The 57671-nt window shown below is 73.9% G+C and carries 48 protein-coding genes and 2 pseudogenes (2 of these 50 running past the window's edge); 28 read left to right on the top strand and 22 right to left on the bottom strand.

Annotated features, from left to right (window positions below):
• Together JK361_RS02285 and JK361_RS02280 are read right to left on the bottom strand one after the other, a co-directional pair.
• Positions 1-454 carry the 5' end (the start) of an alpha/beta fold hydrolase gene (locus JK361_RS02285; RefSeq protein ID WP_201813888.1) on the bottom strand. The gene continues 1112 nt to the left of window position 1, outside the view, so 454 of the gene's 1566 nt are visible here — the first part of the coding sequence; it begins with the start codon at positions 452-454; the stop codon falls past the left edge of the window.
• Positions 455-562: 108 nt separating this feature from the next.
• A complete protein-coding gene (locus JK361_RS02280; protein WP_201813887.1) occupies positions 563-1309 on the bottom strand; it encodes a hypothetical protein in 747 nt (248 codons plus the stop codon).
• Positions 1310-1452: 143 nt separating this feature from the next.
• Between JK361_RS02280 and ggt the strand changes: the two genes are divergently transcribed.
• Positions 1453-3255, top strand: coding sequence for a gamma-glutamyltransferase (ggt, locus tag JK361_RS02275; protein ID WP_201813886.1), 1803 nt, complete (start codon positions 1453-1455; stop codon positions 3253-3255).
• Positions 3256-3381: 126 nt separating this feature from the next.
• Here the strand turns inward: ggt and JK361_RS02270 are convergent, their stop codons facing one another.
• Complete coding sequence (locus JK361_RS02270) at positions 3382-5919, bottom strand: ATP-dependent Clp protease ATP-binding subunit (protein WP_201813885.1); 2538 nt, start codon at positions 5917-5919, stop codon at positions 3382-3384.
• 421 nt (positions 5920-6340) lie between these two features.
• A complete protein-coding gene (gene map, locus JK361_RS02265) occupies positions 6341-7117 on the bottom strand; it encodes a type I methionyl aminopeptidase (protein ID WP_201813884.1) in 777 nt (258 codons plus the stop codon).
• 54 nt (positions 7118-7171) lie between these two features.
• Between map and JK361_RS02260 the strand changes: the two genes are divergently transcribed.
• From JK361_RS02260 to JK361_RS02205, 12 genes are all read left to right on the top strand, one after another.
• On the top strand, positions 7172-7423 hold the full coding sequence (locus JK361_RS02260; RefSeq protein WP_184969576.1) for a helix-turn-helix domain-containing protein: 252 nt from the start codon (positions 7172-7174) through the stop codon (positions 7421-7423).
• 150 nt (positions 7424-7573) lie between these two features.
• The gene (locus JK361_RS02255; RefSeq protein ID WP_201813883.1) at positions 7574-8905 is read left to right on the top strand and encodes a hypothetical protein; all 1332 of its coding nucleotides are present in this window, start codon (positions 7574-7576) and stop codon (positions 8903-8905) included.
• A 205-nt stretch (positions 8906-9110) separates the two neighbouring features.
• Positions 9111-9953, top strand: a complete 843-nt coding sequence (locus tag JK361_RS02250) for a nitrilase-related carbon-nitrogen hydrolase (protein ID WP_201813882.1) — start codon at positions 9111-9113, stop codon at positions 9951-9953.
• A gap of 29 nt (positions 9954-9982) precedes the next feature.
• The gene (locus tag JK361_RS02245) at positions 9983-11233 is read left to right on the top strand and encodes an aspartate aminotransferase family protein (RefSeq protein ID WP_201814237.1); all 1251 of its coding nucleotides are present in this window, start codon (positions 9983-9985) and stop codon (positions 11231-11233) included.
• A 138-nt stretch (positions 11234-11371) separates the two neighbouring features.
• Positions 11372-12955 (top strand): PucR family transcriptional regulator, encoded by a 1584-nt coding sequence (locus tag JK361_RS02240; protein WP_201813881.1) that lies wholly within the window; start codon positions 11372-11374, stop codon positions 12953-12955.
• 155 nt (positions 12956-13110) lie between these two features.
• Positions 13111-13953: a nitrilase-related carbon-nitrogen hydrolase gene (locus JK361_RS02235; protein ID WP_201813880.1), complete on the top strand. Its 843-nt coding sequence runs from the start codon at positions 13111-13113 to the stop codon at positions 13951-13953.
• A gap of 82 nt (positions 13954-14035) precedes the next feature.
• A complete protein-coding gene (gene hydA, locus JK361_RS02230; RefSeq protein ID WP_201813879.1) occupies positions 14036-15439 on the top strand; it encodes a dihydropyrimidinase in 1404 nt (467 codons plus the stop codon).
• A 12-nt stretch (positions 15440-15451) separates the two neighbouring features.
• Positions 15452-16471, top strand: coding sequence for a TIGR03842 family LLM class F420-dependent oxidoreductase (locus JK361_RS02225; RefSeq protein ID WP_201813878.1), 1020 nt, complete (start codon positions 15452-15454; stop codon positions 16469-16471).
• Between the two features lie 116 nt (positions 16472-16587).
• The gene (locus JK361_RS02220) at positions 16588-18114 is read left to right on the top strand and encodes an NCS1 family nucleobase:cation symporter-1 (RefSeq protein WP_201813877.1); all 1527 of its coding nucleotides are present in this window, start codon (positions 16588-16590) and stop codon (positions 18112-18114) included.
• A 204-nt stretch (positions 18115-18318) separates the two neighbouring features.
• Positions 18319-22236 carry a CHAT domain-containing protein gene (locus tag JK361_RS02215; RefSeq protein ID WP_201813876.1) on the top strand — a complete coding sequence of 1306 codons (3918 nt, stop codon included), beginning with the start codon at positions 18319-18321 and terminating at the stop codon, positions 22234-22236.
• Positions 22233-22919, top strand: a complete 687-nt coding sequence (locus JK361_RS02210; RefSeq protein ID WP_201813875.1) for a hypothetical protein — start codon at positions 22233-22235, stop codon at positions 22917-22919. Before JK361_RS02215 ends, JK361_RS02210 begins: the two co-directional genes overlap by 4 nt.
• Positions 22919-23569, top strand: a complete 651-nt coding sequence (locus JK361_RS02205; RefSeq protein ID WP_201813874.1) for an RES family NAD+ phosphorylase — start codon at positions 22919-22921, stop codon at positions 23567-23569. The genes JK361_RS02210 and JK361_RS02205 overlap by 1 nt, the downstream gene beginning before the upstream one ends.
• Positions 23570-23663: 94 nt before the next feature.
• Here the strand turns inward: JK361_RS02205 and JK361_RS02200 are convergent, their stop codons facing one another.
• From JK361_RS02200 to JK361_RS02190, 3 genes are all read right to left on the bottom strand, one after another.
• A complete protein-coding gene (locus JK361_RS02200; RefSeq protein ID WP_201813873.1) occupies positions 23664-25289 on the bottom strand; it encodes a hypothetical protein in 1626 nt (541 codons plus the stop codon).
• Complete coding sequence (locus JK361_RS02195; protein ID WP_201813872.1) at positions 25264-26031, bottom strand: hypothetical protein; 768 nt, start codon at positions 26029-26031, stop codon at positions 25264-25266. The genes JK361_RS02200 and JK361_RS02195 overlap by 26 nt, the downstream gene beginning before the upstream one ends.
• 71 nt (positions 26032-26102) lie before the next feature.
• Positions 26103-26663, bottom strand: coding sequence for a hypothetical protein (locus tag JK361_RS02190; protein ID WP_201813871.1), 561 nt, complete (start codon positions 26661-26663; stop codon positions 26103-26105).
• Positions 26664-27027: 364 nt separating this feature from the next.
• Between JK361_RS02190 and JK361_RS02185 the strand changes: the two genes are divergently transcribed.
• A complete protein-coding gene (locus JK361_RS02185) occupies positions 27028-27705 on the top strand; it encodes a 4Fe-4S single cluster domain-containing protein (protein WP_201813870.1) in 678 nt (225 codons plus the stop codon).
• Here JK361_RS02185 and JK361_RS02180 read toward each other — a convergent pair.
• Positions 27680-28873, bottom strand: a complete 1194-nt coding sequence (locus JK361_RS02180) for a macro domain-containing protein (RefSeq protein WP_236052319.1) — start codon at positions 28871-28873, stop codon at positions 27680-27682. The genes JK361_RS02185 and JK361_RS02180 overlap by 26 nt on opposite strands.
• Positions 28874-29040: 167 nt before the next feature.
• Here JK361_RS02180 and JK361_RS41955 point away from each other — a divergent pair, with 167 nt between their 5' ends.
• From JK361_RS41955 to JK361_RS40935, 4 genes are all read left to right on the top strand, one after another.
• Entirely contained in the window at positions 29041-31635 is a 2595-nt protein-coding gene (locus JK361_RS41955) for a serine/threonine protein kinase (RefSeq protein WP_201813868.1), read from the top strand.
• A complete protein-coding gene (locus JK361_RS02170; RefSeq protein WP_201813867.1) occupies positions 31632-33257 on the top strand; it encodes a hypothetical protein in 1626 nt (541 codons plus the stop codon). The genes JK361_RS41955 and JK361_RS02170 overlap by 4 nt, the downstream gene beginning before the upstream one ends.
• A gap of 184 nt (positions 33258-33441) precedes the next feature.
• Entirely contained in the window at positions 33442-35595 is a 2154-nt protein-coding gene (locus JK361_RS02165) for an AAA family ATPase (protein ID WP_201813866.1), read from the top strand.
• Positions 35570-36502 carry a double zinc ribbon and FHA domain-containing protein gene (locus tag JK361_RS40935; RefSeq protein WP_236052317.1) on the top strand — a complete coding sequence of 311 codons (933 nt, stop codon included), beginning with the start codon at positions 35570-35572 and terminating at the stop codon, positions 36500-36502. The genes JK361_RS02165 and JK361_RS40935 overlap by 26 nt, the downstream gene beginning before the upstream one ends.
• A 20-nt stretch (positions 36503-36522) precedes the next feature.
• On the opposite strand, the gene JK361_RS02155 is transcribed toward JK361_RS40935, so the two are convergent.
• The 7 genes from JK361_RS02155 to lplAB form a co-directional block, all read right to left on the bottom strand.
• Complete coding sequence (locus tag JK361_RS02155; RefSeq protein ID WP_201813865.1) at positions 36523-37185, bottom strand: hypothetical protein; 663 nt, start codon at positions 37183-37185, stop codon at positions 36523-36525.
• A gap of 159 nt (positions 37186-37344) precedes the next feature.
• Positions 37345-37893 (bottom strand): hypothetical protein, encoded by a 549-nt coding sequence (locus JK361_RS02150; RefSeq protein WP_201813864.1) that lies wholly within the window; start codon positions 37891-37893, stop codon positions 37345-37347.
• Positions 37871-38059 (bottom strand): hypothetical protein, encoded by a 189-nt coding sequence (locus tag JK361_RS40930; protein WP_236052315.1) that lies wholly within the window; start codon positions 38057-38059, stop codon positions 37871-37873. Before JK361_RS40930 ends, JK361_RS02150 begins: the two co-directional genes overlap by 23 nt.
• A 111-nt stretch (positions 38060-38170) precedes the next feature.
• On the bottom strand, positions 38171-39154 hold the full coding sequence (locus JK361_RS02145; protein WP_236052314.1) for a WXG100 family type VII secretion target: 984 nt from the start codon (positions 39152-39154) through the stop codon (positions 38171-38173).
• A complete protein-coding gene (locus tag JK361_RS02140) occupies positions 39154-39453 on the bottom strand; it encodes a DUF6317 family protein (protein WP_307787124.1) in 300 nt (99 codons plus the stop codon). Before JK361_RS02140 ends, JK361_RS02145 begins: the two co-directional genes overlap by 1 nt.
• On the bottom strand, positions 39450-39950 hold the full coding sequence (locus tag JK361_RS40925; protein ID WP_236052312.1) for an SAV_915 family protein: 501 nt from the start codon (positions 39948-39950) through the stop codon (positions 39450-39452). Before JK361_RS40925 ends, JK361_RS02140 begins: the two co-directional genes overlap by 4 nt.
• A 183-nt stretch (positions 39951-40133) precedes the next feature.
• A complete protein-coding gene (gene lplAB, locus JK361_RS02130; protein WP_201813863.1) occupies positions 40134-41198 on the bottom strand; it encodes a lipoate-protein ligase LplAB in 1065 nt (354 codons plus the stop codon).
• A gap of 119 nt (positions 41199-41317) precedes the next feature.
• Between lplAB and JK361_RS02125 the strand changes: the two genes are divergently transcribed.
• The 5 genes from JK361_RS02125 (at position 41318) to JK361_RS02105 (ending at position 46735) form a co-directional block, all read left to right on the top strand.
• A complete protein-coding gene (locus JK361_RS02125; protein WP_201813862.1) occupies positions 41318-43177 on the top strand; it encodes a gamma-glutamyltransferase family protein in 1860 nt (619 codons plus the stop codon).
• Positions 43178-43271: 94 nt separating this feature from the next.
• Positions 43272-44117: an inositol monophosphatase family protein gene (locus JK361_RS02120; RefSeq protein ID WP_201813861.1), complete on the top strand. Its 846-nt coding sequence runs from the start codon at positions 43272-43274 to the stop codon at positions 44115-44117.
• 89 nt (positions 44118-44206) lie between these two features.
• Positions 44207-45625, top strand: a complete 1419-nt coding sequence (locus JK361_RS02115) for a phytoene desaturase family protein (RefSeq protein ID WP_201813860.1) — start codon at positions 44207-44209, stop codon at positions 45623-45625.
• Positions 45622-46131: an O-acetyl-ADP-ribose deacetylase gene (locus JK361_RS02110; RefSeq protein ID WP_201813859.1), complete on the top strand. Its 510-nt coding sequence runs from the start codon at positions 45622-45624 to the stop codon at positions 46129-46131. Before JK361_RS02115 ends, JK361_RS02110 begins: the two co-directional genes overlap by 4 nt.
• 151 nt (positions 46132-46282) lie before the next feature.
• Entirely contained in the window at positions 46283-46735 is a 453-nt protein-coding gene (locus JK361_RS02105) for a DUF7144 family membrane protein (protein ID WP_201813858.1), read from the top strand.
• Between the two features lie 83 nt (positions 46736-46818).
• Here JK361_RS02105 and JK361_RS02100 read toward each other — a convergent pair.
• From JK361_RS02100 to JK361_RS02090, 3 genes and pseudogenes are all read right to left on the bottom strand, one after another.
• Positions 46819-47964, bottom strand: a pseudogene (locus JK361_RS02100) (aminotransferase-like domain-containing protein); the annotation flags it as partial.
• Between the two features lie 572 nt (positions 47965-48536).
• A pseudogene (locus JK361_RS02095) lies at positions 48537-48843 on the bottom strand (GntR family transcriptional regulator); the annotation flags it as partial.
• A 376-nt stretch (positions 48844-49219) separates the two neighbouring features.
• Positions 49220-49927, bottom strand: coding sequence for a B3/B4 domain-containing protein (locus JK361_RS02090; RefSeq protein WP_201813857.1), 708 nt, complete (start codon positions 49925-49927; stop codon positions 49220-49222).
• 324 nt (positions 49928-50251) lie between these two features.
• Between JK361_RS02090 and JK361_RS02085 the strand changes: the two genes are divergently transcribed.
• The 3 genes from JK361_RS02085 to JK361_RS02075 all read left to right on the top strand — a co-directional run bounded on the left by JK361_RS02085 (position 50252) and on the right by JK361_RS02075 (position 53317).
• Positions 50252-51073: a methylenetetrahydrofolate reductase gene (locus tag JK361_RS02085; RefSeq protein WP_236052418.1), complete on the top strand. Its 822-nt coding sequence runs from the start codon at positions 50252-50254 to the stop codon at positions 51071-51073.
• 232 nt (positions 51074-51305) lie between these two features.
• Complete coding sequence (locus tag JK361_RS02080; RefSeq protein ID WP_201813855.1) at positions 51306-52817, top strand: AlkA N-terminal domain-containing protein; 1512 nt, start codon at positions 51306-51308, stop codon at positions 52815-52817.
• 8 nt (positions 52818-52825) lie between these two features.
• The gene (locus tag JK361_RS02075) at positions 52826-53317 is read left to right on the top strand and encodes a methylated-DNA--[protein]-cysteine S-methyltransferase (protein WP_201813854.1); all 492 of its coding nucleotides are present in this window, start codon (positions 52826-52828) and stop codon (positions 53315-53317) included.
• A gap of 46 nt (positions 53318-53363) precedes the next feature.
• On the opposite strand, the gene JK361_RS02070 is transcribed toward JK361_RS02075, so the two are convergent.
• Both JK361_RS02070 and JK361_RS02065 read right to left on the bottom strand, forming a co-directional pair.
• Positions 53364-54101, bottom strand: coding sequence for an SIR2 family NAD-dependent protein deacylase (locus JK361_RS02070; protein ID WP_201813853.1), 738 nt, complete (start codon positions 54099-54101; stop codon positions 53364-53366).
• A 49-nt stretch (positions 54102-54150) separates the two neighbouring features.
• Positions 54151-54474: a hypothetical protein gene (locus JK361_RS02065; RefSeq protein ID WP_201813852.1), complete on the bottom strand. Its 324-nt coding sequence runs from the start codon at positions 54472-54474 to the stop codon at positions 54151-54153.
• Between the two features lie 66 nt (positions 54475-54540).
• Between JK361_RS02065 and JK361_RS02060 the strand changes: the two genes are divergently transcribed.
• Complete coding sequence (locus tag JK361_RS02060) at positions 54541-54741, top strand: type II toxin-antitoxin system VapB family antitoxin (RefSeq protein WP_201813851.1); 201 nt, start codon at positions 54541-54543, stop codon at positions 54739-54741.
• 304 nt (positions 54742-55045) lie between these two features.
• Here the strand turns inward: JK361_RS02060 and JK361_RS02055 are convergent, their stop codons facing one another.
• The gene (locus tag JK361_RS02055) at positions 55046-55540 is read right to left on the bottom strand and encodes an NUDIX domain-containing protein (protein ID WP_201813850.1); all 495 of its coding nucleotides are present in this window, start codon (positions 55538-55540) and stop codon (positions 55046-55048) included.
• A 28-nt stretch (positions 55541-55568) separates the two neighbouring features.
• Entirely contained in the window at positions 55569-56642 is a 1074-nt protein-coding gene (locus JK361_RS02050; RefSeq protein WP_201813849.1) for an ADP-ribosylglycohydrolase family protein, read from the bottom strand.
• 150 nt (positions 56643-56792) lie between these two features.
• Between JK361_RS02050 and JK361_RS02045 the strand changes: the two genes are divergently transcribed.
• Positions 56793-57671: the 5' portion of a glycerate kinase gene (locus tag JK361_RS02045; RefSeq protein WP_201813848.1), read on the top strand. 273 nt of this gene lie beyond the right edge of the window; the window shows 879 of its 1152 coding nt (coding positions 1-879); the start codon lies at positions 56793-56795; its stop codon lies beyond the right edge, outside the window.

Below are 57671 nucleotides of genomic sequence, written 5' to 3'. Positions count from 1 at the left end.
TCCCGGCGCCGTACGACACGCCCGCCATGCCGATGTGCTCGGGGTCGGCCGGGGTGTGCGCGAGGGCCCAGTCGATGACCTTGGAGGCGTCCGCTGTGTCGGGCGGACCGGCCACTTCTATCTGTCCGCCGGACTGCCAGAATCCGCGGACGTTGTAGGTGAGCACCACATAGCCGGAGTCGGCGAGCTTCTGTGCCTGCGCGAGGTACTCCACCTGCGGCAGCGCCCAGCTCGTGGGCAGCACGATGAGCGGGTAGCGGTGCGAGTCGTCCGCGCCGGCGGGCGTGACGACGTTCGCCTTCAGTACGGTGCCGCCGTCGCCGGTGATGTCGGCGAAACGGACGGACGGGGAGGCCTGCGCGGCCGGGGCCAGACCGACGACGGTGCCGGCGATCAGCGCCGCCGAGACGGCTCCCGCGGCGGCGGTACGCGCGGTGGTGCGACCGTGTCCCATGGGGGTCACTCCTTCACTTGGCTCAGTGGCAAAGTGACCCGACGGTAACCTTGATGCCTTACCGCAAGTAACCCGTCGGTAAGTTACGTACCAGTAAAGATTGTTGAATCACTGAGCGACCGCGTCGGCGGTATCCGTCCGGGGGAGGGGCCGCAGCGCCGTCCGCGTCATGTCCGCCACCAGTTCGACCACATCCGGGCCGTACGCCTGCGAGTTGAGGACCTTCAGCAGCAGGACGAACGGACCGGTGCCGTACTTGCGGTGGAGCCGCTCATGGTGGCGGGCGAGATAACGGGTCGCGGCCTGGTTGGTGATGGCCCGCTGGCCGCAGAAGAGGAACACCGGCCGGGTCTGCCGGCTCGCGCTGAGACGCACGAGCAGGACGTACTCGGTGACGCCCGGCTCCATCCGGTACCGCTCGCCGCCGATCTGGAAGGCGCCCCGGTCCGGGCCGGGCTCGGCGTCGACGTTCACCTGGACGCCGGGGAGCATCGCCGCCATGTGGGCGAGCATGCGCCGGTTGGACGCCGGTCCGCCCACACAGAATTCGGTCCGCTCCCCGAATCCCTGCCGGACCGAGTCCTGGGTGACCACCTCGACGTTCGCGCCGCAGTCCTTGATCAGCGCGGAGAGTTCCAGGAGTGAGAAGACGTCGAAGCGATGGACGGCCGGCTCCGCGGTGGACGGGTCGCGGTTGACGACGAGCAGGCACTCCGAGTTCTCCGGCAGCCCGAAGAACTCCCGTCTGCGCCGCAGCCTGCGCTGCCACAGGGAGGTGCGGGCCAGCCAGCCGAGCGCGGCACTGATGCCGGCCGCGATGACGCCCAGGACGATGTTGCGCACGTCGTCGTTCATGGCCGCGCATGGTAGCGGTCCCCGGTGACCTCCTACGTACCGGTGTTCGATGTGTGACGTTCGTGTGGCAGCCCCCGGAGGCGTACTGTCGGTACTGCACCGATCTGGTTACGCTGCGCGGACTGTCCCGACGGGAGGTACGCATGGGTCGTCCAGGTACGCGGAAACTGGCGGTTCTGGCGGTCTCGGCCGCCGTGGTGTCGGTGGGGGCGGCGGCGCCACCCGCCGCGACGACGAGCGAGACGGTCCGCAAGGTGCCCGTGGCCGTCGGCTACGGCGGCGCCGTGGCCAGCGTCGACGCGGACGCCTCCGCAGCAGGCATAGAGGTGCTCGAGCACGGCGGCAACGCGGTCGACGCGGCCGTCGCCACCGCCGCCGCGCTCGGCGTGACCGAGCCCTACTCCGCCGGCATCGGCGGGGGCGGCTACTTCGTCTACTACGACGCCAAGTCGCGTACGGTGCACACCATCGACGGCCGCGAGACCGCACCGCTCAGCGCCGACTCCGACCTGTTCACGGAGAACGGCAAGCCGCTCGCCTTCGCCGACGCCGTCAGCAGCGGGCTGAGCGTCGGCACCCCGGGCACGCCCGCCACCTGGCAGACGGCGCTCGACCGGTGGGGCAGCAGGCGGCTCGGCACCCTGCTCGGGCCCGCCGAAAGGATCGCCCGTGACGGCTTCACCGTGGACGACACCTTCCGCTCGCAGACCGCGTCCAACGAGACCCGGTTCCGCTACTTCCCGGACACCGCGAAGCTGTTCCTGCCGAACGGACGGCTCCCCGTCGTCGGCTCCACCCTGAAGAACCCCGAACTCGCGCGCACCTACGAGCAGCTGGGCCGTCAGGGCGTCGGCGCGATCTACCGCGGGGACATCGGCGACGACATCGTCAAGACCGTCGAACACCCGCCGGTGGACCCCGCCTCCGGCTGGAACGCCCGTCCCGGCAAGCTGGCCGAGAAGGACCTCGCGGTCTACCGCGCCAAGCTCCAGGCGCCCACCAGGACCTCGTACCGCGGTCTGGACGTGTACTCCATCGCGCCCTCCTCCTCCGGCGGCACCACGGTCGGCGAGGCGCTCAACATCCTGGAGAAGACGAACCTCTCGAAGGCGAGCGAGGTGCAGTACCTGCACCACTTCATCGAGTCGAGCCGGATCGCCTTCGCCGACCGCGGGCGCTGGGTCGGCGACCCGGCCTTCGAGGACGTGCCCACGAAGCAGCTCCTGTCGCAGCGGTTCGCCGACTCGCGCGCCTGCCTGATCAAGGACGACGCGGTGCTCACCAGCCCGCTCGCGCCCGGCGACCCCCGCCACCTGGCGGCCTGCGGCAAGGGCGGCACGGCGGCCCCGACGACCTACGAGGGCGAGAACACCACCCACCTGACGGTGGCCGACAAGTGGGGCAACGTCGTCGCCTACACGCTCACCATCGAGCAGACCGGCGGCAGCGGCATCACCGTCCCGGGCCGGGGCTTCCTGCTCAACAACGAGCTGACCGACTTCTCCTTCGCCCCGGCCAACCCGGCCGTGCACGACCCGAACCTGCCGGGCCCGGGCAAGCGCCCGCGCTCCTCGATCTCCCCGACGATCGTCCTGGACCGGCACGGCAAGCCCGTGGTGGCGCTCGGCTCGCCCGGCGGCGCGACCATCATCACCACCGTGCTCCAGACCCTCACCGGGTTCCTCGACCGGCGGCTGCCGCTGGTCGACGCCATCGCCGCCCCACGTGCCAGCCAGCGCAACGCGGCCCAGACCGAGCTGGAACCGGGGCTGTACGACAGCGGCGTGCGCAAGCAGCTGGAGGCCATCGGGCACAGCTTCAAACCGAACCCGGAGATCGGCGCGGCGACCGGCGTCCAGCGCCTGCCGGACGGCAAGTGGCTGGCCGCGGCCGAGAAGGTGCGCCGCGGCGGCGGCTCGGCGATGGTGGTGGACCCGGCGCCGTAGCGGCCGCAGGCCCCGCCGCCTCCCAGCCGGCCTCCCAAACGGCCTCCCAGCCGGCCGAGTCGGCTGGAAGGCGGGGCAGGTCGTGGGCCCCGGGCGGGACGCGCCCACCGGTGGGCGCGTCCGGTGTCACAACTCCGGTGCGGGCGGTGGGGCTTCCTCCGTACGGAAGTCCAGCCGTCCGTCCCGCACGTCCACCGTGACCCGGCTGCCCTTGGAGATCGTGCCGTTCAGCAGCAGCCGGGAGAGCTGGTTGTCCACCTCGCGCTGGATGGTGCGGCGCAGCGGCCGGGCGCCGTACTCCGGCTGGTAGCCGCGCTCGGCGAGCCAGTCGACGGCCGCATCCGTGAACGTGACGCCGACGCCCTGTCCGTCCAGCAGCCGCCGGGTGCTCTCCAGCAGCAGGTCGGTGATCTGCCGCAGTTGCTCGCTCGTCAGCTGCCGGAAGACCACGATCTCGTCGATCCGGTTGAGGAACTCCGGCCGGAAGTGCTCGCGCAGCGGCCGCAGGATCTGCTCGCGCCGCGCCTCCTCGTCGGCGTTCGCGCCGCCCGGACCGAACCCGATGCCGGCGCCGCGCCGGGTGATCGCCTCGGAGCCCAGGTTGCTGGTCATCACGATGACCGTGTTGGTGAAGTCCACCGTGCGGCCCTGCGAGTCGGTCAGCCGGCCGTCGTCCAGGACCTGGAGCAGGATGTTGAAGACGTCCGGGTGCGCCTTCTCCACCTCGTCCAGCAGGAGCAGCGAGTACGGGTGCCTGCGCACCACCTCGGTGAGCTGCCCGGCCTCCTCGTGGCCGACGTATCCGGGCGGGGCGCCCACCAGCCGGGAGACGGTGTGCCGCTCCTGGTACTCGCTCATGTCCAGGCGGACCATACGGTCCTCGCTGCCGAACAGCGCCTCCGCGAGGGCCCGGGCCAGCTCGGTCTTGCCGACGCCGGTCGGGCCGAGGAAGAGGAAGCTGCCGATGGGCCGGTGGGGGCTGGCGAGCCCGGCGCGGGAACGCAGTACCGCCTCGGACACCACGGCGACGGCCTCCTCCTGGCCGACCACCCGCTGGTGCAGGTGCTCCTCCAGGCCGAGCAGCCGTTCCTTCTCCTCCTCGGTCAGCCGGCTGACCGGGATGCCGGTCTGCCGGGACACCACCTCGGCGATGGCCTCCGCGGTCACCTCCAGCTGTCCCTCGTCGGCCTTGTCCTCGTTGCTGGCCTCCACGATCTGCCGCTTCAGCTCCGTGATCCGGTCGCGCAACTGCTTGGCCTGCTCGTAGTCCTCGTCGGCGACCGCCTGGTCCTTGTCCCGGACCAGCTGCTCGACCGAGCGCTCCAGCGCGCGTACGTCGGTGCCCTTCGTCCCTGCCCCGAGCCGGACCCGGGCGCCCGCCTGGTCGATCAGGTCGATCGCCTTGTCCGGCAGCCGCCGGTCGGTGAGGTACCGGTCCGACAGCTCGACGGCGGCGACCAGCGCCTCGTCGGTGTACTGGACCTGGTGGTGGGCCTCGTACCGGTCGCGCAGCCCGCGCAGGATCTGGATCGTGTCCTCGACCGTCGGCTCCGGCACCAGGATCGGCTGGAAGCGGCGGGCCAGCGCCGCGTCCTTCTCGATCCGGCGGAACTCCTCCAGCGTGGTCGCGCCCACGATGTGCAGCTCGCCCCGGGCGAGGGCGGGCTTGAGGATGTTCCCGGCGTCCATCGCGCCGCCCTCGCCGCCGGAACCGGCGCCGACGACGGTGTGCAGCTCGTCGATGAACACGATCAGCCGGTCGGAGTGGGCGCGGATCTCCTCGACGATGTTGTTCAGCCGCTCCTCGAAGTCACCCCGGTAGCGGGTGCCGGCCACGACCCCGGTGAGGTCCAGGGCGACGACCCGGCGGCCCGCCAGGACGTCCGGGACGTCCCCGTCGGCGATGCGCTGGGCGAGACCCTCGACGACGGCCGTCTTGCCGACCCCCGCGTCCCCGATGAGGACCGGGTTGTTCTTGCCGCGCCGCGACAGCACCTCGATGGTCTGCTCGATCTCCGTGTCCCGGCCGATGACCGGGTCGATCCGGCCCTCCCGGGCCATCTCGGTCAGATCCCGGCCGTACTTGTCCAGGGTCGGTGTGCCGGTGGGCCGCTGCCGCTCCGGGCGGGGCTGGGTGGTCTCCGGTGCCTCGGACGGCAGGCCGCCAGCCGAGAACCGGGCCGCGTGCAGGATGTGCCCGGCCGCAGAGTCCGGATTCGCGGCCAGCGCGCTCAGCACGTGCTCCGGGCCGATGTACCCGGCGCCGCTCGCCCGGGCCAGGTCGTGCGCGTCCAGCAGGGCGCGTTTGACGGCCGGGGTCAGCGACAGCGAGGTCGGCGGCGGTGCCTCGCCCGGCGGGTGCTGGACGGGGCCGGCCCGGTCGTCGATCTCCGTCGCGAGCGAGTCCGGGTCCGTGCCCGCCCGGCTCAGCAGGCTCCGGGTGGGCTCCGTCGACACGGCCGCGCGCAGCAGGTGCTGGGTGTCCAGGTCCCGGCTGCCGTGCTCGGCGGCGTACTGGGCGGCTCCTCTGACCAGGTCCCGGGCCGGCTGGCTGAGCAGACGGCCGATGTCGATGTGTCGTGGCCCCTGCGCTCCGCCGGGCAGACCGCCGAAGAAGCGGGCCATGAATTCACCGAAGGGGTCAGGAGGGTAGCCGTTGGTCATGGCGTGGGTTCCTTCGCTGACGACATGCGGAGCGACCGGGTAACCCGGGGGTGGGTTGCTCATGCCCACGATGACACGATCCGAGGGGGCGGGCATGTTCGCCCGGCGGGGCGGGCACCCGTGCCCGCCGGGTGGCCGCGGGTCCGCGCGGTGGCCCCTTGCCCCCGGTGGCGGGACCGCACGCCTGCGCGGCCCCACGGCCTTTCGGCCGGACCGCGCGCGGTGAGGATCCGCGTCCTCTCGGGCCGGACCGCACCCGGTGAGGACCGCGCCCTTTCAGGCCGGCACGCGTGCGGTGGAGACCCGCGTCCTTTGATCCGGACCGCGTGTGGTGAGGATCCGCGTCCCTTGCGCCGGACCGCTGGCGGTGAAGACGCGCTCCCTTGAGCCGGACCGCGGGCGGAGACGATCCGCGTCCACTTCAGACCGGCACGCGGGCGGTGAGGATCCGGGGGCCCGAGTCCGTGATCGCCACGGTGTGCTCGGCGTGCGCGGCCCGGGAGCCGTCGGACGTGCGCAGGGTCCAGCCGTCGCTCGCCTCGTAGTAGGTGTCCCCGCCACCCGCGATGAGCATGGGCTCGATGGCCAGGACCATGCCCGGGCGCAACGGCAGCCCCCGGCCGGGGCGGCCCTCGTTGGGGACGTCGGGGTCCTCGTGCATGCGGCGGCCCACGCCGTGGCCGCCGAAGCCGTGCGGGATGCCGTAGCCCGCCGTGCGGCAGACCCGGCCGACGGCGTGCGCGATGTCGCCGACGCGGTTCCCGGCCACGGCCGCCTCGATACCCGCCGCCAGGGCCCGCTCGGCGGTCTCGATCAGCCGGAGGTCCGCCGGGCGCGGGCGGCCCACCACGAAGCTGACGGCCGAGTCGCCGACCCAGCCGTCCAGCTCCGCGCCGCAGTCGACGGAGAGCAGGTCGCCGTCGCGGAGCCGGTACGCGGTGGGGATGCCGTGCACGATCGCGTCGTTCACCGAGGCGCAGATCACCGCGGGGAAGGGGGTCGTCGCGAAGGAGGGGCGGTAGCCGAGGAAGGGCGAGGACGCGCCCGCCTCGCGCAGCACCTCCCGGGCCACCTCGTCCAGCTCCAGCAGCGAGACGCCGACGTGCGCCGCCTTCCGTACCGCCGTCAGGGCGCGGCCCACGACCTGGCCCGCCGCGTGCATCGCGTCGATCGACGTGTCCGTCTTCAGTTCCACCATGCCAATTACTATACCGGTATTTTAATGGGGATCGACGGAGGGCAGAATGGGCGCATGGTGCGCACCCCTCTCACCCCCGAAGAACGCGAGCGCGGCGAACGGCTCGGGCGGCTGCTGCGCGAGGCGCGCGGTGACCGCAGCATGGCCGACGTCGCCGCCGAGGCGGGCGTCTCGGCCGAGACGCTCCGCAAGATCGAGACGGGACGGGCGCCGACGCCGGCCTTCTTCACGGTGGCCGCGCTGGCGGGCGTGCTCGGGCTGTCGATGGACGAGCTGATGGCGCGGTGCGCACCGGCCGTCGTCTGAGGCGCCCGCGCGGCGCCGGCCGCACGGCGTGCGGGATCCGGCCGACAGCCGTCCGCGCCCTGCCGGAAAACTCTCCGTAGCAAGCCCGTAACACAACTGGTGTTGCCTACCGGACGGAGTGCTTGCCGGCAGCCGGGCGGGAGCTGGACGATGGCGGATCGACTCCCCGCTCACATGCGGGAGTTCGCGAGCTACCTGGACGGCCTGCTGGCCCGTCTCGACCAGGGGGCGGGCTGGTGCGGGGTCTTCTGGCAACGCGACCCCGAAGGCATGCAGGCATGCCTGGACGGGCGCGAGGTACCCCCCTGGGACGTGGTGGAGGCCCTGCTGGAAGACCTCGGCGGAATGTACGGCCGGGCCACCGCGACGGCCGAGCGGGAACGGGCCCGCGCGCTGCACGCCGCCGCGCTCGACGCGCACGACGCCCGGCCCGGCGCCCGGGAGGACCTGGCCGACCGCCTCGACGTCATGCTCCGCGAGCAGCGGTACGCCGCGGAGCGCCACGCCGGGCTGGCCCGCCTGCTGTCCGCCCCCGCACCCGGAACGGACACCGACTCGCTGCGCACGGACCTCGCCTGGGCGCGCGACGACCACCGGCGCGCCACCGCACGCTGCGGCGAACTGCGGGCACGCATCGACGAGTTGGACCGGACGGCGGCGCCCTCGTCCCCCGGCCGGGATACGGCACCGGCCCCCGCCCGGATCCCGGCCCGCGCGGTGCCCCCGGCCCCCGCTCCTGCGGACACGCCCGCCGCACCCCGCAGACGCCGTCGGGGCAGTGCCCGGTTCGCCGGGCTGGACGCGGACCAGGGCGCCGCCCCCGCCACCGCGCCGCGGGCCCCCGCGCCCCTGGCGCCGGACGCCGCCGTGCGCCGTACGCCCCGAGGGGCCCGGTTCGCGGGCGCCGCGGAGCCCGCCGAGGCGGCGGCCGGGACTGTCCAAGCGGTGGACGAAGCGGCCGCCGCCGAGGTCGCCGGGGCGGTCGGGCGGCTGGCGCGGCTGCGCACCGAGGGGCGCAGCGGGGAGGCGCACGCACTGCTGGTGGAGCTCGTGGGGTGGCCCGCCGGCCGGCTGCCGCCGCTCGCGGACGCCCTGCACCGCGCCGGGCTCGGCGCCGACTGGGCCACCCTGCTGTGGGAGTCCGCCGCCCTGCCCGCCGAGCGGCTGGTCGCCGCCGCCGACGCGCTCGCCGCGGCCGGCCGGGACACCGACGCGCAGCGGATGCTGTGGCAGGGCGTGGCGCGGCCCGCGGAGCAGATCGGCGCGGCCGTGCTGCGGCTGGACGAAGAGGGCCGCCACCGCGAGGCGCGAGCCCTGCTGGACGCCTGTGTGCGGGCCCGTCCGCCCCAGGACGCCGCCCGGTGCGCCGCCGCCGGCCCCCGGCACCTCGTGCCCCTCCTGCTGGAGGCCGCGCGCGGCGTCTCCGAGGAGCGGCACTGGGACCTCGTGCACGCCCTGCGCGTCGCCGGGCACGCGCCGTGACCGGCAGTCGCCGGCAGTGTCCCGATGTGCCCCGATCCATGCCCCTGGCCGGTGGATCCGCTCACCCACAGGAGTGTGAAACGTGATCGACTCCGCGGGTTGACGACGATGGTCTTGGCAAGGGCCCCGCGGAGGCTTACGTTCGTGCCTCTACGCCCTGCTCTACGGGCGTAGAGGCTCTGACGTCGTGTCGAAGGAGCAGCTCATGGCCAACGTCGTCCGCGCCGCTCTGGTCCAGGCCACCTGGACCGGCGACACCGAGTCCATGGTGGCGAAACACGAGGAGCACGCCCGCGAGGCGGCTCGCCGGGGCGCGAGGATCATCGGGTTCCAGGAGGTCTTCAACGCCCCCTACTTCTGCCAGGTCCAGGAGCCGGAGCACTACCGCTGGGCCGAGCCGGTGCCGGACGGACCGACCGTGCGCCGGATGCGGGAACTGGCCCGCGAGACCGGCATGGTGCTCGTGGTCCCGGTGTTCGAGGTCGAGCAGTCCGGCTTCTACTACAACACCGCCGCCGTGATCGACGCCGACGGGACCTACCTCGGCAAGTACCGCAAGCACCACATCCCGCAGGTCAAGGGCTTCTGGGAGAAGTACTACTTCAAGCCCGGCAACCTGGGCTGGCCCGTCTTCGACACCGCCGTCGGCAAGGTCGGCGTCTACATCTGCTACGACCGGCACTTCCCGGAGGGCTGGCGGCAACTCGGCCTGAACGGCGCCCAGCTGGTGTACAACCCGTCCGCCACCCACCGGGGCCTGTCCGCCTACCTCTGGCAGCTGGAGCAGCCCGCGGCGGCCGTCGCCAACGAGTACTTCGTCGCCGCCATCAACCGGGTGGGACAGGAGGAGTACGGCGACAACGACTTCTACGGAACGTCGTACTTCGTCGATCCGCGCGGGCGGTTCGTGGGCGAGCCGGCCGACGACAAGACCGAGGAACTCCTGGTCCGCGACCTGGACTTCGACCTCATCGAGGAAGTGCGGCAGCAGTGGGCCTTCTACCGCGACCGCCGCCCCGACGCCTACGAAGGGCTGGTGCAGCCGTGAACGACCTCTACTCGCGCCACCGCCGGGTCATGCCCGACTGGCTCGCCCTCTACTACGACGACCCGATCGAGATCACCCACGGCGAGGGACGGCACGTCTGGGACTTCAACGGCCGCCGGTACCTGGACTTCTTCGGCGGCATCCTGACCACGATGACCGCGCACGCGCTGCCCGAGGTGACCAAGGCGGTCAGCGAGCAGGCCGGCCGGATCATCCACTCCTCGACCCTCTACCTCAACCGGCCGATGGTCGAACTCGCCGAGCGCATCGCCCATGTGAGCGGCATCCCGGACGCCCGGGTGTTCTTCACGACCTCCGGCACCGAGGCCAACGACACCGCCCTGCTGCTCGCCACCGCCTACCGGCGCAGCAACACGATCCTGGCGATGCGCAACAGCTACCACGGGCGCTCCTTCAGCGCGGTCGGCGTCACCGGCAACCGCGGCTGGTCCCCGACCTCGCTGTCCCCGCTCCAGACCCTCTACGTCCACGGCGGCGTGCGCACCCGGGGTCCGTTCGCCGGTCTCGACGACCGCGATTTCATCGACGCCTGCGTCGCCGACCTGAAGGACGTCCTCGGCCACACCCGGCCGCCGGCCGCGCTGATCGCCGAACCCGTCCAGGGCGTCGGCGGGTTCACCTCGCCGCCCGACGGGCTGTACGCGGCCTTCCGCGACGTGCTGAAGGCGCAGGGGATCCTGTGGATCGCCGACGAGGTGCAGACCGGCTGGGGCCGCACCGGCGACCACTTCTGGGGCTGGCAGGCACACGCCCGCAGCGGCCCGCCGGACATCGTCACCTTCGCCAAGGGCATCGGCAACGGCATGTCCATCGGCGGCGTCATCGCCCGTGCCGAGATCATGAACTGCCTGGACGCCAACAGCATCTCCACCTTCGGCGGCACCCAGATCACCATGGCCGCCGGGCTCGCCAACCTCGGCTATCTCCTCGAACACGACCTCCAGGGCAACGCCCGGCGCGTCGGCGGCCTGCTCATCGAACGCCTGCGAGCGGTCACCGCCCAACTGCCCGGGGTACGGGAGGTGCGCGGCCGCGGCCTGATGATCGGCGTCGAGCTGGTCAAGCCCGGCACCGACGAGGCCGATCCGCGGGCCGCCTCCGCCGTGCTGGAGGCGGCACGCCAGGGCGGACTGCTCATCGGCAAGGGAGGCGGGCACGACACCAGCGCCCTGCGGATCGCCCCACCGCTGTCGCTGACCGTCGCCGAGGCCGAGGAAGGGGCGGCCATCCTCGAACAAGCGCTGCGCAGTTCGTACTAGGCGCTGCGCGGGGAGAGCCGTGACGGGCCCCGGCGAACATCCGCGGGGCACGTCGCCGATCGCCCGCAGGGCCCGTCGCGCAGTTCCCCGCGCCCCTTTTGGGCGCAGCCCAGCACCGACCGAGCAAGGGACACGGCCATGGCATCCGACATCGACACGGGACACCCCGCCCGGCAGCCACCGGAGCCCGTCCTCTCGGTCCGCCAGGTACTCGGCCTGGAGCGTGTCCTCGCCGGGGACCCCGAAGTGGTCGCCGGCGCCGGGCAGCTCGACCGGCCCGTGCGCTGGGTGCACGTCGCCGAGGCGGCCGACGTCGGCGTGATGCTCAGCGGCGGCGAGATGGTGCTCACCACCGGGGTGCTCCTCGCCGGCGACGAGGCCAGGCAGGCCGAGTACATCCAGTCCCTGCACCGGGCCGAGGCCGCGGCCGTCGTGCTCGGACTCGGCCGGGCCTTCCCCACGCCGCCCGAGGTGATGCGCCGGGCCGCCGAGCGGTGCGGGCTGCCCATGGTCGTCCTGCACCGGCCGTTCCCCTTCGCCGAGCTGACGGAGGAGGTCCAGTGCCGGCTCGTACGGCGGAAGTTCGCGGCCGTCAGCCTGTCGGAGACCGTGCGGACCGCCCTCACCGCGCTCATCACGGCCGGTGCCCCGCTCGGCCGGCTGCTCGACGAGGTCGCCCGGCACAGCGGCTGCCCGGTCGTCGTCACCAACCTCGCCCACCGCGTCCTCGCCACGGCGGGGGAGCGGCCCGCGGTGGACGACGTGCTGCGCGACTGGGAGCGGATCGCACGGCAGGCCGGCGGCGGCGCGGGCGACGGCTGGATCCACGCCGAACTCGGCGGACGCGGGGAGCGGTGGGGCCGGCTGGTGCTGTGCGGCTACCGCGGCGACGCGGCCACCGGGGGACTGCTCGCCGACCGGGCGGCCGAGGCGCTGGTCCTGCACCGCATGCTCGGCGGCGGCTCCGCGCACAGCTGGGAGGAGCAGTGCGCTCAGAGCCTGCTCACCGACCTGGTCTCCGGGGTCGTACCGGCCCGGCAGCTGCTGCCGCGGGCGCGTGCGGCCGGCCTCCCGGTCAACCGGCGGATCTTCGTCCCGCTGGCCGTACCCGGCGCGGACCCGGCCGAACTGGGGCGCGTGCTGCGCATCCTGGGGCTGCCCGGACTCGTCGCCGAGCTGTCCGACGGGGTCGTCGCCGTCCTGCTCAGCCTCGCCCGCGACCAGCAGGCCGATGCGCTGACCGCGCACTTCGCGTCCCGGCTGCGCGCCGAGACCGGACCGGCTCCCACGGTCGCCGCCGCCGGACCGCGCACCGCCTGGGACGACGTGCCCGCCGGGCTGCGCGAGGCCCGGCACGTCGCCGACGCCGTCGCCGACTCCGCGGCCGCCCTGGACCTGCCGGCCGTCGTCCGGCTCAGGGACGTCCACCTGCGCGGGCTGGTCCGGCTGCTGCGGGACGACCCGCACGTGCAGTCCTTCGCCGAACGGGAGCTGGACGGGCTGCTGCGCGAGCCCGGACCGGAGCTGCTGAACGTCCTGCGGACCTATCTGGCGACGGGCCGCAACAAGTCCCGTACCGCCCTGCTCCACCATGTCTCCCGGCCGGCCCTGTACCGCCGCCTGGAGGCGATACAGGCCCGCCTCGGCGTCGACCTGGACGACTTCGAACAGGCGGCCTCCGTGCACATCGCGCTCCTCGCGCACGACGCGCAACAGGGGTGAAACATGCCAGGACATGCGACGACGGCGGTGAAACATGGGACGGCGCACTCGTGACACGGTGGCACGCCGGCCGCCCGCGGACGTGACACGCTGCCCGTCGAACCGGACCTCCGCGCTTCCTAGGCTCACCGCACACCGAGCTACCGGAGGTCCCGATGAGCCGAGTGATCCGTGCCGCCCTCTTCCAGACCGCCTGGACCGGCGACAAGGAATCGATGATCCAGGTCCACGAGCAGGCGGCCCGCGACGCCGCCGCCCAGGGCGCCCAAGTCCTGTGCTTCCAGGAGCTGTTCTACGGCCCCTACTTCTGCCAGGTCCAGGACAAGGCGTTCTACGAGTACGCCGAGCGGATCCCCGAGGGCCCGACCGTCCGGCGTTTCCAGGCACTCGCCCGCGAGCTGGGCATCGTCCTCGTCCTGCCCATGTACGAGGAGGAGCAGCCCGGCGTCCTGTACAACACCGCGGCCGTGATCGACGCGGACGGCTCCTACCTGGGCAAGTACCGCAAGACCCACATCCCCCAGGTGCAGGGCTTCTGGGAGAAGTTCTACTTCCGCCCCGGCAACAGCGGCTGGCCCGTCTTCGACACGGCCGTGGGCAGGATCGGCGTCTACATCTGCTACGACCGCCACTTCCCCGAGGGCTGGCGGGCCCTGGGTCTCGCCGGTGCCGAGATCGTCTTCAACCCCTCGGCCACCTCCCGGGGCCTGTCCCGCTACCTGTGGCAGCTGGAACAGCCGGCGGCGGCCGTCGCCAACGAGTACTTCGTCGGCGCGATCAACCGGGTCGGCGTGGAGGACCTGGGCGACAACGACTTCTACGGCACGACGTACTTCGTCGACCCGGAGGCCCGGTTCGTCGGCGAGCCGGCGAGCGACAAGGAGACCGAACTCGTCGTCCGCGACCTGGATCTGGCGGTGCTCCGCGAGGTCCGCGACCGCTGGCAGTTCTACCGCGACCGCGCGCCGGGCGCGTACGGACCGTTGACGGCGCCGTAGGGGAGAGCGCCCCCGAAGGGGCGCGGGGAACTGCGCGACCAGCCACGGCGCAGCCGCACACGACCAGCGAGGGAGAGGACCCATGACCGGCCGCACACTCATCCGCGGTGGTCTCGTCATCACCGCGTCCGACGAGATCCACGCCGACGTCCTGATCGAGGACGGCCGCATCGCCGCCCTCGCGGCGTCCGGCACCCCCGCCGCCGAGGCGTTCGGTGCCGAACACGTCATCGACGCCACCGGGAAGTACGTCATCCCGGGCGGCGTCGACGCCCACACCCACATGGAGCTGCCCTTCGGCGGCACCTTCGCCTCCGACACCTTCGAGACCGGCACCCGAGCCGCCGCCTGGGGCGGTACGACGACGATCGTCGACTTCGCGGTGCAGAGCGTCGGCCACACCCTGCGCGAGGGCCTGGACGCCTGGCACGCCAAGGCCGAGGGCAACTGCGCGATCGACTACGGCTTCCACATGATCGTCTCCGATGTGAACCAGGAGACACTGAAGGAGATGGACCTGCTGGTCGAGGAGGGCGTCACCTCCTTCAAGCAGTTCATGGCCTATCCGGGGGTGTTCTACTCGGACGACGGGCAGATCCTGCGGGCCATGCAGCGCGCCGCCGGGAACGGCGGGCTGATCATGATGCACGCCGAGAACGGCATCGCCATCGACGTCCTGGTCGAGCAGGCGCTGGCCCGCGGCGAGACCGACCCGCGCCACCACGGTGAGGTCCGCAAGGCCCTGTTGGAGGCCGAGGCCACCCACCGCGCCATCCGCCTCGCCCAGGTCGCCGGAGCCCCGCTGTACGTGGTGCACGTCTCGGCGACGGAGGCGGTGGCCGAGCTGGCCCGCGCCCGGGACGAGGGGCTGAACGTCTTCGGCGAGACCTGCCCGCAGTACCTGTTCCTGTCCACCGACAACCTCGCCGAACCGGACTTCCAGGGCGCCAAGTACGTGTGCAGCACGCCGCTCAGGCCGAAGGAGCACCAGGCCGCGCTGTGGAGAGGGCTGCGCACCAACGACCTCCAGGTGGTCTCCACCGACCACTGCCCCTTCTGCTTCGCGGGCCAGAAGGAACTGGGCCGCGGTGACTTCTCCAAGATTCCCAACGGGCTGCCGGGCGTGGAGAACCGCATGGACCTGCTCCACCAGGCGGTCGTCGACGGGCGGATCTCGCGCCGCCGCTGGATCGAGATCGCCTGCGCCACCCCGGCCCGGATGTTCGGCCTGTACCCGAAGAAGGGCACCATCGCCCCGGGCGCCGACGCGGACGTCGTCATCTACGACCCGCACGCCGAACAGGTGATGTCCGCCGAGACCCACCACATGAACGTCGACTACTCGGCGTACGAGGGCAAGCGCGTCACCGGCTGCGTCGAGACGGTTCTGTCACGCGGTGAACTCGTCATCGACCAGCGGGAATACACGGGACACGCCGGGCACGGCGTCTACACCCCACGCTCCACCTGTCAGTACCTGAACTAGGAGTGGCGCCCCATGGACTTCGGACTCGTCCTGCAGACCGACCCGCCCGCCTCCCGCGTCATCAGCCTGATGCAACGGGCCGAACGCAACGGCTTCCGCTACGGCTGGACCTTCGACTCCGCCGTGCTGTGGCAGGAACCGTTCGTGATCCACAGCCAGATCCTCGCGAACACCGCGGAGCTGACGGTCGGCCCGATGGTCACCAACCCGGGCACCCGCACCTGGGAGGTCACCGCCTCCACCTTCGCCACCCTCAACGACATGTTCGGCAACCGCACCGTCTGCGGCATCGGCCGCGGCGACTCCGCCATGCGCGTCGCCGGCCGCAAACCCAACACCCTCGCCCGGATCAGCGAGGCCATGAAGGTCATCCGCGCCCTCGGCCGCGGCGAGGAGGCCGACCTCGGCGGCACGAAGATCCGCTTCCCGTGGATCAAGGAGGGCGCCGAACTCCCCGTCTGGATGGCCGCGTACGGCCCCAAGGCGCTGAAGATGACCGGTGAGGAGGCCGACGGGTTCATCCTCCAGCTCGCCGACCTGTACCTGACCGAGTACATGGTGAAGGCCGTCAAGGACGCGGCGGTGGCGGCCGGCCGTGACCCCTCCGAGGTGACGATCTGCGTCGCCGCCCCGGCGTACGTCACCGAGGACGACTCGCCCGAGGCCCTCGCCCACGCCCGCGACCAGTGCCGCTGGTTCGGCGGCATGGTCGGCAACCACGTCGCCGACCTGGTCGCCAAGTACGGCGAGCACTCCTCCCAGGTGCCCGAGGAACTCACCGACTACATCAGGGCCCGGCAGGGCTACGACTACTCCCACCACGGACGCAGCGACAACCCCGACACCCGGTTCGTGCCGGACGAGATCGTGGACCGGTTCTGCGTCATCGGCCCGGCCGAGAAGCACGTCGAGAAACTGAAGGCACTGCGCGCCCTGGGCGTCGACCAGTTCGCGGTGTACGACATGCACGACGCACAGGAGGCCACCATCGACGCCTACGGAAGCCGGGTGATCCCCGCCGTCACCGCCTGAACCCCCTCCGCGAGACCCCCACGCCCCCTCTTGGTCTCCCCTCCCCGCCGTCCCGGGGAGGGGGCTGGTGCCCGCAACGGCCTTTCCCGATCCGCCTCTCCCCGATTGGCCAGCCCATGACCGACACCGCTCACCCGGCCATACCGACGTCCGGCCAGGTCACCCTCCCCGACGGGCGCGTGGAACTCGCCCCCGCAACACCGCCGCCCAGCGGCCCCTACGCCAACGAGGACCTCCTCCCGGTCCCCACGGCGCGACGCACCTGGACGACGTACAACTTCTCCGCCCTGTGGGTCGGCATGGCCCACAACACCGCCTCCTGGACCCTCGCCTCCGGACTGATCGCGGTGGGCATGGACTGGAAGCAGGCGGTGTTCACCATCGCCCTCGCCAACCTGATCGTGCTCGTCCCGATGCTGCTGACCGGGCACGCGGGCCCCAAGTACGGCATCCCCTTCCCCGTCTTCGCCCGCGCCTCCTTCGGCGTGCGCGGCGCCAACCTGCCCGCCGTCGTACGGGCGCTGGTGGCGTGCGGCTGGTTCGGCATCCAGACCTGGATCGGCGGCGAGGCCATCTACTTCCTCGCCGGGAAACTGATCGGCGACAGCTGGTCGGGCGCCGCGCACATCGGAGGCTACGCCTGGACCATGTGGCTGTCGTTCGCGATCTTCTGGGCCATCCAGGTCGCCATCATCCACCGGGGCATGGAGACCATCCGCCGTTTCGAGAACTGGGCCGCGCCCTTCGTCCTCGTCGGCGCGTTCGTGATGCTGTGGTGGATGAGCAGCAAGGCCGGCGGCGTCGGCCCGCTCTTCGACCAGCCCTCCCGGCTCGGCTGGGGCGGGGAATTCTGGAAGCTGTTCTGGCCCTCGCTGATGGGCATGATCGGGTTCTGGTCCACCCTGAGCCTGAACATCCCCGACTTCACCCGGTACGGGCGCAGCCAGAAGGCGCAGACGTGGGGCCAGGCCCTGGGCCTGCCGACCACGATGACCCTGTTCGCGTTCCTGTCGGTGCTGGTCACCTCGGGCTCGCAGGCGGTGTACGGCGAGCCGGTCTGGGACCCGGTCCAGCTCGCCGCCAAGACCGACAACGTGGCCGGACTGCTCTACGCGCTGGTCACCGTGCTGGTCGCCACCCTGTCCGTGAACATCGCCGCCAACCTGGTCTCCCCGGCCTTCGACTTCTCCAACGTGGCACCGGCGAAGGTGAGTTTCCGCACCGGAGCGCTCATCACCGCCGTCCTCGCGGTCCTCATCTTCCCCTGGAAGCTGTACTCCGACCCGCAGGGCTACATCTTCACCTGGCTCGGTCTCGTCGGCGGCCTGCTCGGCACGGTCGCCGGCATCCTCGTCGTCGACTACTGGGTCGTGCGCCGCACCCGCCTCGACCTCGCCGACCTGTACCGCGCGGGCGGCCGTTACTGGTACACGGGCGGCTGGAACTGGCGGGCCGTCGTCGCCTTCCTGGCCGGCGGTGTCCTCGCGATCGGCGGCGCGAGCCTCAAACCCCTGACCGACGGCCGCCCCGTCCCGGCGCTGTCCCCGCTCGCCGACTACGGCTGGGCGGTGGGCCTCGGCACCTCCTCGGTGCTGTACCTGGCGCTGACGCTGGCCTCGGGCCGGGACCGGCGCACCGGCTGAGACCGTCGTCCCCGACGCGGCCGCCTCCGGACCGGCGGCCGCAACGGGCCGTTCCACACGCCGACGGCACCCCGAGGACGCCACGGCGGATCGGGCGGAAACCGGCCGGGAGCCGGGCGTTGTCCGGCAGGATGCCGGTGAGGCGCGCGAGACCCGGCTGCCCGGGCGGGGGAACGGGCACCATGGCGGCGGAGGGGATGACGCATGAGTGACGCCGGAACCATGCCCGTGGCCGACCGCGCCGCCGCCGCGCTCGCCCGCGCGGACGGCTTCGCCGTACCGGTCGACCCGGAGGCGTACACCGGCTTGCGAGGCCCGCTGCTCGACGACCTGACGGACGAACTCGAGTCACTGCTCGCCGAGTTGACCGCGCCGGAAGACGGCGGGACATCGGCTGCGGCGGTGGCGGCACGCCTCGGCAGGTGCCGCGCTGTCAGATTCGTCCTGGAAGGCGCCCCGGCCGACCGGGAGCGCGCGCTGCCCCTGCTGGAGGAGGCCCGTACGTCGGCCCTCCTCGGCGACGCGGACCGGGACGCCGCGCACCGGGACCTGGTGGCACTGGTCGGGGCACGGATGGTGTGGCTGAACCGTGTGGTCGCGGCCGGACGCTCCGGCCAGTGGAGCGTCGACCAGCTCATGAACGTGTTCGCGCTCGGCACCCCCCTCGCCGAGGGCGGTTCGGGCTTCGTCGAGGACAGCCGGCTGCTCGTACGACTGCTGCTGGAGCGGCACGAGCAGCAGATGACCCCCGAGTTCCGCGACCAGCTGCGCCTCTTCGGCGAGATGACGGACGCCCTGCTCGGCGGCGACATGGGCCAGGCCGTCTCCGGGGCCCGGCGGTTCTTCGGCTCCGAGGCCGCCGCGTCGCTGCCGCCCCCGCTGCGAGCCGTCCTGCCCTCGCTGTTCGACATCATCGAGACCGGTCCATCGGCGGCCTCCGAGGAGGGGGAGGAAGCCGCGCCGGACGCCGGGCCCGACGCACCGGACGAGGCCCACCACGCCCGCGCCCAGCTCCTCGCCCTGGCCGAGATCCTGACACCGGGCACGATCACCCCGCAGGACCTGCCCGGACTCCTCGCCGAGCTGTCGGGCGCACCGGACGCCGACACGGGCGAGGCCCGCCCCGCGCCCCTCACGTCCCGGATGATCGCCGCGCTGTTCCATGTCGCCCTCGCCGTGCGCACCGGCGACATGCAGGGCTTCCGGGAGGCCCTCCGGCTGATGCACGAGGCGTCCGCGGCCGGTGAACTCGACGGCTCGGCACACGCCCGATGGCTCCGCGCCATCGTGCCCGGCCTGCTCATCGGAGCCTCCCTCACCGGTGGCAGCCTCCAGGACGAGGACACCGCCCTGGCCCTGCTGGAGGAACTGTCCTGGGACGAGGGCCCCGTGAACGGCATCGAAGCCTCCCTGCGGCTGAGCGTGGAGACCGCCCGGCTCAACACCCGGCTGAAGCGGGCCCTGGACAGCGGCGACGAGGAGGCGCTGGAGGACGTCGTCGACGCGGCGTGCGAACTCGAACTGGACGACGCCTTCGACGACGCCGAGGAATGGACCGGCGCCCAGATCGCCCTGGTGCTCAGCGTCGCCTATCTGGGCCGCGTCGTGCTCGGCACGGCGGCCGGCGACCGGACGGACCACCTGCGGGCGGCCGCGCACCACATGCAGCGAGCGGCACAGACGTCGGTGGACATGCCCGTCATGCGGGGCCTCCTCGACGCCACATGGGCCCCTCTCATCACCCTGACGGCGATCGTCGAGTCGGACCCCGGCCGCATCGCCGAAGGCGTGTCCCGCGCCCGGGCCGCCCTCGAGACACCCGGCTTCACCTCGGACTTCCGGCCCTGGGTCCGCCGCGGCATCGCCATCGCCCTGGACACGCTCCACGGCTTCACCCGTGACCCCCGGGTGCTGGACGAGGCGATCGCGGAACTGGAACAGGCACGGGCGGAACTGCCCGACGGCGGACAGAGCGGCGCCCGCGTGCACTGGGACCTGGCCGAGCTCCGGGCCCGGCGCGCCACCGTCCGGGCCGGCACCCCCGGCGCCGACGACGACCTGCGTGCCGCCGTGGACCTCGCCCGTACCTCGCTCCGGCTGGCCGCCGACGACGTACTGCTCCAGCAGGGCGTCGGCCGCGGCCTGCGCATCGCTCGCGAGGCCGCCGACCGCGGCCGCAAGGCGGCCTTCTGGGCGTTGCGGGCCGGCCGGACGCAGGAGGCGATCGCATGCCTGGAGGCGGGCCGCTCGCTGGTGCTCGGCGCGGCGGCCGTCTCGGCGGGTGTCGCCGACCGGCTGGCGGCCCTCGGCGAGAGCGAACTGGCCGAACGCTGGCGCACCGCGGCCTTTGACCACTCCTGGGACGGGACCGACGCCTCGGCATGGCGACCGCGCTCCGCGGCGGACCCGGCCACCACCGGTCCGGGCGGTGACCCGGGAGCCCACAGCCCGCCGGCACCGCCACAACCGCCACAATCGTTGAACCCGCCGCAACCGCCGGACCCGTCGGACCCGCTGGACCCGCCGCAACCGCCGGACCCGTCGGACCTGCTGGACCCGCCGCAGCCGCCGGGCACGGCAGGCAACGGTGGCGCGCGGCGCGGCTCACCCCTGGACGTGCTGGCCGGCATGGGAATGGGCACCCCCGGCCTCCCCGGAGACGTGCGGCGCCGCTCCCTGGACGTGCTGCGAGGCCAGGGAGGCGCCCACGTCCGGCCCGTGACCGCCTCCGTCGACGACCTGCGCGAGGGACTGCGGGCGTCGGCGGCGGACGCGCTGCTGTACCTGGTCCCCGGCGTGGAAGGCGCGGACGGGGCCGTCCTCGTCGTCACCCGCGACCGCCCCGCCGAGTCGCTGCCCCTGCCCGGACTCGCCCCCGACGGCCGCGGCCCCGTCGCGGAGTACCTGGCCGCCGGGGCACACCTGCAGCGCCTGGACGACCGCTCCGGCGACACCACGGGCCCGGAGGAACGCGGCCGCGCCCGGCGCCGCTGGCTGCACGCCCTGGACGGCATGTGCTCGTGGGCCGGCGCGGTCCTCGGTCCCGCACTGGACCACCTCGGGGTGTGGGACCGCGCCCTCGCCGAGGCCGGCCTGCCGGGCGCCGCGGCGGCGGACGAACGTCCCGACGCCGTACGCCTCGTGCTGGTGCCCTGCGGCGATCTGGGCGTCGTCCCCTGGCAGGCGGCCGTCCTGCGACCACCCGGCGGGTACGGCGCCCCGGGCGCCGTGCGCGCCTGCGAGGTCGCCGTCCTCACCCACGCCGCCTCCGGCCGCGAGTTCCTGCGCGCCGCGGCCCGCCGGCGCATGGCGCCCGCCGGCCGGCCGGCCCTGGTCTTCCACGCGCTGGACGACCTGGAGTGGGCCGAGGAGGAGATCGACACACTCGCGGACGTGCTGTATCCGCAGGCCGTGGTGTACCGCCCCGACGCGGAACCCGCCACCCCGGCGACGGTCCTGGCCCTGCTCGGCGGGCTGGCGGCCGACCCCGCGTCCCTGGTGCACATCGCCTGTCACGGGCTCGCGGGTCCCGACCCCACCCGGTCGGCCCTCCGGCTGGCCGCCCCGGCCGGCGAGCCGCACGGCTCCGGTGACCTCACGCTGAGCACCTTGCTGGAGACGCCCGCCGAGGGTGACGCCTTCCGGTCGGCCGGCCCCCTGGTGGTGTGCGGCGGCTGCGAGACGGACCTCACCACCCGCGACCACGACGAGGCCCTGACCGTCACCTCGGTCCTGGTGCACCGGCTGGCCGCCGACGCCATCGGGACCCGGTGGCGGGTGGAGGACCAGCCGTCCGAGATCCTCATGCTCGTCCTGCACGACGCGCTCGCCCGGGGACTCGCGCCACCGGACGCGCTGCGCGCCGCCCAGCGCTGGATGCTCACCTCGCCGGACGAGCGCACCCAGGTACGGACGCTCGCGGGTATCGCGGCACGCCGGCTCACGGAGGACCTCCGCGCCCGGCCCGACACCTGGGCGGCCTTCGTCCACCAGGGCAACCCCGCACCGGCGGCCGTCCCGGCCCGGCGACTGGAGCCCGCCGGCCGACAGGAATCCGCCCGGGGACCGGAATCCGCCCAGGGACAGGAATCCGTCCGGCGACAGGAAGGAGAGGGGACATGACGTCGGAGGAACTGCTCGGCCTGCTGCGGACGCACTGGACGACCGTCGTCACCGGACTCGACGACGACGACCTCGTCCGGCTGTCCGGCGCCCTCAGGGAGCTGAGGGATGAGACCGCGGCCCGCGACGCCCCGGCGGTCGCCCGTGCCATGCGCCGGCTGAAGCGCACGCTGTCCGCGTTGCCGGCCGACCACCCGGTGTCCCAGGCGCTCGGCGGCCACCGCTATGACACCGCCACCCGCGAACTGCCCGGCCTCACCACGATCGACGCGGTGATCGACGTACTCGGCACCCCGCCGCCCGCCCCCGCCGACCTGCTGCGGACCGCGCGCCGGCGGCTGCTCGCCGTACCCGCGCTGTCCGAGTCCGAGCACGCCGTGCTCACCGAGGCCGGGCAGGAGCCGTCCGGCGGCCCGGACGCACCCACCGGACTGATCCGGCTGCGCGACCCGGACCGCGGCCTTTGCTACCCCCGCTTCCAGTTCAGGCCCGGCACCGCCGAACCCCTGCCGGTCGTCCGCCGGATCAACGTACTGCTGCGCGCGGACCGCGACCCCTGGGGAGCCGCCGACTGGTGGCTGGGCGGCAACCGATGGCTGGGCGGCGTCCCCGCCGAACTCCTCGGCGTCCTGCCGGACGACGCACTGGAACGCGCCGCCGCCGAACTGGTGGGAGCGTTCTGATGGGGCGCCAGATCCCGCCCGAGGGCGTCCCCATGAACCCGGTGCGGCACCGCCTGCCGGCCGGCACCGTGCTGTGGCGGTGCCACGAGGAGCAGTACACGGCCGCCGAGTTCAACCCGAACGTCGCGCACGAGTTCTTCAAGGGAAGCCGCTTCGACCCCACCGCGAAGGACCCCTACCCCTACCTCTACGCCGCCCTCGACCCGGTCACGGCCCTGTCAGAAGTCCTGCTGAGGTCGGTCGAGTTCGGTGCCGACGGCGTGCGCCAGGTCCCCTGGGCGCAGGCGTCCCGGTACGTCCTGTCCGCGGTCCGCACCACGGCGGAACTGTCCCTGGTGGACCTGACGACCGCCGAGGGGCTGGCCGCGGTCTGGCAGGACGACTGGCTGATCGACACCGAGGAGTACGCCGGCACCCGGTACTGGGTGCGGGTGATCCGCGAACGGTGCGGTGACGCGCAGGGCCTGTGGTGGACGTCCAAGCGCTGCCGGCCGCGCGCGGCGCTCCAGCTGTTCCAGGACCGCTGCCCGGACGCGCCCCTCGACCCCCGCCCCCGGGAGTGCCTGCGGCTGGGGTCGGCGGACGACGTGCGCAGGGTCAACCGGCTGCTGGCGCCGCTGCGCGCGGTCGTCTCCGCCCCGCAGGAGTGAGCGGGCCGCGTCCCGGAACGCGCGGGCACACGGCTGCCCCGGCCCCTCGGAGCGAGGGGCCGGGGCAGTACCGGTCCGGCAGGTGCGCGGACGTTCAGCGGTGGTGCGCCGGTGCCGGCAGCAGCGGCCAGTTCCGGGACAGGCGCATCGCCGACTCGCTGACGGCGGTGTCCTTCGAGGCCGTCATCACGCCGTCCAGATAGTCGTGGGCGGCCGCCTCGTACAGCTGGCGGGCCGCGGCGATCCGCTCGTTCGCCGCCTGCCTGCGGTCCTCCTGCCGGTCCCCGGCCGTCTGCTGCGCGGCCCGGGCCCGCTCGGTGTCGGCGACGTTCTGCTCCCGCTGCTGCCGCAGCTCCGCACGCCGTTCCAGCGCCGTGCGGAAGGCGTCGAGGAACGGGTGCTCCCGGAACAGGCCGAGCAGGAACCCGACCCCGCCCGAGAGCAGCAGCAGCGCGCAGAACAGCCACGTCACCGTCTGGGTCGTCAGATGCAGCCGGTCCACCAGGGTGGTCGTGTCGCCGGTGGCCGAGCCGCCGAGCCCGCGGAAGCCCGCGGTGTCCTTGGCGACGGGGGCCGGCGCGTCGTGCTGCATCACGAACCGGGCGCGCAGCGTGCCGAGCAGCCAGGTCAGACCGCCCCACACACCGAGCAGCGAGAGGGACGGGAGCCAGCCGCCGCGCGGCGATCCGGTCGCCGAGCGCCACCGCAGCATGTGTCCGGCCAGGTGCGGCAGGATCAGCATGATGACGGCGGAGGAGACGGCGAGCGTGCCCGACATCAGGTCCCCGCTCGTGCTGCCGACCCCGTGGAAGGGCTGGTAGGCCACCCAGTAGACCGGTACTTCGACGGCCATGATGACCAGCAGCAGGGCCAGGGTGAGCCAGCGCGGCAGGCCGGGGCGGGTCGTCAGCCCCTCCCAGCCCTCACCCGACCCGAGGCCGCTGGTCTCCCGGCGTGCGGCGCGGTAGGCCTCCCCGAGCGCGGCGGACGAGGTGTCGTCCGTGCCCGCCGTGGACACCGACTGCCAGTCGTCGCCCGGGTCCGTGCCCTCCGCCTTGCCGGCCGCCCGCCCGGGTTCGCCCTCCGCCCGCCCGGGTTCGCCCTCCGGGCGGCCGGGGCCGTCCGGGTCCGGGGTGCGGGGGGCCGGCCGCTCGTCCGGGTCCGGGAAGCGGGCGCGGAGCCAGCGGTCCTCCACCCGTTCGCGCAGCCGGTCCCGGAAGCGGAGCCAGCGCGAGGAGCGGAGGGCGAGGAGGTCGAGCTGGCGCAGGGCGGCCTGGATGTCGCGCTCCGCCTCGCGCAGCCGTTCGTCCAGGAGCCGGGTCTCGATCTCGCCCGCGGTCACGTCGGAGGCCGCCTGGGCGTCCCGGAGCCGTGCCGCCTCCTCCTGGAGGCGCAGTTCCTCCTCGATCCGGTGGACCACGGCGTCCCGCAGGGAGGCCAGCTCCGCGAAGTACGGCAGCCGGTCACCGCTGTTGAGCACCCAGGGGTCCAGCGTCTTCTTCTTGCCGGCGGCCAGACCCCTCTTGCGGGCGTCGGCGAGCAGGCTGCCGCCGTCCCCGGCGTCGAGGACCAGGGGCCGGTGGCCGGCGAGCCCGCCGGTGGCGGTCCCGGGCCGGGGCCGGGCGGTCTGCTGTGCGGTCCGCCCGGGGAACGGCACATAGCGTGCGAGGCGCCGGCGGCGCGGCTGTGGCCCGTCAGCGCTTGTAACGGGTGTCGACATGTGCCTTGGCCCTCCCTTCGAGTGCCTGCACCCAGAAGGCCTCGAAGTCGTCGGCCCTGCTGGGTTTCGCCTTGTACTGCATGCCGAGTCCGACGGGGAACACGTCCATGCCCTCGATGCCGGGCAGCCCCCGGTTCTTCACGAGCGAGTCGATGACCTTGGCCCGGCTGGCCTCGGTGCCGAGGTTCTGCCGCGAGATGCGGAACTCCGGGTCGGTCTGGGCGAAGTCGCTCACGACGAGCAGCTTCGGCGTCCCGCCGTCGTCGTTCCCGACGGCCTCACCGATGCGGGCCAGCGCGCCCCACACGTCCGAACCGTTCTGCGTGCGGGCGCACTTGAGTTCGGCGAGCGCGGCGCCGGCGGCCTCCTGCCGGGCGTTGGCCCGCTGCACCTTCTGGTCGGTGTTCGCGTCGTGCGGCGGGTCGAGGTCCACCTGGCCCTGCCGGCAGGAGGAGTTGCGCGAGGAGCGGGTGATGGGGGCGAAGTCCACGGTTCCGCACTTCTGGTCGGTGAGGAACTCGATGAGACTGTCCTTGAGTTTGGCCTCCGAGTCGAACCCCTGCTCCACCGCGGCGGCGGAGCCGGAACCGTCGACGACCACCCCGCAGGGTGTGGTGAGGGCTTCCTCCTGCTTGGTGCAGGACACGAGGGCGGCGAGCGCGCACGCCAGCGGGACGACGACGGCGAACCGGCGGGCGGCGCGGACGGTGGACCGGTGACCGGTCCGGGCCGAGTGATGCACGATGACGTTCCCTGGCCTTCCTGGGAGACGGGCGGCGAAGCGGCGGCGGACGGCGGGCGACGGGGGAGAGGTCATCCCGTGCGGACGCCGCTGGTGGCGCCGCCGCCGTGCACTGCCTGGTGGTCGAGGATGTGCAGTGCCTGGGCGACGGCCGACGGGCCGGCGTCGCGCCCGGCCCGTTCCGGGGCGTACCAGCGGTCGCTGAGCAGGCCGTCGTCGAGGTGGGCCCAGGTGCGGTCCAGGGTGATCCGCCCGGGCAGCCAGCCCGTGGGCCGCGGCTCGTCGACGTGACCGTCGCGCCGGGTGCGGGCCCAGGCGCCGTCCCAGTAGCAGGCGATCAGCTGGTTCGCCTCGTCGGCGAGCTGCTGGGCCTGCTGCCGGCAGACGGAGGCGGCCGAGCGCCACTCGCCGACCATCCGCCCGAACCGGGCGAGCGCGGCCGGCGCCGGCTCGCCGCGGACGGTGTACTGGGTCACCACCCGCACCGACTCGGCCTGGATCCGGACGTGCAGCGCGCGGTGCGCCGCCAGCGTCCGGGAGCGTAGTCGTGCGGTGCCGCGTCCCACCTGGGCGTGCAGGCCCAGGATGTACGGCGGCAGACTGATGTCGTCGGCCGGTGTTCCGCTCGCCACCGCGTCCGTCAGGAATTCCCGGAGACCGGCGGTATCCCGGCGGCCGTGAAAACGGGCGCGTGCCGACGACAGACGTCCGGCTTTCAGCCGTCGGACCCGGACATTTATTCGACCTTTGTTGATCATTTTCGAAGAGCCCCCATTCGTCGCGGGCGGTCCGGGTGGGAAGGCGCCGCGATGGGGAGAGAGTAGCGGAGCAAATCCCCTTCCGGGGCAGGTGTTTTGAGGGGAACCGATCATTCTTTGTGAGGTTCCGGAAAACAACCGGATCCCGCCCGGCGGAGAGCCGGACGACGGACTTCCGGCAATTGCGGACGCCCCTTGGCGCACTGGATACTCCAAGCCGGTACGAGGAGGAGACGGCGTGGAATTACGCCTCGACGGCACGCACTACCCGCTGGAAACACTGGGCCCGGGAAAACGGCTCGGAGTCTGGTTCCAGGGCTGCTCGCTGGCCTGCGCCGGATGCATGTCCCGGCACACCTGGGACCCGGAGGCGGGCACGCCCGCCACGGTCTCGGCGGTGCTCGCGCTCTGGCGGCGGGCCCTCGCCGACGGCGCCGACGGCCTCACCGTCAGCGGCGGCGAGCCCCTGCAACAGGCGCCGGCGCTCATGGAACTCCTGGCCGGTGCGGCACGCCTGCGGGACGGGGCCCGGCGCCACGAGGGGAGCGCCGGGCCCCACCCCGCCGACCTGCTGGTGTACACCGGCCACGAGCCCGGGGAACTCACGCCGGAGCGGTGGACCGCCCTCGGCGGCGCGGACGCCGTGATCACCGGACGGTTCCGGGTGGCGGAACCCACCCGGCTGGCCTGGCGCGGCTCGGCCAACCAGCGGATCGTCCCGCTCACACCGCTCGGCGCCGCCCGCTACGCCCCGTACCTCGATCGTGAGTCACCGGGCCCGCGCCTGCAGACGGCCCCGGCCGAGGGCGGGGGGCTGCGCCTCTACGGCGTCCCGTTGCGCGGTGAACTCATCGCACTGGAGCGGCGGTTGAAACAGAGCGGGGTCGCTCTCACGGAGCGGAGCTGGCGGCCGTGAGCAGGCGGGCGTGGCTCTCCTCCGGCGTGACCAGCAGCACCGACCAGGAGGGGTCCCGGCGCAGCTCCTCCCGGAGCGCGCCGAGCAGCCGGCGGGCCACCGTCTCGACGGGCAGGCCGCCCCGGCCGGAGCCCAGCAGCGGAAAGCAGATCGACGACATCGGCAGAGAGAGGAACTCGCTCTCGTGGCGGGCCAGTTCGAAGGACTTGCGCACCACCTCGCCGAGCACGGCGGGAGAGACGTGGTAGCGGTCGCCGTCCCCGACCGGGGTGGCGATCGCCGCGTGGTGGATGCGCCGTACGCCCTGGGCGGCCAGCGCCCCGGACGACGTGGCGACGACCGTGCCCGGCCGCACGGGCATGCCCGTCCTGCCCTGCGTCCGCAGCCACACGCCCAGTTCCCGGGAGAGGACGTCGTCCACGATCTCGCCCGCGGCGTCCCGGAGGGCGGCGGCCCGCCGCAGCGCGCCGGACACCGTGGGGCGGAAGGTCTTGGACATCTCCAGATACGTGTTCTCCGAGGAGACCAGGACGTCCACGTCCCGTACCTCCTCGATCGGGCACACCCGGACGGTGATCCGGCCCGCCGGGGCCACCGGGCCGGCGGTGGCGGGCAGGACGCCCGGGTGCGGACGGCGCCGGGACGGGGGAGCGGCGGCGAGCCGGGCCGCGTGCGCCGGCGAAGCCGCCGGCGCGGCCGTGGCCGGCTCGCGCACCACCTCGGGAGTCCGACCGGCCCGCTCACCGGTGGACGCCTCCCGGGCCACGGTCAGGACCGCCGCCGCCAGCTCGGCGACGACATCGTGCTCCTGGCTCTTGCGGAACCGCTCGGTGGTCACGCCGTAGACGGCCGCCGCGGCCTTGCGCCGGTCGGTGCCGGGAACCCCGCGGCGCGCGGCGAAGATCCCGAAGGAGTGCGCGGCGGCACGGGCCAGCGGATCGCAGGAGTCGTCGTCCCGCACGGGACGCCCGCCGGCCAGCCGCCGCACCGCCGCGCCCAGCAGCTCCTCGATGCCGGTCTGCTCGTCCTCGGGCCCGGTGCACAGCCCGGCCGCGACGGCCGCCTGGCACAGCGCGACCGTGGTGCAGTGGCGCAGCCCGGGCAGGCCGCGGCGCCTCAGCTCCCTGAGTTCGGCGACGAGGCTCTCGTGCGAGGGCAGGGGGTGCATGATGCGCATCGTAGCCCCGGCCGGGGACCGGCTGAAGATCCGGGGAACTCCCCGCCTCCCGAAGGGAATCGGGATATCTTCCTCGTCCCGCGGCCCGCGCCCCGGGCCGGTTCGCCCCGCAGTGCCGACCCCCGGTCCACCCAGCGCGTTTCCCGGAAGGCCGGAAGATGACGACCACGCCGCCCACCCGATTCGTCGACCCCGCGGACGGGGCGTTCACCAATGCCCGGGAGCGGGAGACCCGTCCGGTCCTCGCCGAGGTGCCCCCCGCACTGGCGGACCGCTTCCCGCTCGTCGCCGTGCTCTCCGAGGCGCGGCGGCCCGCCGAGGCCGTCGTCCTGCGCGTACGCGACCTGACGGCCCGGCACTCCCCGGCGGAGATACCCCTGGTCCTCAAATGGTACCACCGGCTGCACGCCCCGGACCCGGACGTGGAGCACGAGCTGCGGGAACTCGGCGAGGGCCCGGCCCCCCACCTGGAACGGCTCCTGGAGACCGGCGACGCGCACGGACACCCCTGGCACCTGTACTGGTCGCACGGCGAGGAGACCCTGGAGAAGTACCACGCGGACCACCCCGACGGGCTGCCCCCCGACTCCGTGCGGGCCGTCGTGAGCCAGCTCCACGACGCCGTCACGGCCCTGCACGAACGGGGCGTCGTCCACCGGGACATCACCCCCGACAACATCATGGTGCAGACCCGCCGCGGCGACACGGCCGACCTCGTCCTCGTCGACTTCGGCGCCGCCGTCCACCGCCCCGACGAGGCCCTGGAGCCCCGGACCGACTGGCGCGGCAAGCCCCTGTACCTCGCGCCGGAGGCCGGACTGCTCCGGCAGACCGTCTCCGAGGCCGGCGACTGGTGGTCGCTCGGCATGGTCGTCGCCCAACTCGCCCTCGGCAGGCACCCGATCGAGTTCCGCCGGGACGAGGACGTGCTCGCGGAGATCGCCACGCACGACCCCGATGTCACCGGCATCGCCCACCGCAGGACCCGCCGGCTCTGCGAGGGCCTGCTCACCCGGGCCCCCGAGCACCGCTGGCAGGCGCCGCAGGTGCGCGACTGGCTGGACGGCCGGGACCCCGACGTCGCCCCGCGCACCGACGGGCGCGTGTTCCCCGATGACCCCACGCGCCCCGTGCTCCGGCCCTTCCCGTTCATGGGCCGGGAGTTCACCGGCACCGAGCACCTCGCCGTCCACCTGGACCAGAACCACGTCTCGGCGGCCCGCATGCTGGCCGACGACGCCGACCGGGCCCAGCTGGTGGAGTGGCTGGGCCAGTTCGAGACCGTCGGCGACCGCAGCCCCGAGGAACTGCGCCGGCTCGCCGACCTGCGCAGGGACCTGGAGCAGCCGCCCTCCGCCAAGGTCGTCGTACGGCTCCTGAACTGGCTCGGGCCCGGCCTGGACGTCTCCTGGCACGGCGCCGGCCTGGACGTGCCGGGCATGCGCCTGCTGTGCCGGGGGGCCCAGGACGGGGACCCCGACGCGGTCGCGCTGGTCCGGCACCTCGCGGACCACGGCGAGGTGCTGACCGGACTCGCCGAACGGCCGGGCGGCCACGGGCTGGACGAGACCGACCGGGCCTGGCGCGTCCTGCTGGCCCGGTGGGGTCCCACGGCCCGGGAACTGGCGCACGGCCGCCGGGACCGGGCGGCCCTGCGGCGGACGGCCGCGGTGGACGCCTGGCTGCTGCTGCTCGCACGGGAACCGGAACGCACCAGGGGCCGGCTCACCGCGAGGCTGCTGGACGTGCGCGCGGAGTTCCCGGAGCGGGTGCCCTGGTTCGACGCGCTGCTCGCCGCCCAGGACGACGACCTGCGCCTCGTCGCGGCCCTCCTGCTCAGCGGCCGCGCGGCGCACGAGGCGCAGGCGCTGCGGCGCAGGCGGGTCGTCGAGGAGCACGAGCGGCTGCTGGCGGCCGACCAGGACGGACTCCTCGCCGTACTGCGCCGGCTGGACCGCCTGCCCACCCTGGGCTGGGCGATCCTCGGCGCCACCGTCGTCACCGCGCCCTGGAGTTTCGTCATCGGGCTCGCGGACGTGCTCGGTCGCGCCTCCCAGGAGGCGGTCGTCACGGCCTGGCTGGAGGCGCTGCCCGCCGCAGCGTTCGTCTTCGTGGTGGAGATGTGGACCGCCGTGTACATCGGCCCGCCCTTCTACCACCCCGGCCGGTCGCTGGCGGGTCTCCTGATCCGCAGTGCCGAGCGTCCCGGCCGGCTGGCCCGCACCCGGCTCGGGCTCTGGCTCGGGGCGGCGCTGCTCGTGCTCGCCGTCGTCCTCGGGTTCTACGCGATCGCCGTCGCCCCGTGGCTGTGGCCGCTCGCCTCGGCCGCCGCCGTCGCCGTCTGGAGCGTCCGCCGGGGCTGGGCGTGGCGGCGTCTGCGGCGCGCGGACCGGGCCCGCCGGGAGGCCCGACGCCGCGGCCGCGAGTGGCGGCCCCGGCAGCCCGAGCGCGGGACGAGGGGCGCGGCCGGCCCCGGCCGGGACCGGTGGCGGCCCTGGCGGCGCGAGCGCGGACCGGAGGCGGGAGCACGCCGCCGGGCCGGGGGGCGGTGGCCGTGGCGGCGCGAGCGTGAGGCGGAGGCGGAGGCGGGCCGCGGCGACGCAGCGGGGCGGCCCCGGCGGCGCGAACAGGGGGAGCGGCGCGGGGCCCGCCGCTCCGGCCGGGACCGGTGGCGCCCGTGGCGCGCGTACCGGGCGCGGCGGGCGGCCCGACGGGTTTTGACGACGACCGACACGACAGGAGAGCAGGCATGAGTTCGGGCCTCGCCATCCCCACGATCCAGACGGTGGCACCCGCCGTGCACTTCGCACCGCCCCCGCCGCCCCTCGACCCGCAGACGCTGCCGCACACCGGCATGCTGCACCTGCACGACGCGGCAGGGCAGGCGTCCGCACACCTCTCCGACGCGGCCGGGCACGCCGTCCACGAGGCCGCCGACGCGGCCCTCCAGGTGCTCGGCTCGCTCAGCGGCGTCCTGCTCGCCGGGCGGGCCGCCCTGCTCGGCACCCGGGTCCTCGCCGCGGCGGCGGTACGGGCAGCGGAGGAACAGCGGTGCCTGGAGCGGCAGCAGCAGCTCGCGGCCGCGGCCGCGGAGCAGTGGGAGGCCGCCGCGTTCGCCGCCGTCCGGGTCAACGCCCGCAGGCGCGCCCTGCTGGCGCGGGCGGCGCGGGCCGCCGCCGGCGGCGGCCCGCCCGGGCCCCCGCCGCGCCCCGACGTGCCGCCGCCGCTGACACCCGTCGGCGCATGCCTCGGCGACCTGCGACGGGAACTGGCCCGCAGCGAGGAGGCCCTGCGCCGCGCGGAGGAACGGCAGGCCGCGTGGGAACAGCGGCGGCTCGCCGCCCGGCTGCGGCTGGACGAGGAACAGGACGACGACTGGCGGCGCGGCCTGCGCGAGAGCCGGCGGTCGGCCCTCGAGCGGTTCACCGCCGGGCGCACCGCCGACGCCGAGGCACGGCAACTGCCCCGGCAGCCCGCCGACCGGCGCACCGAGGGGGCGCTCGACGCCGGGGAGGTCCGCCGCAGCGGTGCGGAGATCCTCGGCTCACTGGACCCGTACGCCGCCTGCGAGGCCGCCGAACTCGCCGCGCAGGCCGTCCGGCACGCGGTACGCCGCGCCGCCGAGGACCCCCGCCGGGCGCGCATCCACCTCGCCGAGGCACGCAAGTTCGTCCGGGACGCCAACAAGCAGGCCCAGGCGGCGCGGGAGGCCCAGGAACGCGCCGCGGCGCACTACGACTTCCTCGTGTACGAGACCCCGGAGGGCACCGAGGACCTCACCCCGGCACCGGACGCCGTGGCCCTGCTCCGGCGGACCCTGGACGAGGGCGTGCCGCTGACCGCGGCCGGACGGGAGCTGGTGGAGCGGCGGGTGGAGGAGCGGGTGCACGCCCTGGAGGCCCGTTACGTCCGGCAGCAGTGTGCCGGCGCCGTCGCGGAGCTGGCCAGGAGGTTCGGCGGCGAGGCCGGGGCGGGCCGGCCCGAAGGCCAGGAGATCCGCCTCGACTGGACACCGGAGGGCTGGGGGCCCGGCCACTGGCTCAGGGCGACCCTGGTCGACGGCCGCCTGCGCGTGGCGACCATGTACCGGGGCGGTCCGGGCGAGCGGACAGCCGCGGAGCGGGCCCTGGACGACGAGCGCTGCGCCGAATCCCTGGAGCGGCTGGACCAGTTGGAGGAGATCACCGGCGCGCTGGGACTGGGCCTCGAATTCAAGGTCGAGCACACCGAAGGGGCGCTGCCGGGCGTGCTGGGGGAGGACGCCTGGGTGCTCGACGAGCTGATCGACGAGGCCGAACGGGCCACGGGCGCGCACCGGGACGTAGCCCCGGAGGCCCGCCGGTACCGGACCGTCGACGGCGACGGACGCCGCTGAGGGGGACGCCGTCACATGAAGGGCGTCACCGCACACGAGGGGGGCGTCGCACACGAGGGGCGCCATCGCATGCGAGGGCCGTCGTCGCACACGAAGGGCGCGGCCACGACCGGCGGGCGCCCCGGGAATACCGCCGCACCCATGGCCGGCGCGCGGCCCGGAACGCGCGCATCGGGGAGGAACGATGGACCTGTCCAAGGAAGACCGGATCCCGCCCTTCGTGGAGGAGCTGATCGGAACGCTCGGCGTGCACGCGCAGTACGTCCTGCACGGCAACATCCGTGATCTGCACCTGGTGCGCCGGCGCGGCCGGGAGGAGTTCCACTCGCTGCTCGACGTGCTGTGGAACCCGCTGCGCAGGAAGGGCTACCAAGCGCTGGTGCTGTGCGACCAGGTCAGCGGCTTCCGGGTGGCGCAGGTCGGCGAGGGCGACGTGCAGGCGGCCGTGGCGGAGCTGCTCCAGGGGCCGGGCGACTTCCCCGGCCAGACGGCGGCGCAACGCCAGGCGGCGGTGGAGCAGGTACGCAACATCACCAACGGGTGGGCGCGGCAGCGGGACGAGATGGTGCGTGACGGCCGCCGGCTGCGGCCGCTGCGGGTCGCCCTGGTGATCGACCATGCCTCCCGGCTCCTCACCGACCCGTCCCGGCTCACCCCCGACGAACGGGACTTCTTCCTCGCCTGCCTCAAACTCGCCCACGAGGCGAGGACGTTGGTGCCGCGGACCGGCAGCGCCGTCGTGCCGAAGGGGCCGGGCCTGTTCAACCCGGTCATCTGGCTCGCCGAGGGGGAGCGGGACGTGCCCGCGTGGCTGGTCTCGGGCAGCGAACGGATCCGGGCGGTGGCCGTCCCGGAGCCGGACGCCGACGAACGCACCACGATGGCCGGCCTGCTCCACCAGCGCTACGAGCGGTACGCGGGGCACGGCGCCCGTGACGGCTCCGCGGCGCCCGCCCCGCCCGCCGACGTCCCCGCTTCGACTCCGTCCGCCCCCGCCGCCACTGTGTCCGCCGCCGCGTCCGCCGCTTCCGCTGTGTCCGCCGCCGCGTCCGCCGCTTTCGCCGCCGCGTCCGCCACCGTGCCCGCCGTGCCCGCCGGGGTGGACGCGGAGGAGACGGCGCGGGCGGTCGGCGCCTTCGCCCGGGCGGCCTCCGGCCTGAGCCTGCGGGCCATGGAGGAGAGCGTGAAACTCGCCCGCTCCCGTGGTCTGCCGTTCGCCGCCATGCCCGACGCCGTACGGATCTACCGGCTGGGCGTGGAGAAGAACCCCTGGAGCCGCGGCGAGATCCGGCAGCGCATCCTGCGCGGCGAGGACCCCCGCAACGAGCGGTCCATCCCCAGCCGGGTGCTGGGGCAGGAGGCCGCCGTGGCGATGACCCTGGACATCCTCAAACGGGCCGCGCTGGGCCTGTCCGGCGCCCAGGCCACCAGCCCCGGACACCGGCCGCGCGGTGTGCTGTTCTTCGCCGGGCCGACCGGAACCGGCAAGACGGAGCTGGCGAAGGCCGTGGCCTCCGTGCTCTTCGACAGCGACCAGGCGTACCTCCGCTTCGACATGAGCGAGTTCTCGGCCGCGCACTCCGCCGACCGGCTCGTGGGCGCGCCCCCGGGCTACGTCGGCTACGAGGCGGGCGGCGAACTGACCTCGGCCGTACGGGAGAACCCCTTCCGGGTCGTCCTCTTCGACGAGATCGAGAAGGCCGACAAGGGCATCCTCGACAAGTTCCTCCAGGTGCTGGAGGACGGCAGGCTCACCGACGGGCAGGGCGTCACCACCTACTTCAGCGAGTGCGTGCTCATCTTCACCTCCAACCTCGGCGTGCAGCGCACGGATCCCGGCACCGGGGAACGCGAGTGGATCGTGGCACCGGGCACGCCGTACAAGGAGTTGGAGACCACCGTCCGGGACAACGTCAAGAAGCACTTCGAGCAGGTCATCGGCCGGCCGGAGCTGATGAACCGGATCGGCGGCAACGTCGTCGTCTTCGACTTCATCTCCGACGACGTGGCCGAGCAGATCTTCGACCTCCAGGTCCGCAACATCCAGCGGCAGCTGGCGCAGGGACACCGGCTCGTCCTGCGGATCGAGGACAAGGCCCGGCGCGAACTGCTGGAACACTGCACCCGGGACAAGTGGAACGGCGGCCGCGGCATCGGCATGGTGCTGGAGACGCATCTGATCAACCCGCTCGCCCGGGCGCTGTTCGCCGCCCCCGAACTCGGGCCGGGCACCACGGTCGTGGTGACGGACGTCCGCGAGGACGACAGCGGCCGGGTGGATGCCAGGGTCGTCCTGAAGGAGGGAAACGCCGTTGACGGAGGTTCACGACTGGGATGACGACGAGTGGGACGACGTCGACGACCGGAATGTCGACGACGGGGACACCGACGACGGGCGGGACACCGACGACGAGTGGGGCCACGACGACGCGGCTCATGACGACGACGCGTCCCACGACGACGAGTCGGACCGCGGCGAAGGGCCCCACCCCGGCGACGGGTTCGGCCACGGTGCCGAGTTCGACGACGCGTTCGACGGGGACGGCGACTCGGATCACGACGACGCGTTCGACCACGGTGACGAGTCGGGCCGTGGTGACGAGTCGGGCCGTGGTGACGAGTCGGGCCGTGGTGACGAGTCGGGCCGTGGTGACGAGTCGGGCCGTGGTGACGAATGGGAGTCCGTCGCCCGTCCGGCCGACCCGGTCCACCCGGTCCACGCGACCCGTCCGTCCCCGCCGCCCGTCGGCGAGCGGTGCCCAGGGTGTGCCGCGGTCGTCCCCGCCAACACGGCCGTGTGCCCCTCGTGCCTGTCCCCGCTCGGGGCCGCCGGCCCCGCCGGCCCCGCCGGACGCCGGGAAGCTCCCGCGGGCCGGCGCCCGGAGCGGCTGGCGGGCGGCGTGCTGCGGCTGGTGTTCCGGACCGGCGGCCGGCACCTCGACGTACCGCGCGGCACGGAGGTGCGGCTGGGGCGGAGCGGCAGCTGGGCCCCCGAGGCGTCCGCGTTCCTGGCCGACGAGGAGACGGTCTCGGCCCGGCACGCCACCGTCGTGCACACCGCGGACGGGGCGGCCTGGGTGACCGAGGTCCCCCAGGGCGCCACCAACGGCACCCGGGTCAACGACCGCGTCCTGGTGCCGGACCGCGCCGTCCGCCTGCGCAACGGCGACCGGGTCGAACTCGGCCCCCGGGTCGGCTTCGTGGTCCGCGGAGTCGAGGACGAGCCGGCCGGGCCGCCGGACTGAGCACCGGCGGGTCCGGGGACTCAGCCCTGGCCGCCGCCCAGCGCGGCCACCGCGGACTTCGCCGCCTTGATGGCCCCCTTGTTGATCTCGTCCGTGCCGGGGGCCGTCTTGGACTCGAAGTCGCTGCCGCTGTAGGTGACGACCACGAGGGCGTTGGAGACGCGGGCCAGCACCACGCCCTCACGGGTCTGCTGCTTGTCCTCCGTGGTGAGGTTCACGACCGAGTAGGCGCTGTCCCCGAGCCCCGGGACGGCCCCGCCGCCGCTTCTCTCGGCGACCCGCTGCTCGTACGCCTTCTTCACCTCCTGGTCCGACTCGCCGAGCTCGAACGACACGTCGAGCCAGCGGTAGTCGTACCCCTGGAGCGCGTTCCAGGAGCAGGTGCGGCGCAGCCTGGTGTCCGTCGACGGGATCTCCTTGCCCGCCGTCTTCGCCCCCGGCACCAGGGCCTTGACGGTGGCGGCGGGCACACTCCCGCACGGGGAGGGCGCGGTGGCGTACGTCTTCGTCGCCGCGGTGGAGGACGGTTCGGAGGTCTGCGCGGCCGGGGTCTGCCGGGTCTGCTGGTGACCGGCGGTGGGCGGTGCCTCGGGGTCCGACGTCAGTGCCCAGCCGGCGCAGGCCAGCACGGCGACCGGGGTCAGACGCGCGATGAGGGCGAGCGGCAGAGGAAGAGAACGCACGGCGCACTTCTCGTGGGGGAGGGGGTGCGGAGTGGGGGTCCGCATGGTGGACGGGGACGACAGTTTCACACGAGTACCTGTGGGGCGGAAGGGCCAACTCGCTGCGTACCCGGCCGGTTACGGCCGCCCGCTCACGACGTACCGCTTTGCCCCTTATGCTCATTGCTGTGCCGCGGGTCGGGTGGCGTGCTCCTCGAGCCACCGGCGGGCGCCGGCCTCGCTGGGGTACTCGCGGACGGTGAGCCAGAAGAGGAGCCGTCCGGCGACATAGGCCGCGAACGCCGGCATCACGGGCGCGGCGAGCAGTACGAGCCCGCGGCCGAGGGCGATCCGGCCCGGCACGCGCCGGTCGTGGTCGCGCTTGGCCCGGGCGGTCCGGGCGGGATCGGGGGGATCCAGCAGCGCCTCGCGGTGCTCCCGGCGATGAGCCACCGCGCCCCACACCAGGGCCACGACGGACGCGGCCACCTGCACGCCGTCCCACACGACCCGCACGGTGGACGGCAGGAGGTCGCGGACCCCCTCGTACAGGCCCAGCGCGAAGAGGGAGAACAGGGCCATGGCGAGGACGACGAACACCGTCGTACGGGCGCGGCGCAGCCAGTAGGGCGCGCCGCGCCGGTACCAGGTCCGGCCCAGGCGCGGCAGGGCGGGAACCGGGACGGAATACCCGGCCGCCGGGGCCTCAGAAGATGCTCGTGACGCCATGCCAGACATCCTTCACCAGTCGTTTTCCGTCGTCGACGGTCTCCGAGGCGACGTGCTTCGTCCCGGTCCACACGCCCCCGACGACCCCGTGGTCGTGGATGTCCTCGCTCCAGTGCTCGTGGAAGGCGTGATCCAGGACGGACGTCGCGGCGACCACCGTGCCCACGCCGACCGCGGCGACGGCGACGGCACCCTCGACGGGCAGCGCCGCCGTGATCGCCGCACCGGCGGCCAGACCGCCGAGGGCGGCCCCGCCGTCGACGACGACGGAATGCTGTCAGGACCAGCCCTTGTCATGGTCGTCCTTCGCCTCGATCAGACCGCACGCGGCGGCCGCGGCGACGTCCAGGACCGGCAGCTCCCGGAGGGCCTCCGGCAGCGCCTCCAGCCCCTTGCCCAGCCGCAACGCGTCGGCGGCGTCGGCCAGTTTGACGTTCAGGGCGCGGTCGTACGGCAGCTTGGTGCTGCCGTTGCCGGCGCGTGCGATGTCCTCCTCCAGCGCACCGACCTTGTCGACCGCGTCGCGGTAGGCGCTCTTGGCGGGCAGGTCGTCGGGCATCTTGCGGCCCTGCTGCTGGAACACCTTGCGCTCGGCGCGGAGCTGCTTCTTGGCCGCCTGCGCCTCGGCCCTGGCCGAGTCGATGTGCGCGCGGGCCTCCTTGCCGCCCGCCCGGGCGTCCTCGGCGTCGTACGCGTACAGGCCGCGCAGCGCGTCGTACAGGGTGACCTTGTCGCCCGGCGACACCGAGCCGTCCTTCGACGTGACCTTGTCGTACAGCCCCTGCAACTGCTGCGCCGCCACCAGTCGCGCGTGCTGCGCGGTGTGCAGGATCTCGTCGCGCACCTTGGCGTACTCGTTCATCGCGGAGATGGTCTTCTGGTCGTCCGCGCTCGGGGGAGACGCCGTCATGATGGGCTGCGGCGCGCCCCTGGGGTCCGTCGCCACACCCTTGCGGGCCGCGATGTGCTGCGCGTTCTGCAGCGACGTCTCGCACGTGAACAGCGCGTCGCCGAGCGTCTGGAGGATCTCGCCCGCCGCGTGCACCAGTTCGGCGAAACCGCCGGCGGCCAGCGCGTCCTCGCTCCACTTGGCGCGGAAGCCCTCGGCCGCCTCGCCCTTCCAGCTCGCGTCGCCGACCAGCTTCTCGACGGAGCCGCTGAGCGGCTTGACCACGTCGTCGAGCTTGTCCTTGGCGTTCTTGTAGGTCTCGGCCATCGTGCGCAGTCCGCCGATGTCGCCGCCGACCCAGCTGTCACCCATCAGTTCTCACCCGCCATCAGGTCCTCGAACACGCCGTGGACGTCCACGTCGTGCCGGTGGAAGGAGTCCCGGGCGTAGGCGACCTTGTCCCCGTGGTCGTCCATCCGGTCGGCCATGCCGATGTGCAGCGCGACGATGAGGTCCGAGACCTCCTTGATGGCCGAGTCCAGGCCCGCGGCACCGCCGCTGACCACGGGCGGCGCCACGTCGGCGCGCAGCTTGCGGTAGTCGCCGGCCTGCTCGTGGAACGTCTTCGCCATCGAGGCCAGGTCGTCGTAGACCGCCTTGAAGTCGCTCACCGGCGCACCTCCCGCGCGTAGGCGGCCACGTCCCGCGGCCGCCAGTGGGGTTCCCCGGGCGTCACCGCCGGGTCGAGCAGCACGGGAACACCCTGTTCGGCCACGTTCTCCGCGAGCGGCCCGAGCGAGGCGGCGACCCACGGCTGCGCGTCGCCCAGGACCTGGGCCAGCCTCCGGGGCGTGCTGAACGCGAACGCCACGGTGCCGTGCGCGGGATGCTCGAACAGTTCGAGGACGATGAAGGGCACGCGCGCGGGCCGGCCGTCCGTACCGGTCCCGGCGACGGACCTCGGATGCGCCGGTACGCACACCGGCGTGTGGTACGCGGGCACACCCGGCCGGGGGCGGGCACGGCCGTCCGCCGCCGGGCCCGGCGGCGGGGCCGCCGCCACGAGGTCCAGCAGCTGCGAACGCGGCGGATCCTGCCCGGGCACCCGCTGTCCCGGCGGATCCTGCTCCACGAAATCGAGCAGGCGTGGACGTATCGGCGCCCCCACCGCCGTCACCTCTTCCCGTGCTTCCCCTGGCCGATCTGGGCTCGACCACGGTAGCCAGCGGACAACGGGCCGAATCCGGCTATGTCAGGGCGGCCACCCGGACGCTCACCGAACTCATACGTCCCTTTGGCCGAGGACAGGACAGCCCTTGACCCGTTCCTGAACCGCTGCCGGGGCCGGCGGCTACGGCACCCGCGCCGTCCACTCGGGCGACGTGAACTTGGTGTGCGCCAGCTCCCGGGCCCGGGCCAGCTCCCCGTCGGTGACCTTGCCCTGCACCAGGCCGTACCGCGCGCGGAAGGACTCGATCATCCGGTCGATCACGGCCTCGCGCGCCAGCCCCGTCTGCCGGCGCAGCGGATCGACCCGCTTCTTCGCGCTCGCCGTCCCCTTGCCGGACAGCTTCTCCCGCCCGATCCGCAGCACCTCGACCATCTTGTCGGCGTCGATGTCGTACGACATGGTCACGTGGTGCAGCACGGCACCCGGCCCCCCGTCCGGTCCGACGATCCGCTTCTGTGCCGCGCCCGCGATCTTGCCCTGGTCCGTGGCGATGTCGTTCAGCGGCTGGTACCAGGCCCGGATGCCCATGTCGCCGAGCGCGCCCAGCACCCAGTCGTCCAGGTAGGCGTAGCTGTCCTGGAAGGACAGGCCCTGTACGAGGGACTCGGGCACCGACAGCGAGTAGGTGATCGTGTTGCCGGGCTCCACGAACATCGCACCGCCGCCGGAGATCCGCCGCACCACCTCGATGCCGTGCCGGGCGGCGCCCTCGGGGTCCACCTCGTTGCGCAGCGACTGGAAGCTGCCGATGATCACCGCAGGGGCGGCCCACTCCCACACCCGCAGCGTCGGCGGCCGCCGGCCCGCCGCCACCTCGGCGGTCAGCACCTCGTCCAGCGCCATGTGCAGGGCCGGCGACTGCGGGGCCTCGTGGATCAGCTGCCAGTCGTAGTCGGTCCAGTCCGTGGCGCGCGCGAGCGCGCGGCGCACCGCGACGCCGACGCCCTCCGCCGTCAGGCCGTACATCACCGTCCCCGCCGGGAGGGCCGCGTCGATCCGCGCGGCCAGCCCCGCCGCGTCGGTGTCCGCGGGCGCGCCCTCCAGCGCGCCGTTCACCGCATCCAGCGCCTCGTCCGGCTCCAGGAAGAAGTCGCCGGCCACGCGTACGTGCCGCAGCACGCCGTCCTCGACGTCCACGTCCACCACGACGAGCTTGCCGCCGGGCACCTTGTACTCACCATGCACGCCATGGCCTCCGTTCCTGCCGCACGAGACCAACGCGGGGCGCCGGCGTGGTGTTCCCGGCAGCCGGCCACCTCCGTACGATTCACCCGGCAGACGTACCCGAGCGGAGGAGCACGCCGTTGTTCACCACCCGGCCCACTCTCCAGGGCACCTTCGGCATGGTCTCCTCCACCCACTGGCTGGCCTCACAGTCGGCGATGGCGGTCCTGGAGGAAGGCGGCAACGCCTTCGACGCCGCCGTGGCCGGTGCGTTCGTGCTGCACGTCGTGGAGCCCCACCTCAACGGGCCGGCCGGCGAGGTGCCGATTCTGCTCGCCCCGGCGGGCGGCACCGTGCGCGTGCTGTGCGGGCAGGGCGTGGCCCCGGCGGGCGCCACCCCGGCCCACTACCGGGGGCTCGGGCTGGACCTCGTACCGGGCACCGGACCGCTCGCCGCCGCCGTGCCCGGCGCCTTCGACGCCTGGCTGCTCCTCCTGCGCGACCACGGCACCAAGTCCCTGGACGACGTCCTCAAGTACGCCGTCGGATACGCCGAACACGGGCACGCGCCCGTGGACAACGTCGGCGCGACCGTCGAGAGCGTGCGGCGGCTGTTCGAGACCGAGTGGACCTCGTCGGCCGAGGTGTACCTGCCGGACGGCAGGGCACCGCGCCCCGGCGCGCTGCTGCGCAATCCCGCGCTCGCCGCCACCTGGAAGCGGCTGCTGGCCGAGACCGCCCACGCCGGCGACCGGGAGGCACGGATCGACGCCGCCCGTGAGGTGTGGCGCTCCGGCTTCATCGCCGAGGCCCTGCTGCGGCAGTCCCGGCGGCCCACCATGGACACCAGCGGCGAGCGGCACACCGGCACGCTCACCGAGGCCGACCTGGCCGGCTGGTCCGCGACCTACGAGACACCGGTGACCTACGACTGGAACGGCTGGACGGTGTGCAAGGCCGGTCCCTGGAGCCAGGGCCCCGCCTTCCTCCAGCAGCTCGCCCTGCTCCCGCCCGAGCTGCCCGCCTACGGCTCCGCCGACTACGTCCACCTGCTGATCGAGGGCTGCAAGCTCGCCATGGCCGACCGCGAGGCCTGGTACGGGGACGCGGCCGAGGTGCCCCTCGCGGACCTGCTGTCCGACGACTACAACGCCGCGCGGCGGGCCCTGGTCGGTGCGAAGGCCTCTTACGACCTGCGGCCCGGCAGCCCCGGCGGGCGCGTCCCGCGGCTGCCCGCACAGGCGCACGCGACCGGGCCGTCCGCGGAACCCGGCTTCGACCCGATGGGCGCGGGCGAGCCGACCGTCGCGCGGCTGCCCGGCGCGCCGGCCCTCGCGGACGTGACCGGGGAGGCACAGGCGGCCGGCGACGGCCCGGTCGGCGCCGACGGCACGACCCGCGGCGACACCTGCCACCTGGACGTCGTCGACCGCTGGGGCAACATGGTCGCGGCCACGCCCAGCGGCGGCTGGCTCCAGTCCAACCCCGTCGTCCCCGAACTCGGCTTCCCGCTCGGCACGCGCCTGCAGATGACCTGGCTGGAGGAGGGCCTGCCGGGCACCCTCACCCCCGGCCGCCGCCCCCGCACCACCCTCACCCCGTCCCTCGCGCTGCGCGACGGCGTGCCGGTCATGGCGTTCGGCACGCCCGGCGGCGACCAGCAGGACCAGTGGCAGCTGCACTTCTTCCTGGCCGCCGTGCTGCGCGCCCCTGTCCGCGGCGGTCTCGACCTCCAGGGCGCCATCGACGCCCCCAACTGGCACAACGACAGCTTCCCCAGCTCCTTCCACCCCCGCGGCCGGCGCCCCGGCAGCGTGACCCTGGAGTCCCGCACGGACCCCGACGTGATCGAGGAGCTGCGGCGGCGCGGCCACGACGTCACCGTCGGCCCCGCCTGGTCCGAGGGACGGCTGTGCGCGGTGGCCCGGGACCCGGAGACGGGCGTCCTGTCGGCGGCGGCGAACCCGCGCGGGATGCAGGGGTACGCCGTCGGCCGCTGACGGCCCGGCCGGGTTTCCCGTTCTTCATCCGGATCCCGCCCCGCGTTCACCCGCGGGGCGGGGTCTGTCAGTGGGGCGTGTTCTCATATGAGGCATGTTCGAAGAGACGGAAACCATCGACGAGTTTCTCGCCCGCTGCTCGGCCGACGTGGAGGAAGCGGTCCGCAAGGCCGCCGCGGCCGAGATCCTGCCCCGCTTCCGCCGCCTCGCCGCGCACGAGGTGGACCAGAAGAGCGGCCCGCACGACCTCGTGACGGACGCCGACCGCCTCGCGGAGCTGCGGCTCACCGAGGACCTCGGCTCGCTGCTGCCCGGCTCGGTCGTGGTCGGCGAGGAAGCCGTGCACGCCGACCCCGCGGTGTACCAGGCGCTCCAGGGCGACGCACCGGTCTGGATCGTCGACCCGGTCGACGGCACCCGCCAGTTCGTCCACGGCGACGACGGCTTCTGCACCCTGGTGGCCCTCGTCCACCGCGGCGTCGTCATAGCCTCCTGGACCTACGCCGCGGCCCGCGACCAGCTGGCCACCGCCGTCCGCGGCCGGGGCGCCTTCCTGGACGGCGAGCGCCTCTTCGCGGGCCCGCCGGAGCCCGGCCGGGACCTCGTCGTCGCCACCTCGCACCCGGACTACACCACCGACGACCAGAAGCGCGCGCTGCGCGCCCTGTGGACCGACGGCCTCGCCCCGCGCCCGTGCGGCTCCGCCGGCCTGGAGTATCTCGCGGTCGCCCGCGGCGAATTGGACGCCGTGGCGTTCTCCTGGGAGGCCGCCTGGGACCACGCGGCCGGTCTGCTCCTGGTCGAGGAGGCGGGCGGCGCGCACCTCACCCTGTCCGGCGAGCCGTTCCGGGTCACCGGCGGCAACGCCCTGCCGTTCACCGCGGCCCGGGACGCGGCCACCGCCCGCCGGGTGGCCGGCCTGCTGAACGCCGCGTCCTGAAACCGCCGGGGTCACCCGGGCCGGGGCAGCGGCGGTCCCCCGGCATATCCTGGCCGCGAATGGCCGTCGGCTGACGAAGGGGTCCGAAGGTGCCGTCGATGCTCGATGCGGTCGTAGTGGGTGCGGGGCCGAACGGACTGACCGCTGCCGTGGAGCTGGCCCGGCGGGGCTTCTCCGTGGCCCTGTTCGAGGCGAAGTCCACCGTGGGCGGCGGCGCCCGCACCGAGGAACTGACCCTCCCCGGCTTCCGGCACGACCCGTGCTCGGCCGCCCACCCCCTCGGCATCAACTCCCCGGCGTTCCGCGCCCTGCCGCTCGACCGGTACGGCCTCGAATGGCTGCACGCCCCGCTGCCCATGGCCCACCCCTTCCCGGACGGCACCGCGGCCGTGCTGTCCCGCTCGGTGGCCCGGACGGCGGCCTCCTTCGGACCCCGCGACGCGGGCCCGTACCGCAGGCTGGTCGAGCCGCTCCTCGCCCACTGGGACACCCTCGTGCGGGACTTCATGTCCCTGCCGCTGACGGCGCTCCCGCGCGACCCGGTCACCCTGGCCCGCTTCGGACTGGCGGGCCTCCCGCCGTCCACCTGGCTGATGCGCCGCTTCAAGGACGAGCGGGTCAAGACCCTCTTCGCCGGCCTGGTCGCCCATGTGATGGCACCGCTCGACGGCCTGGCGACCGGCGCCATCGGCCTGGTCTTCGCCCTGGCCGCCCACGCCCGCGGCTGGCCGGTGCCCCGCGGCGGCTCCCAGGCCATCTCCGACGCCCTCGCCGGCTATCTGCGCGACCTCGGCGGCGAGGTGCACACCGACTACGAGGTCAAACGCCTGGACGACCTGCCGCCCGCGCGCGCGTACGTCTTCGACACCTCGCCCGCCGCGCTCGCCCGCATCGCCGGCTTCGGCGACTACTACGCGAACTACCGCTACGGCCCCAGCGTCTTCAAGATCGACTACGCGCTGGACGGCCCGGTGCCCTGGACCGCGCCCGAGGCCCGCGTCGCCGGCACCGTCCAGATCGGGGCGAGCCACGCCGAGATCGGCACCGCCCTGCGCGCCGCCTCCCGCGAGGACCGCGCCCCCGACAAGCCGTTCCTGATCACCGTGCAGCCCAGCGTGGCCGACCCCACCCGCGCCCCCGAGGGCAAGCACGTCTTCTGGGCCTACGGCCATGTGCCGAACGGCTGGTCCGGAGACCTCACCGAGGCCATAGAACGCCAGCTGGAACGCTTCGCCCCCGGCTTCCGCGACCGCGTGCTCGCCCGCGCCACCGCCGGACCCGCCGAGATGGCCGCCCGCAACGCCAACTACGTCGGCGGCGACATCGCCTGCGGCGCGGCCTCCGGACTCCAGCTGCTGCTGCGCCCCAGACTGTCCCTGTTCCCCTACCACACCCCCCACCCGGCCGTCTTCATCTGCTCCTCGGCCACCCCGCCGGGGCCCGGTGTCCACGGCATGTCGGGCCACAACGCGGCCAAGGCGGTCTGGCGAAGACTGAGGCAGACATGACCACCATCACCCTCGTCCAGGGCGACATCACCCGGCAGCACGCCGACGCCATCGTCAACGCGGCCAACTCCTCGCTGCTCGGCGGCGGAGGCGTGGACGGCGCGATCCACCGCCGCGGCGGCCCCGCCATCCTCGAGGAGTGCCGTGCCCTGCGCGCCTCCCGGTACGGCAAGGGTCTGCCCACCGGCCAGGCGGTCGCCACCACGGCCGGCGAACTGGACGCCCGCTGGGTGATCCACACCGTCGGCCCGGTGTACAGCCGGAGCGAGGACCGTTCGGAGCTGCTCGCCTCCTGCTACCGCGAATCCCTGCGCGTCGCCGGTGAACTCGGCGCCCGCACCGTCGCGTTCCCCGCCGTCTCCACCGGCGTCTACCGATGGCCGATGCAGGACGCGGCCCGGATCGCGGTGGAGACGGTACGGAGCACACGGACGGCCGTCGAAGAGGTGCGCTTCGTCCTCTTCGACGACCTGGCCTACGAGGCGTTCGCCCGGCAGACCGGCTGACGGCGGCCCCGCCGCGGCACAGCGTCCCGGATTTCACCCGAACGGCGTCATCCACGGTGCGTCCGGACGCCGCCTGGCCAACGCTCGGAGTGCCGGTGCGCCCAGCGAGGACGGTGCGTGCCGCACGACGGGGAGGCAGAAAGGAACGCTCATGAGCCAGGCAGCGCAGCCCACCGGACCGACTCCCGCGGGCGGCTCGGGGCCGCCACGGCAGACCGCCGCGCGGAGCAGCGGCTGGGTGACCGGAGGCATCACGTTCGCCGGCGTCCTGATGGTGTGCAGCGGTATCCTCGCGCTTCTCCAGGGGATCGCCGCGGTCGCCGGGAACGACGTCTACTTCCGCATCGGCGCGTACATCTACAAGATGAACCTCACCGGCTGGGGCACGATCCACATCATCATCGGCGCCCTGGTCCTCGCGACCGGTATCGGCCTGCTCATGGACATGGCGTGGGCCCGCTTCGCCGGCCTGTTCCTCGTCGCGCTCAGCCTCATCGCGCAGTTCCTCTTCCTGCCGTACGCGCCCGTCTGGTCGCTGATCCTGATTGCGCTCGACGTCTTCATCATCTGGGCCCTGGCGACCCGTCAGGAAGAGGCGGTCTGAAGCCCTTTCGGCGGGTCGGCCAAGGGCGCGCAGGACCTCACCGAGGAGTGCCGGCCCGTCGCGAGGCGGCCCGAGTCCTTCCGTCAGCCCAGGGTGCGCAGGGCCCTGCCGAGGAGTGCCACGCCGTCGGCGACGACACCCGGCGGGGTGGCCGCGTAGCCGAGGACCAGGCCCTGCGGCCCCGGCAACTGCCGGTGCCAGGAGAGCGGCTGGCACTTCACGCCGTGCGCGAGCGCCGCCGCGGCGAACTCGGTGTCGGGCACGTCCGAGGCGTACGTCACCGTCAGATGCAGGCCCGCCGCGGCTCCGTGCACCCGCGCGCCCGGGAGGTGCTCGGCGAGGGCGGCGATCATCGCGTCCCGGCGCCTGCGGTGGCGTCCGCGCAACGTCCGCAGATGCCGCTCCAGTTCACCCGACTCCATCAGCCGGGCGAGCACCAGCTGCGGCAAGACCGCGTTGCCCAGGTCGTTGAAGCGCTTGGCGTCGACCAGCGCGGCACGGTACCGGGCCGGTGCCACCAGCCAGCCGATCCGCAGCGCGGGCGCGAGCAGCTTCGACACGCTGCCCAGGTAGCAGACCCGGTCGGCCAGCAGGGCGCGCAGCGCGGGGACCGGGGGCCGGTCGTAGCGGTGCTCGGCGTCGTAGTCGTCCTCCAGGATCAGCCCGCCGTCGCGCGCCCACTCCAGCAGTTCACGCCGGCGTTCGCCGCTGGTCACCACGCCGGTGGGGAACTGGTGGGCGGGCGTGAGCAGGACGGCCCGGGCACCGGTCGCGCGCAGTGCGTCGACCCGTACGCCCTCCTCGTCGACCGGCACCGGCCAAGTCGCCAGGCCCCCGTTCGCCAGGTGCTGACGGGCCCCGAGCGAGCCGGGGTCCTCCACCGCGACCGCGTCGACGCCGTCGGCCCGCAGCACCGGGTGCAGCAGGGTCAGCGCCTGCGCGGTGCCGGCGACGATCAGTACCGCGTCCGGTTCGACCCGTACGCCCCGCACGCGCGCGAGCCAGTCGGCGACGGCCCGCCGCAGCCGGGGCGCGCCGCGCGGGTCGCCGTAGCCGAGGTGCTCGGCGGACAGCTCGGCGAGCACGGCCCGCTCGGCGCGCAGCCAGGCGGCCCGCGGAAAGGTGGTGAGGTCGGGGCGGCCGGGGGTGAAGTCGACGGTGGCCGGGGCGACCCGCAGCGCGTCGAAGACCTCGGCACCGGGCACGCAGGCGAACAGCCCGGCAGCGGAGAAGGCATACACACCGCCAGACCCGCGAACACCCCCACCGACCACCGACACGCCTGAAGCCCCGACCGACTGCGCGCCTGAAGCACCGACCGACTGCGCCCTGGGGTCGCTGGGCGGCAGTGGGTCGGGGGTGGCGGTGGCCGGCGTTCTGGGGTCGGTGGTTGGCAGTGGGTTGGGGGTGGCGGTGGTTGACGTTCTGGGGTCGGTGGGCGGCAGTGGGTTGAGGGTGGCGGTTGCCGGTGCCCTGGGGTCGCTGGCCGGCAGTGGGTCGGGGGTGGCGGTGGACTGTGCGCCAGGAGCGCCGGCGGTGGTGTCGGACGCCTCACCGGGACCGAGGATCCGGCCCCCGGCACTTCCGGGGCCCCCTGCATTTCCGGTACCTCCGGTACCTCCGACACCCGGCGAGCCATCCCTGCCCACACGCCCCGCACCATCCGGGTGCCCGGTACCGCCAGCATGCTCGGCGCCGTCCACACGCTCGGTGCCGCCCCTATGCCCCGCACCGGGCGCGGGCCACGTGCCAGGGGCGGCTCCCGGAAGGCCGTACTCGGGAACCGTCGGCGATCCGATGGCGAACGGTGTCGCGACCACCACCGTGCCGCCGCGCCGCCGGCCGGCCACCTGGCCGTCCTCGGCGAGCCTGCGGTACGCCTCGGTCACCACTCCCCGGGAGACACGAAGCTCCGCGGCGAGCACGCGGGTCGCCGGCAGCCTGCTGCCCACTCCCAGCCGGCCGTCGGCTATCGCCCGCCGCAGCCGGTCGGCCAGCCACTCCGACTTCCCCGTGGCCGGCACGTCACCGACCGCCAGCTGAAGGAAGTCGGAACCCCGCGCCGGCACCTCCCCGGCCGTCTCCGCCGTCTCCCGCCCCTCGTCCATCCGGCCCATGCTGTCACGCGCCCCCACCGCCCCCGCCCCTGACCGACACCCCGCGCGCACGCCCACCTGACGGCCGCGCACCTCGTCCTCACCGCGGTCCCCGTGGTCCCCCGAGTTCACGCCTTTCACGGTCCGGTCCAGGCCCGCGGTCAGTTCCATCCCACGCACGCCCGCGCACCTGCCCCCCAGGCCCATGCCACCACCTTCTTCCACCTCCTTCGGCAGCCCCCGCGGAGCCCCTCGTCCCCGCCGAATCCCTCGCCCCCGCCAAATCCCTCGTCCCTGGCGGGACCCGTTCCTGGCGGCTCGGTCGGTCGGTGAGGACGGGCCGGTCGGTCGGTGAGGACGGGCCCGTCGGTCGGTGAGGACGGGCCGGTCAGTGGGCGAAGGGGAACTCCGGGGTTTCCGGCGTGAGCGTGGCCGTCGTCGGTGTGGCCCCCCAGTGCGCCGTCACCTCCTCCTCGACCGTCTTCAGCACCTCGGCCACGGTGTCCGCGCCGCCGTCGTGCATCGCCTCCGTCACCACCAGCACCCGGCCGGTGTGCGCGCCGACCGCCGAGTGTCCGCTCTGCCGGTGGGTCCAGCGGCGGGCGTGGGCCCGGCCCGCGGAGTCGACGAAGGTCACCTCGCCGGGCGCGGGATGCTCGACACCGCCGCCGAACGCCGTGTACGTCTCGTCGCCGCACGCCGGCCGCACCTCCAGCAGCGGCCCGGCGATCCGGTCGACGTCGAGGACCGCGACCGGAACCGCGTAGGCCACCGAGATGGCGTTGCACAGGTCCACCAGCGGGTGGATGCGTGGCAGCTCCCCCTCCTTCCGCAGCCGGCGCAGCAGCGACTCCGAGGCGGACCGGTACTGCGTCGGCTTCACCCCCATCCGGGCGAAGGTCCGCCGCCATGCCAGCACCTCGGGAAACTCACCCTCGGTGGCCGACGCCAGGCGCGCCACGGCCCGCGCGGTGTACGCGGCGGCGCGCTGCCGGGTGTCCACGGCGGCACCCACGCCGGCCGCGTACAGCGCGCCGGCGGACAACTCGGGGTACGCGGCCCGCACCGCGTCCGCATGCCGGAATCGCACGGTCATGCCACCCCCGCTCGCACGCCGGGGTTCGACGAAACGCTCAACAGGACCTCCTCGGTGATCAGGAATGCCAGCGTGCCCGGCGCTTGGACCGGTGGCCAGGTCCAAAGGAGTCCCTCGTCACCGGTCCATAACTCGGGCTGGCGCCCCCTGACCGGTGTCCGCCGCGGTCCGCGTGACACCATCGGCCGGGGTCAGGACCACCGCCGTACGAGGAGCACGATGAACCCCGCTCTCACCGAGTCGCCCGAGGGCACCGCCCCCCGCCCGCACGGCGCCGGGGCCCCGGGGCGGGGCGCCACCCTGCTGGACGGCTTCTCCCTGGAGATGACCGGCAAGGACGTGTCCAGGCTCGAAGAGGCGGCGGACGGCATCCCGCCCGGCACCCGGATCAACATCACCTTCCTGGCCGGTGAGGACACCGACACGCGGCTGACGGCGGCCCGCGCGGTCAAACGGCTCGGTTTCGTCCCCGTCCCGCACATCTCCGCACGCCGGCTGCCCTCCCGGCCGGCCCTGGAGGAGTTCCTCGGCGGGCTGGCGGCCGACGGCACCGCCGAGAACGTGTTCGTCGTCGGCGGCGACCCCGCCCGGCCCGAGGGCCCCTACGAGGACGCCCTCTCCGTCCTGCGCAGCGGGCTGCTGCGCCGGCACGGCGTCCGGCACGTAGGCATCACCGGCTACCCCGAGGGGCACCCCGGCATAGCCGACCGTGAGCTGTGGTCGGCGCTGACGGACAAGGCGGCGGCCATCGAGGCCGACCGGTTCACCGGCGACGTCATCACCCAGTTCGGCTTCGACGCCGACCCGGTCCTCACCTGGCTGGAGGATCTCCGTGCCCGGGGCGTGCACCTGCCCGTCCGCATCGGCGTCCCCGGACCGGCCGGAGTGCGCCGGCTGCTGGGCTACGCCACCAGGTTCGGCGTCGGCACCAGCGCCTCCGTCGCCCGCAAGTACGGGTTCTCGCTGACCAACCTCATGGGCACGACCGGCCCGGACCGCTTCCTGCACAGCCTGGCCGACCGCTACGACCCCGCTCGCCACGGCACGGTGAAGGTGCACTTCTACACCTTCGGCGGGCTGCGCACCACCGCCGAGTGGATCACCCGCTTCCGGCGGCAGAGCGCCCCCGCGACACACACCTCGTGAACCGCCCGCACCCGAACTAGCCGGTCCCGATCAGCCCGGTCCCGAACCGTCGGGACCCGATCAGCCCGCTCCCGAATCAGCCGGTCCCGAACCGTCCGGACCCGAACCAGCCGGACCCGAACCGTCCGGACCCGGACTAGCCGGACCCGAACCGTCCGGGCCCCTGGCCAGGCCCACGTACAGGTCGGATTTCCGCCAGCGGCCGACGTGGGCGGTGGCCGATGCTGGACGCATGCAGACAGGGACGCATCTCGACCGGGAGCACTGCGTGCGTGCCGTGCAGTCCAAGGACGCGCGGTTCGACGGATGGTTCTTCACGGCCGTTGTGACCACCCGGATCTACTGCCGGCCGAGCTGCCCGGCGGTGCCGCCCAAGCCGGAGAACATGACGTTCTACCCGAGCGCCGCCGCCTGCCAGCAGGCCGGGTTCAGGGCCTGCAAGCGCTGCCGCCCCGACACCAGCCCCGGCTCCCCGGAGTGGAACCGGCGCGCAGACCTGGTGGCCCGGGCCATGCGGCTGATCGCCGACGGGGTCGTGGACCGCGAGGGCGTGCCCGGACTGGCCGCCCGGCTCGGCTACAGCACCCGGCAGGTCGAGCGGCAGCTGCTCGCCGAGCTGGGGGCCGGCCCCCTGGCACTCGCCCGCGCCCAGCGCGCCCAGACCGCACGGCTGCTCATCGAGATCACCCCGCTGCCCATGACGCAGGTCGCGTTCGCGGCCGGCTTCTCCTCCATCCGCACCTTCAACGACACCGTCCGCGAGGTCTTCGCCCTGTCCCCGAGCGAGCTGCGCGCCCGGGTGCCCGGCAGCGGCGCGGGCACCCCCGGCGTGCTCAACCTGCGGCTGCCGTTCCGCGCCCCGCTCAACCCGTCCAACCTCTTCGGCCACCTCGCCGCCACGGCCGTGCCCGGCGTGGAGGAATGGCTCCCCGACTGCCTGGATGGCGCGGGCGGCACCCCCACCGGCGCCTACCGGCGCACCCTGCGGCTGCCCTACGGCCACGGCATCGCGGCCCTCGCACCCCGCGCCGACCACATCGCCTGCCGGCTCACCCTGAGCGACCTGCGCGACCTGACCGTGGCCATCACCCGCTGCCGCCGCCTGCTCGACCTGGACGCCGACCCGGTCGCCGTCGACGAGCGGCTGCGCACCGATCCGCTGCTCGCCCCGCTGGTCGACCGGGGACCCGGCCGCCGGGTGCCGCGCACGGTCGACGAGGCCGAGTTCGCCGTGCGGGCCGTACTGGGCCAGCAGGTGTCCACGGCCGCCGCCCGCACCCACGCGGCCCGCCTGGTCGCCGCGCACGGCAAACCCCTGGACGACCCCGAGGGCGGCCTCACCCACCTCTTCCCTTCCCCCGAGGCACTGGCCGCCGTCGACCCCGGGACCCTGGCCATGCCGGGCACCCGGCGCACCACCTTCAGCACCCTCGTCCGCCGGCTCGCCGACGGTGAGCTGCACCTAGGAGTGGACGCCGACTGGGCGGAGGCCCGCGCCCGGCTGCTCGCGCTGCCCGGCTTCGGTCCGTGGACGGTGGACGTCATCGCCATGCGCGCGCTGGGCGACCCGGACGCGTTCCTCGCCACCGACCTCGGCATCCGGCGCGCCGCCAAGGAGCTGGGTCTGCCGTCCACCCCGGCCGCGCTCACCGCCCGCGCGGAGGGCTGGCGGCCCTGGCGGGCGTACGCGGTGCAGTACCTGTGGGCGACCGACAGCCACCCGATCAACTTCCTTCCGGCATGAGGAAAGCGATGAACCACCACACGACGACCGACAGCCCCTACGGCCCGCTCACTCTCGTCGCCGACGCCGACGGCGCCCTGTGCGGCCTCTACATGGCCGGCCAGCGGCACCGACCCGGCGAGGAGACGTTCGGCCCGCGGGACGACACGCTGCCCGTGTTCGCCGATGCGGCCGAGCAGCTGACCGCGTATTTCGCGGGCGACTCCAGGGAGTTCACCGTCCGGCTCGGGCTGCACGGGACGCCGTTCCAGCGCAGCGTCTGGGAGCAGCTCACGAGAATCCCCTACGGGGAGACCCGTACCTACGGCGAACTCGCCGACGCCCTCGGCAGTCGCGGCGCCTCCCGTGCCGTCGGGCTCGCCAACGGCCGCAACCCGGTGGGCATCATCGTCCCGTGCCACCGCGTGATCGGCTCCGACGGCAGCCTCACCGGCTACGGCGGCGGCCTGGACCGCAAACGCCGCCTGCTGGACTTCGAACGGGGTACGGCACTGTTCTAGCTGTACTCGGCCGTCACGGCGGCGGCGCGCCCGGCCGGCCCGGGCATCAGGCGGCGTCCTCGGTGCCGAGCCGGCGCAGCAGTTCGGGCAGGGCGGTGCCGATGGGTTCGCGGATCACTTCGTCCGCCAGTTCGTCGTACGGCGTCGGTTCGGCGTTGACGATGATCAGGCGGGCGCCGTGGTCGGCGGCGACGCCCGCGAGGCCGGCGGCGGGCTGCACCTGGAGGGTGCTGCCGACCGCGATGAACACCGTGCAGGCCTTGGCGATGGCGGCCGCCTCGCCCAGCACCGTCGGGTCGAGCCGTTCGCCGAACATCACGGTGGCCGACTTGAGGATGCCGCCGCAGTCCAGGCAGGCCGGGTCGTCCTCGCCGGCGTCGACCCGGGCGAGCGCGTCCGCCATGGAGCCGCGCGCATGGCACTTCGTGCAGACGACACCATGGGCGCTGCCGTGCAGTTCGAGCACCTTGCGGGCGGGCATCCCGGCCTGCCGGTGCAGCCCGTCCACGTTCTGGGTGAGCACTCGCACCGGGATGCCGGACCGGTCCAGTTCGGCGACGGCACGGTGGGCCGCGTTCGGCTCGGCCCGCAGCGTGCTGTTCTCGCGCCGCATCAGCCAGGACCGCCGCCGGATCTCCGGATCGCCCATGTAGTACTCGTAGGTCACCAGCTTCTCCGCCTCCGGATCCCGCCGCCACAGCCCGTTCGGACCGCGGTAGTCGGGGATCCCGGAGTCGGTGGAGATGCCGGCTCCGCTGAGGACGGCGACGAGAGGCTTGGTCATGTCGCCGAGGGTAGGCCGGGTGCCGTGGCTGCGGCGAGCGGATAAATCCTCAGTCGAGCCAGGCCAGGCGTATCGCCGCCACCGCGGCCAGGGTCAGCGCGGGGGCGGCCCAGGCCCACCCCATGGCCCGGCGCACCGACGGGAACAGCCACAGGCCCGTCACCGCACCGGAGGCGGCCAGGCTCAGGAGGCAGGCCGCGGCGATGCCCGCGTACGCGCCGTCGTCCCAAGGGCCGTTGGGACGCGTGACGAGCGCGGCCCAGCAGAAGAACGCGGCGACGAGGGTGAGCAGCGCGACCGGCACCGCGAGGACGCGGCGGACGCCGCCGTGGTCGTCGTGCGGACCGTCGAGCGGGTCCGTGCTGCGGGGCATCGGCGGTCGTCCTCGGGTCGGGCGGAACCGGTCACGGTGGGGAGCCCCCGATGCTAGCGTCCGGGCATGGCCAAAGTGACTGTCTCGCTCGACGCCCAGCTCGTGGTGGAGGTCATGGTGCTGGCGGGGGTGGGCGATCCGCAGGACGCCGTCGAACTGGTCGTCCGGGACTACATCGAGCGCGGGCACCGGACGGAGGCACGGACCGCCGCCCGCGACGAGGCACTGCGCGAGGTGGACAGCAAGCCGCGGAACCCGGAGGGCTGAGCGGTCACGGCGGCCCGAACGCCCGCCGGGGTCGAACGCTCGCCGAAGCCGAAGCCGAAGCCGAAGCCGAAGCCGAAGCCGAGCCGAAGCCGAGCCGAAGCCGAGCCGAGGTCAAAGCCGAAGCGAAGCCGGGAGGTCGCTGTGTCCTGGTGGGCATCGGGGCCGGGAGGCCGCTGTGTCCTGGTGGGCATCGGGCCGAGAGGGCACCGAGGTCGGGAGGTCGCCGCGGTCAAGAGGGCCCGGGGCCGGGAGGGCACCGCGGTCGGGAGGTCGTCGGGGGCAAGAGGGCATCGGGGCCGAGTGGTCATGCCACCCGGTGGCCGTTCTCCAGTTCCGCTGTGCTGGAGCCGTCCGCCAGCACGTCCAGGGCCGTCAGCACACGGCGGCCGAGCGCTTCGGGCAGACGGGCGGGCAGCTCGTCACGGGCGACCATCCGCCAGGACAGCAGCTCCTCCTCCTGGAGTCGGATGGCCTTGAGTTCGGTATCGGTGAGGACACCCCCGTCGTACAGGTACGCCACCAGCGGCGGCCGGCCCACGCCGTGCACCCAGTCCACCGCGAGCAGCCGGCCCAGCGGACGGTCGAGCCCGATCTCCTCCAGCGTCTCCCGGCGGGCGCCCTGCCGCGGTGTCTCCCCGGTGTCGGACTCGATGGTCCCGCCGGGAAGCGCCCATCCCTCACGGTAGTTCGGCTCGACGAGCAGCACCCTCCCCTCGGCGTCCCGGAAGAGCGCGGCGGCACCGGCGAGGACACGGGGCAGGCCCGCGATGTACGCGGCGAAGTCAGGCGTGGTGGTCATGGGGGAAGGGTAACCAGCCGCCCCGCCCCTACGTCCCGGCCGAGGCCAGGCGCAGGGTGCGTTCGGCCAGCGCACTGATCCGTACGCCGTCGAAGCCGAACACCGCGCTGTGCACCGTGTCCTGCAACGGGTCCCGCCACCGGGCCGGAATGGCGTCCGCCCCGGTGAGGACGCCGGCCACCGAGCCGGCCGTCGCCCCGTTGGAGTCGGTGTCCAGCCCGCCGCGCACGGTCAGGGCGATGGTCCGGGTGAAGTCGCCGTCGCCGTACAGCAGCCCGGCCGTGAGGACGGCGGCGTTCGGCACGGTGTGGATCCAGCCGAGCCCGGCGGTCTCCGCGGACACCGTGGCCAAAGTCTCCTCCCAGGGCAGCCGGGTCTCGTGCAGCGTCGCCACCCGCCGCACGGTCCGGGCCAGCCGGCTGCTCGCCGGGACGACGGTCAGCGCGGTCTCCAGGGCGTCCCGGACGGTGGGGGCGGTGAAGGCCGCCGAGATCAGCGCGGCGGCCCACATCGCGCCGTAGACGCCGTTGCCGGTGTGCGAGAGCACCGCGTCCCGGCGGGCCAGGCCGGCGGCCCGGACGGGCTCGCCCGGACAGGTCCAGCCATAGACGTCGGCGCGGATCAGCGCGCCGATCCACTCCTGGTACGGGTTCTCGTACGTCGCCGTCAGCGGCGGCTTCATCCCGTTCGCGAGGTTCCGGTACGCGGCCCGTTCCGCCGTGAACGTCTGTAGATACGGCAGCCTGAGCAGCCACAGGTCGCCGACCTGCTCGGTGCTGAAGCCGAACCCGTGGGTCTCCAGCAGGTGCAGGCCGAGGATCGCGTAGTCGACGTCGTCGTCCCGGCAGCTGCCGTGGATCCGGCCGCGCACGCACTGGCGCCACTCCGGACGCAGTACCGCGGCCTCGTCCGCGTCGGCGGGCTCGGGGAGGTAGTCGGTCAGCGGCAGGGCGGATGCACCGCGCAGATAGCGGTCGATGCGGTCGCGGGTCCACACCTCGCCCTGTTCGACCGGTTTGCCCAGCATGTTGCCCGCGATACGGCCGAGCCAGCCGCCGTGGATGCGGTCGGCGAGGCCCGGTCCGGTGTGCTGGGTGTCCATGGCAGTGGTGTACCCACTTCGCCCGGCCGGCTCCCAGCGGCTTCCCAGGGTTCGGGCGGGGCATGACGGCGGGGGTGTCCTGCGGTTATGGTCACAGCGGCGCGACTGGCCCTGACGTGCGCGGGGCCCGGAGAGCAAGGGGAAGACAAGGTGGCGGACGCTGCAGGGAACGAGACCCGTCGGGTGCTCATCGCCGCGGACAAGTTCAAGGGCTCGCTGACGGCCGTGCAGGTCGCCGAGCGGGTGACGGCCGGGCTGCGCCGGGTCGTGCCGGATCTGCGGGTCGAGGCGCTGCCCGTGGCCGACGGCGGCGACGGAACCGTGGACGCGGCGGTCGCGGCCGGTTTCGAACGGCGCGAGGTCCGGGTCGCCGGGCCGCTCGGCGAGGAGGTGACGGCCGCGTTCGCGCTGCGCGACGGCACCGCGGTCGTGGAGATGGCCGAGGCGAGCGGCCTCCAGCGGCTGCCGGCCGGCGTCTTCGCGCCGCTGACCGCCTCGACCTACGGCTCCGGCGAGCTGCTGCGGGCCGCGCTGGACGCGGGCGCGCGGACGATCGTGTTCGGCGTCGGCGGCAGCGCCACGACGGACGGCGGCGCGGGCATGCTGTCCGCGCTGGGCGCGCGGTTCCTGACCGAGGAGGGCGAGCCGGTGTCCCCGGGCGGCGGCGGCCTCGCCGAGCTGGCCCGCGCGGACCTCTCCGGCCTGGACCCGCGACTGTCCTCGGTGGAGCTGGTGCTGGCCAGTGACGTCGACAATCCGCTGACCGGCCCGAAGGGCGCTCCCGCCGTCTACGGCCCGCAGAAGGGGGCCTCGCCGGACGACGTGGAGACCCTGGACGCGGCGCTGGCCCACTTCGCGAAGGTGCTGGAGGAGCAGGCCGGGCCGCGGGCCGCCGAGTACGCGGCGTCTCCCGGGGCCGGCGCGGCCGGCGGCATCGGCTACGGCGCCCTCCTCCTGGGCGCGCGTTTCCGCCCCGGCATCGAGGTGATGCTGGACGTGCTGGGCTTCGCGCCCGCCCTGGAGCGGGCC

The sequence above is a fragment of the Streptomyces musisoli genome (genome assembly GCF_016741855.1).
GTDB classification, from domain to species: Bacteria; Actinomycetota; Actinomycetes; order Streptomycetales; family Streptomycetaceae; genus Streptomyces; species Streptomyces musisoli.
The sequence above is the reverse complement of the archived record's forward strand: the minus strand, read 5'-3'. Positions and strand labels throughout refer to the sequence as shown.

What these genes read in the sequence shown, in the direction of transcription:
- JK361_RS02050 (WP_201813849.1), bottom strand. Translation starts at nt 56,642, where the DNA reads ATGGACACCCAGCACACCGGACCGGGCCTCGCCGACCGCATCCACGGC.
- JK361_RS02085 (WP_236052418.1), top strand. Translation starts at nt 50,252, where the DNA reads ATGACCGGCAAGGACGTGTCCAGGCTCGAAGAGGCGGCGGACGGCATC.
- JK361_RS02055 (WP_201813850.1), bottom strand. Translation starts at nt 55,540, where the DNA reads ATGACCACCACGCCTGACTTCGCCGCGTACATCGCGGGCCTGCCCCGT.
- hydA (WP_201813879.1), top strand. Translation starts at nt 14,036, where the DNA reads ATGACCGGCCGCACACTCATCCGCGGTGGTCTCGTCATCACCGCGTCC.
- JK361_RS02280 (WP_201813887.1), bottom strand. Translation starts at nt 1,309, where the DNA reads ATGAACGACGACGTGCGCAACATCGTCCTGGGCGTCATCGCGGCCGGC.
- JK361_RS02205 (WP_201813874.1), top strand. Translation starts at nt 22,919, where the DNA reads ATGGGGCGCCAGATCCCGCCCGAGGGCGTCCCCATGAACCCGGTGCGG.
- JK361_RS02235 (WP_201813880.1), top strand. Translation starts at nt 13,111, where the DNA reads ATGAGCCGAGTGATCCGTGCCGCCCTCTTCCAGACCGCCTGGACCGGC.
- JK361_RS02080 (WP_201813855.1), top strand. Translation starts at nt 51,306, where the DNA reads ATGCAGACAGGGACGCATCTCGACCGGGAGCACTGCGTGCGTGCCGTG.
- JK361_RS02200 (WP_201813873.1), bottom strand. Translation starts at nt 25,289, where the DNA reads ATGTCGACACCCGTTACAAGCGCTGACGGGCCACAGCCGCGCCGCCGG.
- JK361_RS02090 (WP_201813857.1), bottom strand. Translation starts at nt 49,927, where the DNA reads ATGACCGTGCGATTCCGGCATGCGGACGCGGTGCGGGCCGCGTACCCC.
- JK361_RS02150 (WP_201813864.1), bottom strand. Translation starts at nt 37,893, where the DNA reads ATGGCGTCACGAGCATCTTCTGAGGCCCCGGCGGCCGGGTATTCCGTC.
- JK361_RS02120 (WP_201813861.1), top strand. Translation starts at nt 43,272, where the DNA reads ATGTTCGAAGAGACGGAAACCATCGACGAGTTTCTCGCCCGCTGCTCG.
- JK361_RS02225 (WP_201813878.1), top strand. Translation starts at nt 15,452, where the DNA reads ATGGACTTCGGACTCGTCCTGCAGACCGACCCGCCCGCCTCCCGCGTC.
- ggt (WP_201813886.1), top strand. Translation starts at nt 1,453, where the DNA reads ATGGGTCGTCCAGGTACGCGGAAACTGGCGGTTCTGGCGGTCTCGGCC.
- JK361_RS02270 (WP_201813885.1), bottom strand. Translation starts at nt 5,919, where the DNA reads ATGACCAACGGCTACCCTCCTGACCCCTTCGGTGAATTCATGGCCCGC.
- JK361_RS02170 (WP_201813867.1), top strand. Translation starts at nt 31,632, where the DNA reads ATGAGTTCGGGCCTCGCCATCCCCACGATCCAGACGGTGGCACCCGCC.
- JK361_RS02075 (WP_201813854.1), top strand. Translation starts at nt 52,826, where the DNA reads ATGAACCACCACACGACGACCGACAGCCCCTACGGCCCGCTCACTCTC.
- JK361_RS02105 (WP_201813858.1), top strand. Translation starts at nt 46,283, where the DNA reads ATGAGCCAGGCAGCGCAGCCCACCGGACCGACTCCCGCGGGCGGCTCG.
- JK361_RS02110 (WP_201813859.1), top strand. Translation starts at nt 45,622, where the DNA reads ATGACCACCATCACCCTCGTCCAGGGCGACATCACCCGGCAGCACGCC.
- JK361_RS02220 (WP_201813877.1), top strand. Translation starts at nt 16,588, where the DNA reads ATGACCGACACCGCTCACCCGGCCATACCGACGTCCGGCCAGGTCACC.
- JK361_RS02145 (WP_236052314.1), bottom strand. Translation starts at nt 39,154, where the DNA reads ATGGGTGACAGCTGGGTCGGCGGCGACATCGGCGGACTGCGCACGATG.
- JK361_RS02070 (WP_201813853.1), bottom strand. Translation starts at nt 54,101, where the DNA reads ATGACCAAGCCTCTCGTCGCCGTCCTCAGCGGAGCCGGCATCTCCACC.
- JK361_RS02260 (WP_184969576.1), top strand. Translation starts at nt 7,172, where the DNA reads ATGGTGCGCACCCCTCTCACCCCCGAAGAACGCGAGCGCGGCGAACGG.
- JK361_RS02065 (WP_201813852.1), bottom strand. Translation starts at nt 54,474, where the DNA reads ATGCCCCGCAGCACGGACCCGCTCGACGGTCCGCACGACGACCACGGC.
- JK361_RS02210 (WP_201813875.1), top strand. Translation starts at nt 22,233, where the DNA reads ATGACGTCGGAGGAACTGCTCGGCCTGCTGCGGACGCACTGGACGACC.
- map (WP_201813884.1), bottom strand. Translation starts at nt 7,117, where the DNA reads ATGGTGGAACTGAAGACGGACACGTCGATCGACGCGATGCACGCGGCG.
- JK361_RS02180 (WP_236052319.1), bottom strand. Translation starts at nt 28,873, where the DNA reads ATGCACCCCCTGCCCTCGCACGAGAGCCTCGTCGCCGAACTCAGGGAG.
- JK361_RS02255 (WP_201813883.1), top strand. Translation starts at nt 7,574, where the DNA reads ATGGCGGATCGACTCCCCGCTCACATGCGGGAGTTCGCGAGCTACCTG.
- JK361_RS02245 (WP_201814237.1), top strand. Translation starts at nt 9,983, where the DNA reads ATGCCCGACTGGCTCGCCCTCTACTACGACGACCCGATCGAGATCACC.
- JK361_RS02060 (WP_201813851.1), top strand. Translation starts at nt 54,541, where the DNA reads ATGGCCAAAGTGACTGTCTCGCTCGACGCCCAGCTCGTGGTGGAGGTC.
- JK361_RS41955 (WP_201813868.1), top strand. Translation starts at nt 29,041, where the DNA reads ATGACGACCACGCCGCCCACCCGATTCGTCGACCCCGCGGACGGGGCG.
- JK361_RS02215 (WP_201813876.1), top strand. Translation starts at nt 18,319, where the DNA reads ATGAGTGACGCCGGAACCATGCCCGTGGCCGACCGCGCCGCCGCCGCG.
- JK361_RS02250 (WP_201813882.1), top strand. Translation starts at nt 9,111, where the DNA reads ATGGCCAACGTCGTCCGCGCCGCTCTGGTCCAGGCCACCTGGACCGGC.
- JK361_RS02165 (WP_201813866.1), top strand. Translation starts at nt 33,442, where the DNA reads ATGGACCTGTCCAAGGAAGACCGGATCCCGCCCTTCGTGGAGGAGCTG.
- JK361_RS02240 (WP_201813881.1), top strand. Translation starts at nt 11,372, where the DNA reads ATGGCATCCGACATCGACACGGGACACCCCGCCCGGCAGCCACCGGAG.